This is a genomic window from Halovenus halobia (assembly GCF_051414135.1).
GTDB classification, from domain to species: Archaea; Halobacteriota; Halobacteria; order Halobacteriales; family Haloarculaceae; genus Halovenus; species Halovenus halobia.
This window is the reverse complement of sequence record NZ_JBLKOA010000006.1, coordinates 56,298-112,180: the sequence shown is the minus strand read 5'-3', so window position 1 is coordinate 112,180 and position 55,883 is coordinate 56,298. Positions and strand designations below refer to the sequence as shown.

General features: G+C 61.1%; 54 protein-coding genes and 2 pseudogenes (2 of these 56 cut by a window edge). 23 read left to right on the top strand and 33 right to left on the bottom strand.

The window, feature by feature from the left end:
• The 3 genes from ACMGFM_RS13465 to ACMGFM_RS13455 all read right to left on the bottom strand — a co-directional run.
• Positions 1 to 734 carry the 5' portion of a hypothetical protein gene (locus ACMGFM_RS13465; RefSeq protein ID WP_436903164.1) on the bottom strand. 655 nt of this gene lie to the left of the window's left edge, so only the first 734 of its 1,389 coding nucleotides appear in the window; the start codon lies at positions 732 to 734; its stop codon lies beyond the left edge, outside the window.
• Between the two features lie 219 nt (positions 735 to 953).
• On the bottom strand, positions 954 to 1,925 hold the full coding sequence (locus tag ACMGFM_RS13460) for a zinc ribbon domain-containing protein (protein WP_436903163.1): 972 nt from the start codon (positions 1,923 to 1,925) through the stop codon (positions 954 to 956).
• A 50-nt stretch (positions 1,926 to 1,975) separates the two neighbouring features.
• Positions 1,976 to 3,265 carry an O-acetylhomoserine aminocarboxypropyltransferase/cysteine synthase family protein gene (locus ACMGFM_RS13455; protein WP_436903162.1) on the bottom strand — a complete coding sequence of 430 codons (1,290 nt, stop codon included), beginning with the start codon at positions 3,263 to 3,265 and terminating at the stop codon, positions 1,976 to 1,978.
• Between the two features lie 100 nt (positions 3,266 to 3,365).
• Between ACMGFM_RS13455 and ACMGFM_RS13450 the strand changes: the two genes are divergently transcribed.
• Positions 3,366 to 5,249 (top strand): ABC transporter ATP-binding protein, encoded by a 1,884-nt coding sequence (locus ACMGFM_RS13450; RefSeq protein WP_436903161.1) that lies wholly within the window; start codon positions 3,366 to 3,368, stop codon positions 5,247 to 5,249.
• Here the strand turns inward: ACMGFM_RS13450 and ACMGFM_RS13445 are convergent.
• Positions 5,246 to 5,878, bottom strand: coding sequence for a helix-turn-helix domain-containing protein (locus ACMGFM_RS13445; RefSeq protein ID WP_436903160.1), 633 nt, complete (start codon positions 5,876 to 5,878; stop codon positions 5,246 to 5,248). The two genes, ACMGFM_RS13450 and ACMGFM_RS13445, sit on opposite strands and share 4 nt — an antisense overlap.
• Positions 5,879 to 6,030: 152 nt before the next feature.
• On the opposite strand from ACMGFM_RS13445, the gene ACMGFM_RS13440 reads away from it, so the two are divergent.
• On the top strand, positions 6,031 to 7,095 hold the full coding sequence (locus ACMGFM_RS13440) for a radical SAM protein (RefSeq protein ID WP_436903159.1): 1,065 nt from the start codon (positions 6,031 to 6,033) through the stop codon (positions 7,093 to 7,095).
• On the opposite strand, the gene ACMGFM_RS13435 is transcribed toward ACMGFM_RS13440, so the two are convergent.
• Positions 7,092 to 8,204: an AAA family ATPase gene (locus ACMGFM_RS13435; RefSeq protein WP_436903158.1), complete on the bottom strand. Its 1,113-nt coding sequence runs from the start codon at positions 8,202 to 8,204 to the stop codon at positions 7,092 to 7,094. The genes ACMGFM_RS13440 and ACMGFM_RS13435 overlap by 4 nt on opposite strands.
• 156 nt (positions 8,205 to 8,360) lie before the next feature.
• Between ACMGFM_RS13435 and ACMGFM_RS13430 the strand changes: the two genes are divergently transcribed.
• The 3 genes from ACMGFM_RS13430 to ACMGFM_RS13420 all read left to right on the top strand — a co-directional run bounded on the left by ACMGFM_RS13430 (position 8,361) and on the right by ACMGFM_RS13420 (position 10,823).
• Positions 8,361 to 9,149, top strand: a complete 789-nt coding sequence (locus ACMGFM_RS13430; RefSeq protein WP_436903157.1) for an SDR family NAD(P)-dependent oxidoreductase — start codon at positions 8,361 to 8,363, stop codon at positions 9,147 to 9,149.
• Between the two features lie 96 nt (positions 9,150 to 9,245).
• A complete protein-coding gene (locus tag ACMGFM_RS13425) occupies positions 9,246 to 10,490 on the top strand; it encodes an inorganic phosphate transporter (protein ID WP_436903156.1) in 1,245 nt (414 codons plus the stop codon).
• A 42-nt stretch (positions 10,491 to 10,532) separates the two neighbouring features.
• Positions 10,533 to 10,823 carry a transcriptional regulator gene (locus tag ACMGFM_RS13420; RefSeq protein WP_436903155.1) on the top strand — a complete coding sequence of 97 codons (291 nt, stop codon included), beginning with the start codon at positions 10,533 to 10,535 and terminating at the stop codon, positions 10,821 to 10,823.
• On the opposite strand, the gene ACMGFM_RS13415 is transcribed toward ACMGFM_RS13420, so the two are convergent.
• Entirely contained in the window at positions 10,820 to 11,236 is a 417-nt protein-coding gene (locus ACMGFM_RS13415) for a Rieske (2Fe-2S) protein (protein WP_436903154.1), read from the bottom strand. The two genes, ACMGFM_RS13420 and ACMGFM_RS13415, sit on opposite strands and share 4 nt — an antisense overlap.
• Positions 11,237 to 11,342: 106 nt before the next feature.
• Between ACMGFM_RS13415 and ACMGFM_RS13410 the strand changes: the two genes are divergently transcribed.
• Positions 11,343 to 11,861 carry an NUDIX hydrolase gene (locus ACMGFM_RS13410; RefSeq protein WP_436903153.1) on the top strand — a complete coding sequence of 173 codons (519 nt, stop codon included), beginning with the start codon at positions 11,343 to 11,345 and terminating at the stop codon, positions 11,859 to 11,861.
• Complete coding sequence (locus ACMGFM_RS13405) at positions 11,858 to 12,622, top strand: S24/S26 family peptidase (RefSeq protein WP_436903152.1); 765 nt, start codon at positions 11,858 to 11,860, stop codon at positions 12,620 to 12,622. The genes ACMGFM_RS13410 and ACMGFM_RS13405 overlap by 4 nt, the downstream gene beginning before the upstream one ends.
• On the opposite strand, the gene ACMGFM_RS13400 is transcribed toward ACMGFM_RS13405, so the two are convergent.
• Positions 12,619 to 13,377, bottom strand: coding sequence for a CPBP family intramembrane glutamic endopeptidase (locus ACMGFM_RS13400; RefSeq protein ID WP_436903151.1), 759 nt, complete (start codon positions 13,375 to 13,377; stop codon positions 12,619 to 12,621). The two genes, ACMGFM_RS13405 and ACMGFM_RS13400, sit on opposite strands and share 4 nt — an antisense overlap.
• A 100-nt stretch (positions 13,378 to 13,477) precedes the next feature.
• A complete protein-coding gene (locus tag ACMGFM_RS13395) occupies positions 13,478 to 13,708 on the bottom strand; it encodes a hypothetical protein (protein WP_299272414.1) in 231 nt (76 codons plus the stop codon).
• A gap of 265 nt (positions 13,709 to 13,973) precedes the next feature.
• Between ACMGFM_RS13395 and ACMGFM_RS13390 the strand changes: the two genes are divergently transcribed.
• Positions 13,974 to 15,176 (top strand): hypothetical protein, encoded by a 1,203-nt coding sequence (locus ACMGFM_RS13390; protein WP_436903150.1) that lies wholly within the window; start codon positions 13,974 to 13,976, stop codon positions 15,174 to 15,176.
• A 62-nt stretch (positions 15,177 to 15,238) separates the two neighbouring features.
• Positions 15,239 to 16,423, top strand: coding sequence for a hypothetical protein (locus tag ACMGFM_RS13385; protein ID WP_436903149.1), 1,185 nt, complete (start codon positions 15,239 to 15,241; stop codon positions 16,421 to 16,423).
• 12 nt (positions 16,424 to 16,435) lie between these two features.
• Here ACMGFM_RS13385 and ACMGFM_RS13380 read toward each other — a convergent pair whose 3' ends face one another.
• From ACMGFM_RS13380 to ACMGFM_RS13370, 3 genes are read right to left on the bottom strand one after another with little or no spacing between them, the layout of a single operon-like run.
• Positions 16,436 to 17,263, bottom strand: coding sequence for an OapC/ArvC family zinc-ribbon domain-containing protein (locus ACMGFM_RS13380; protein ID WP_436903148.1), 828 nt, complete (start codon positions 17,261 to 17,263; stop codon positions 16,436 to 16,438).
• A gap of 4 nt (positions 17,264 to 17,267) precedes the next feature.
• Positions 17,268 to 17,648: a DUF2073 domain-containing protein gene (locus ACMGFM_RS13375; RefSeq protein WP_299277826.1), complete on the bottom strand. Its 381-nt coding sequence runs from the start codon at positions 17,646 to 17,648 to the stop codon at positions 17,268 to 17,270.
• A 4-nt stretch (positions 17,649 to 17,652) separates the two neighbouring features.
• A complete protein-coding gene (locus ACMGFM_RS13370) occupies positions 17,653 to 18,288 on the bottom strand; it encodes an Era-like GTP-binding protein (RefSeq protein ID WP_436903147.1) in 636 nt (211 codons plus the stop codon).
• Between the two features lie 808 nt (positions 18,289 to 19,096).
• On the opposite strand from ACMGFM_RS13370, the gene ACMGFM_RS13365 reads away from it, so the two are divergent.
• A complete protein-coding gene (locus ACMGFM_RS13365; protein WP_436903146.1) occupies positions 19,097 to 20,686 on the top strand; it encodes a Cdc6/Cdc18 family protein in 1,590 nt (529 codons plus the stop codon).
• A 33-nt stretch (positions 20,687 to 20,719) separates the two neighbouring features.
• Here the strand turns inward: ACMGFM_RS13365 and ACMGFM_RS13360 are convergent, their stop codons facing one another.
• Positions 20,720 to 21,529, bottom strand: a complete 810-nt coding sequence (locus ACMGFM_RS13360) for a DUF7839 domain-containing protein (RefSeq protein ID WP_436903145.1) — start codon at positions 21,527 to 21,529, stop codon at positions 20,720 to 20,722.
• A 266-nt stretch (positions 21,530 to 21,795) separates the two neighbouring features.
• Here ACMGFM_RS13360 and serB point away from each other — a divergent pair, with 266 nt between their 5' ends.
• Both serB and ACMGFM_RS13350 read left to right on the top strand, forming a co-directional pair.
• Positions 21,796 to 22,431 (top strand): phosphoserine phosphatase SerB, encoded by a 636-nt coding sequence (gene serB, locus ACMGFM_RS13355; protein ID WP_436903144.1) that lies wholly within the window; start codon positions 21,796 to 21,798, stop codon positions 22,429 to 22,431.
• Complete coding sequence (locus ACMGFM_RS13350; protein WP_436903334.1) at positions 22,428 to 22,715, top strand: GIY-YIG nuclease family protein; 288 nt, start codon at positions 22,428 to 22,430, stop codon at positions 22,713 to 22,715. The genes serB and ACMGFM_RS13350 overlap by 4 nt, the downstream gene beginning before the upstream one ends.
• Positions 22,716 to 22,733: 18 nt before the next feature.
• Here ACMGFM_RS13350 and ACMGFM_RS13345 read toward each other — a convergent pair whose 3' ends face one another.
• From ACMGFM_RS13345 to ACMGFM_RS13335, 3 genes are read right to left on the bottom strand one after another with little or no spacing between them, the layout of a single operon-like run.
• Positions 22,734 to 23,288 carry a DedA family protein gene (locus ACMGFM_RS13345; RefSeq protein WP_436903143.1) on the bottom strand — a complete coding sequence of 185 codons (555 nt, stop codon included), beginning with the start codon at positions 23,286 to 23,288 and terminating at the stop codon, positions 22,734 to 22,736.
• A gap of 4 nt (positions 23,289 to 23,292) precedes the next feature.
• Positions 23,293 to 25,029 carry a DNA-directed DNA polymerase II small subunit gene (locus ACMGFM_RS13340; protein ID WP_436903142.1) on the bottom strand — a complete coding sequence of 579 codons (1,737 nt, stop codon included), beginning with the start codon at positions 25,027 to 25,029 and terminating at the stop codon, positions 23,293 to 23,295.
• 39 nt (positions 25,030 to 25,068) lie between these two features.
• Positions 25,069 to 26,589, bottom strand: a complete 1,521-nt coding sequence (locus ACMGFM_RS13335) for an aldehyde dehydrogenase family protein (RefSeq protein ID WP_436903141.1) — start codon at positions 26,587 to 26,589, stop codon at positions 25,069 to 25,071.
• A 240-nt stretch (positions 26,590 to 26,829) separates the two neighbouring features.
• Between ACMGFM_RS13335 and ACMGFM_RS13330 the strand changes: the two genes are divergently transcribed.
• Complete coding sequence (locus ACMGFM_RS13330; RefSeq protein ID WP_436903140.1) at positions 26,830 to 27,576, top strand: helix-turn-helix domain-containing protein; 747 nt, start codon at positions 26,830 to 26,832, stop codon at positions 27,574 to 27,576.
• On the opposite strand, the gene ACMGFM_RS13325 is transcribed toward ACMGFM_RS13330, so the two are convergent.
• A complete protein-coding gene (locus ACMGFM_RS13325) occupies positions 27,573 to 28,400 on the bottom strand; it encodes a proline dehydrogenase family protein (protein ID WP_436903139.1) in 828 nt (275 codons plus the stop codon). The two genes, ACMGFM_RS13330 and ACMGFM_RS13325, sit on opposite strands and share 4 nt — an antisense overlap.
• A gap of 286 nt (positions 28,401 to 28,686) precedes the next feature.
• Between ACMGFM_RS13325 and ACMGFM_RS13320 the strand changes: the two genes are divergently transcribed.
• Complete coding sequence (locus ACMGFM_RS13320; protein ID WP_436903138.1) at positions 28,687 to 28,836, top strand: hypothetical protein; 150 nt, start codon at positions 28,687 to 28,689, stop codon at positions 28,834 to 28,836.
• Between the two features lie 537 nt (positions 28,837 to 29,373).
• Here ACMGFM_RS13320 and carB read toward each other — a convergent pair.
• Positions 29,374 to 32,589 (bottom strand): annotated as a pseudogene (gene carB / locus ACMGFM_RS13315) (carbamoyl-phosphate synthase large subunit); the annotation flags it as partial.
• 369 nt (positions 32,590 to 32,958) lie between these two features.
• Here carB and ACMGFM_RS13310 point away from each other — a divergent pair.
• The gene (locus ACMGFM_RS13310; RefSeq protein WP_436903137.1) at positions 32,959 to 33,267 is read left to right on the top strand and encodes a hypothetical protein; all 309 of its coding nucleotides are present in this window, start codon (positions 32,959 to 32,961) and stop codon (positions 33,265 to 33,267) included.
• On the top strand, positions 33,267 to 33,515 hold the full coding sequence (locus ACMGFM_RS13305) for a DUF7861 family protein (RefSeq protein ID WP_436903136.1): 249 nt from the start codon (positions 33,267 to 33,269) through the stop codon (positions 33,513 to 33,515). Before ACMGFM_RS13310 ends, ACMGFM_RS13305 begins: the two co-directional genes overlap by 1 nt.
• A 51-nt stretch (positions 33,516 to 33,566) precedes the next feature.
• On the opposite strand, the gene ACMGFM_RS13300 is transcribed toward ACMGFM_RS13305, so the two are convergent.
• From ACMGFM_RS13300 to ACMGFM_RS13280, 5 genes are all read right to left on the bottom strand, one after another.
• Positions 33,567 to 35,792, bottom strand: coding sequence for an ATP-dependent DNA helicase (locus ACMGFM_RS13300; RefSeq protein ID WP_436903135.1), 2,226 nt, complete (start codon positions 35,790 to 35,792; stop codon positions 33,567 to 33,569).
• Positions 35,793 to 35,836: 44 nt separating this feature from the next.
• Positions 35,837 to 36,613 carry an SDR family oxidoreductase gene (locus tag ACMGFM_RS13295; protein WP_436903134.1) on the bottom strand — a complete coding sequence of 259 codons (777 nt, stop codon included), beginning with the start codon at positions 36,611 to 36,613 and terminating at the stop codon, positions 35,837 to 35,839.
• 82 nt (positions 36,614 to 36,695) lie between these two features.
• Positions 36,696 to 36,980, bottom strand: coding sequence for a type II toxin-antitoxin system RelE family toxin (locus ACMGFM_RS13290; RefSeq protein ID WP_436903133.1), 285 nt, complete (start codon positions 36,978 to 36,980; stop codon positions 36,696 to 36,698).
• On the bottom strand, positions 36,973 to 37,254 hold the full coding sequence (locus ACMGFM_RS13285) for a ribbon-helix-helix domain-containing protein (protein WP_436903132.1): 282 nt from the start codon (positions 37,252 to 37,254) through the stop codon (positions 36,973 to 36,975). Before ACMGFM_RS13285 ends, ACMGFM_RS13290 begins: the two co-directional genes overlap by 8 nt.
• Before the next feature lie 43 nt (positions 37,255 to 37,297).
• A complete protein-coding gene (locus tag ACMGFM_RS13280) occupies positions 37,298 to 37,783 on the bottom strand; it encodes a flavin reductase family protein (protein WP_436903131.1) in 486 nt (161 codons plus the stop codon).
• A gap of 107 nt (positions 37,784 to 37,890) precedes the next feature.
• Between ACMGFM_RS13280 and ACMGFM_RS13275 the strand changes: the two genes are divergently transcribed.
• From ACMGFM_RS13275 to ACMGFM_RS13265, 3 genes are read left to right on the top strand one after another with little or no spacing between them, the layout of a single operon-like run.
• Complete coding sequence (locus ACMGFM_RS13275) at positions 37,891 to 39,201, top strand: methyl-accepting chemotaxis protein (protein WP_436903130.1); 1,311 nt, start codon at positions 37,891 to 37,893, stop codon at positions 39,199 to 39,201.
• The gene (locus tag ACMGFM_RS13270; RefSeq protein WP_436903129.1) at positions 39,152 to 39,802 is read left to right on the top strand and encodes a DJ-1/PfpI family protein; all 651 of its coding nucleotides are present in this window, start codon (positions 39,152 to 39,154) and stop codon (positions 39,800 to 39,802) included. The genes ACMGFM_RS13275 and ACMGFM_RS13270 overlap by 50 nt, the downstream gene beginning before the upstream one ends.
• 40 nt (positions 39,803 to 39,842) lie before the next feature.
• A complete protein-coding gene (locus ACMGFM_RS13265) occupies positions 39,843 to 40,850 on the top strand; it encodes an AAA family ATPase (protein WP_436903128.1) in 1,008 nt (335 codons plus the stop codon).
• On the opposite strand, the gene ACMGFM_RS13260 is transcribed toward ACMGFM_RS13265, so the two are convergent.
• From ACMGFM_RS13260 to ACMGFM_RS13250, 3 genes are read right to left on the bottom strand one after another with little or no spacing between them, the layout of a single operon-like run.
• Positions 40,851 to 41,504 carry a hypothetical protein gene (locus ACMGFM_RS13260; protein WP_436903127.1) on the bottom strand — a complete coding sequence of 218 codons (654 nt, stop codon included), beginning with the start codon at positions 41,502 to 41,504 and terminating at the stop codon, positions 40,851 to 40,853. It abuts the gene before it with no gap.
• A gap of 51 nt (positions 41,505 to 41,555) precedes the next feature.
• Positions 41,556 to 42,692, bottom strand: coding sequence for a site-2 protease family protein (locus ACMGFM_RS13255; RefSeq protein ID WP_436903126.1), 1,137 nt, complete (start codon positions 42,690 to 42,692; stop codon positions 41,556 to 41,558).
• A gap of 39 nt (positions 42,693 to 42,731) precedes the next feature.
• Positions 42,732 to 43,745, bottom strand: a complete 1,014-nt coding sequence (locus ACMGFM_RS13250) for a TIGR04024 family LLM class F420-dependent oxidoreductase (protein WP_436903125.1) — start codon at positions 43,743 to 43,745, stop codon at positions 42,732 to 42,734.
• An 83-nt stretch (positions 43,746 to 43,828) separates the two neighbouring features.
• On the opposite strand from ACMGFM_RS13250, the pseudogene ACMGFM_RS13245 reads away from it, so the two are divergent.
• The 3 genes and pseudogenes from ACMGFM_RS13245 to ACMGFM_RS13235 all read left to right on the top strand — a co-directional run.
• Positions 43,829 to 44,244: pseudogene (locus ACMGFM_RS13245) on the top strand (MFS transporter); the annotation flags it as partial.
• 72 nt (positions 44,245 to 44,316) lie between these two features.
• Positions 44,317 to 45,174 (top strand): MBL fold metallo-hydrolase, encoded by an 858-nt coding sequence (locus ACMGFM_RS13240; RefSeq protein ID WP_436903124.1) that lies wholly within the window; start codon positions 44,317 to 44,319, stop codon positions 45,172 to 45,174.
• On the top strand, positions 45,171 to 45,587 hold the full coding sequence (locus tag ACMGFM_RS13235) for an SRPBCC family protein (protein ID WP_436903123.1): 417 nt from the start codon (positions 45,171 to 45,173) through the stop codon (positions 45,585 to 45,587). Before ACMGFM_RS13240 ends, ACMGFM_RS13235 begins: the two co-directional genes overlap by 4 nt.
• Here the strand turns inward: ACMGFM_RS13235 and ACMGFM_RS13230 are convergent, their stop codons facing one another.
• From ACMGFM_RS13230 to ACMGFM_RS13195, 8 genes are all read right to left on the bottom strand, one after another.
• Positions 45,588 to 45,896 carry a putative quinol monooxygenase gene (locus tag ACMGFM_RS13230; RefSeq protein ID WP_436903122.1) on the bottom strand — a complete coding sequence of 103 codons (309 nt, stop codon included), beginning with the start codon at positions 45,894 to 45,896 and terminating at the stop codon, positions 45,588 to 45,590.
• Between the two features lie 41 nt (positions 45,897 to 45,937).
• Positions 45,938 to 47,113, bottom strand: coding sequence for an MFS transporter (locus ACMGFM_RS13225; protein ID WP_436903121.1), 1,176 nt, complete (start codon positions 47,111 to 47,113; stop codon positions 45,938 to 45,940).
• Entirely contained in the window at positions 47,110 to 47,952 is an 843-nt protein-coding gene (locus ACMGFM_RS13220; RefSeq protein WP_436903120.1) for a ribose-phosphate diphosphokinase, read from the bottom strand. Before ACMGFM_RS13220 ends, ACMGFM_RS13225 begins: the two co-directional genes overlap by 4 nt.
• A 32-nt stretch (positions 47,953 to 47,984) precedes the next feature.
• Complete coding sequence (locus tag ACMGFM_RS13215) at positions 47,985 to 48,860, bottom strand: HVO_0234 family beta-propeller protein (RefSeq protein ID WP_436903119.1); 876 nt, start codon at positions 48,858 to 48,860, stop codon at positions 47,985 to 47,987.
• Positions 48,861 to 48,862: 2 nt separating this feature from the next.
• Complete coding sequence (hemL, locus tag ACMGFM_RS13210) at positions 48,863 to 50,200, bottom strand: glutamate-1-semialdehyde 2,1-aminomutase (RefSeq protein ID WP_436903117.1); 1,338 nt, start codon at positions 50,198 to 50,200, stop codon at positions 48,863 to 48,865.
• Between the two features lie 39 nt (positions 50,201 to 50,239).
• Entirely contained in the window at positions 50,240 to 51,535 is a 1,296-nt protein-coding gene (locus ACMGFM_RS13205; protein WP_436903116.1) for an ABC transporter substrate-binding protein, read from the bottom strand.
• Positions 51,536 to 51,689: 154 nt separating this feature from the next.
• Complete coding sequence (locus ACMGFM_RS13200) at positions 51,690 to 53,417, bottom strand: ammonium transporter (RefSeq protein WP_436903115.1); 1,728 nt, start codon at positions 53,415 to 53,417, stop codon at positions 51,690 to 51,692.
• Between the two features lie 435 nt (positions 53,418 to 53,852).
• A complete protein-coding gene (locus tag ACMGFM_RS13195; protein ID WP_436903114.1) occupies positions 53,853 to 54,386 on the bottom strand; it encodes a P-II family nitrogen regulator in 534 nt (177 codons plus the stop codon).
• Positions 54,387 to 54,678: 292 nt separating this feature from the next.
• On the opposite strand from ACMGFM_RS13195, the gene ACMGFM_RS13190 reads away from it, so the two are divergent.
• On the top strand, positions 54,679 to 55,883 hold the 5' portion of the coding sequence (locus ACMGFM_RS13190) for a methyl-accepting chemotaxis protein (protein ID WP_436903113.1). The gene runs 361 nt beyond the window's last position; only the first 1,205 of its 1,566 coding nucleotides appear in the window; its start codon is at positions 54,679 to 54,681; the stop codon falls past the right edge of the window.

The following is a 55,883-nucleotide window of genomic DNA, read 5'->3' as shown; positions in this document are numbered from 1 at the left end:
GCCTCGTGGGCCTGTCGAATTGGCTCGGCGGCGACAGTCTCGATTTCCCAGCCCAGACTCTCGATATCTTCGGCGAGGTCGCGCTGCGTGCCGAACTGGAAGGCGTCGGCGCGCTCGATGGCCGCGCGAAGTCCCCTCGCACGCTGGTGGTCGGCCTGGACCTGTCGGAGCACCTTCCGGCCCTGCTGGTAGTCACCGTTCTCGATCAACTGCCGGGCGAGTTCGAGTCGGTCGCGGCCACGCTCGATGAACAGTCGGGTGTGTGCAGTTTCGAGCGTGCGTTCGGTCTCGGTCAGTTCCGGGGCCAGCGCCGACTCGGGAACTGGCGTTCGAAAGACATCGTTCGCGAGGTCATCGAGTTCGTCGCGGCTCTCCCGATAGACAGCCAATCCGTCGTCCCAGTCGAGATTGTCGGCGTGTGTCCGTATCGTTCCGGCCGCGAGCTCCACATCGTTCGAGAGCGTCCGCATCCGCGCCCGAATCCCACCAATCCAGTGTAGGTGTGCGGCCAGCCCAGCGGGCAGTGGTTTCCCGTGCCACTCTAGGCCGACGCCCTCAGTCGTTGTCACCGAGAGGACTGGCTCGCCAGCACTGATCGAGGCAATGTCCTCGTACGGAAGTCGCACCGCGCCGTGCTCGTCCGTGTTCGGGGTCGTGACGAGAATCCGGCGGTCCGTGACGGCCGTCAGCACCGTCCGGTTAACGGGCTTGCGCTGACCCTCGGCGATGCGCACCAACCCGTCATCACTCTGGAACCCGCCGACGACCGACTCAGAATCAGAAATAATACTGTCGAAGTGCGAAACGACAGACGCAGAGCTGTCAGCGGATACGCCCCTCTCAGAGTTGTTTTTTTCGGGTGGTGTGCTAATTGTCGATCCCAACGTATAGTTATCACAGAAGATAATAAATCACTCGGGTCGTAACAACACCGTAAGAAACCAACAGCGGGGTTACGACGGTTCGGGTTCAGTGCCGCCGTATCTCAGGGTGAGATAGAGTCTGGCTGCCGCCACCTGGACAGCACCGACGACGACGCCCAGGGCGAGCGCCTGAGAGAGCGCCGTCGCGATGAGGAACTCTGGCTGGTCGGCGAGTTCGTCTGCAGCCTCGGGCGCTGCAGTCCCAGGGTCGACCGGGAGGTCCGCACCCCCGGCAAGCAGTAGACTCAGCGCGATGATCGAGAAGATAACCGAGAGCACGAGCGCCGAGACGAACGCAATCAGAAGCAATCCAAACGGCTTGAGGCTGATGCCGCTCGTGAGGTCCCAACTCGTCGAGAGGCTCTCAATAGGAGATTCGCCGTCGAGCACGCAGGCCGGGAACGCCAGAAAGAGCCGCCCAGCGATGTACACTCCCGGCAGTAACAGCGCTGCCAATCCCACCAGAAATGCAGGGACGAACACCACCCAGATACCAACCAGTGGGAGAAAGGAGCCGCCAACTCGGCTTATCTGGTCACCGAGCGACGAGTTGTCTCCGTCGCGGTCGGCCTCGACGGCGACGTGAATCATGCCGGCGATGAACAGCCCAACGAGTCCCGAGAGGATAATGCCGGGAAGTTGGATGACGGTTCCCGTCGTATCGAACATGAAGAAGGCAAACCACGCGACCACCAGTCCAGCGACCAGCAGCGGCAGCCCCAGAATCGTTCGGACGGATGTGCCGAACAGGTCGAGCATTCCAGGGGCACCCGACCGCTGTGTGCGCGGTGTGCCGACGCCCGGCGGGTCCTCGTAGCCCTCCGGCGGCGGGTCGCCCTCGAACCCGCCCGTGTCGGTTGCGGCCGGCTCCTGGGTCTGCTCGTGTTCCGGGTGAGCCTCCTCACGCTTGCGGCGACCACCGCCGCCAACCGGCTCGCCACAGTAGCTACAGTACCGCTGCTCGTCGGTAATCTCCTCGCCGCAGTTCGTACAGTATGGCACAGCTATCAACTGCTATCGGTGCTGGTAAAATAAGCGTCGGGGAAGCCGGCTTAGCTCGCGCTGTCGATAGCCTGGTCCAGGTCGTCGATGATGTCCTGCGTGCCTTCGAGCCCAACAGAGAGCCGAACCATATCCGGCGTCGTTCCCGACGCTTCCTGCTCTTCCTCGGTGAGTTGCTGGTGGGTCGTGCTCGCAGGGTGGATAATCAGCGTCTTCGCGTCGCCGACATTCGCCAGCAGGCTGGCAAGTTCGACCTCGTTACAGAGTGTGCGGCCGGCGTCGTAGCCACCTTCGAGGCCGAAGGTGATCATGCCGCCGTAGCCGCCATCGAGGTACTTGCTCGCGTTGCCGTGGGTTTCGTGGTCCGACAGGCCGGGGTAGTTGATCCACGAGACCTCGGAGTGGTCGTCGAGGTATTCTGCGACTGCCATCGCGTTCTCGCAGTGTCGGGGCATCCGGTGTGGGAGGCTCTCGACGCCCTGCAGCGTCTGCCAAGCGTCGAAGGGTGACTGCTGGTTCCCGAGGTCACGGAGGCCGCGAGCGATTGCGGTGTACATGAACGCCTGCTCACCCATCGCGTCGGCGAAGTTCACGCCGTGATAAGCGGGATTGTCCTGTGCGATTTCTGGGTAGTCTTCGGCGTGGGCGCTCCAGTCGAAGTTCCCCCCGTCGACGACGACGCCGCCGACGGTCGTTCCCGAGCCGTGAATCCACTTCGTCGTCGAGTTCCAAACCAGATTCGCGCCGTGGTCGATTGGGTTACAGAGCGCCGGGGTTCCGAAGGTGTTGTCGACGAACAGCGGAATGCCGTGGTCGTCGGCAATCGAGGCCAGTCGGTCGAAGTCCGGGGTGACGAGCGCGGGGTTGCCGATGGTCTCGCAGTGGATGTATTTCGTGTTCTCGTCGATAGCTTCCTCGTAGGCCTCGTAATCCAGCGTGTCGACGAAGCGGGCCTCGACACCCTGTCTCGGCAGGGTGTGCGTGTAGTAGGTGTAGGTCCCGCCGTACAGCGAGGAGGCGGTGACGATGTTGTCGCCGGCGTCGGCGAGGACGAAATCAGTGAGGTTGAGCGCGGCCATACCCGAGGAGGTGGCGACCGCGCCGACACCGCCTTCGAGGGCAGCAAGTCGCTCCTGCAGCATCTCGACTGTGGGGTTCATCAGCCGCGAGTAGATGTAGCCCGGTTTCTTCAGAGAGAACTGGTTGGCAGCGTCCTCGGCGTCGTCGAAGACGTAGGAGGTCGTCTGGTAGATTGGCGGCGCGCGTGCGCCTGTTGCTGGATCCGGTTGTTCCTGTCCGACGTGCAGTGCTTTCGTCTCGATGGAGTCGTCGTCGCTCATACATGTCACCTCCGAGCGCGAGCACGTGAATCTTCCCATTATTCGGGACCACCCGGGCTGTAAACGTCACCGTTAGGCGTGTCCGGGCGTAGACTGGGACATGGCTGACGGTGGCTTCGAGGATATCCGGACGAACGTCAACGGTCACCCGATGGTGAACCTCCTGCGGTACGCGCTGCGGTACTGGCCGCGACTGCTCGTCGGCGTGACCGCCGCAGTCCTCACCCGCTTCGCCCGACTGGTTCCCGCGCTGGTCGTTGCGGCCGCAATCGACCGCGTGGTACTCGGCTCCGCCGACCCCGGACTCCTGACTGATGCCGGCTTGCTTCCCACGGGCGAAATCACGACAGAGGCCGCCAGACTTGCCCTCCTCGAACGACTGGTCATCATCGCGATTATCGCCTACCTCCTCCGCTCGGTCGGTCGCTTTGGCTCACGCTACCTCTTGCAGTCAGCCGCACAGAAAGTCCAGCGAGACCTTCGGAACGACACATACGACCATCTCCAGCATCTCTCGATGGATTTCTTTACCGAACACCAGACCGGCGGAATGCTCTCGATTCTCAACAGCGACATCAACCGCCTGGAGTCCTTTCTCAACACGGAGTTTCGCCAGTTCATCCGCGTCATTGCGACAGTGTCGGGAATCGCAATCATCCTCTGGTCGTACTCGCCAAAGCTCGCCGCTATCGCGTTGATTCCAGTCCCGATTATCGGGCTGGCGAGCGCGAAGTTTCTCACGTGGATCGAGCCGCGGTACAAGTCAATTCGGGAGACGGTTGCTCGGCTGAACGCCCGCCTCGAAAACAACATCGGCGGCATCGACGTGATCAAATCGTTCGACCGGTACGCCTTCGAGCACGACCGCGTCGCCGGCCGCAGCGAGGAGTACCACGACGAACAGGTCGGCGCACTCCGACTCCGGCGGGCCTTCTTCGCGGGACTGCGAGCGCTGACCGGCCTTGTCTTCGTCCTGCTGCTGTACGTGGGTGGCCGGGACATCATTCTCGGCAATCCAGGCGCGCTGTCTACTGGTGCCTTCGCGTTGTTTTTCTTGTATCTTCGGCGGCTGTACTCACCGATGCGCCGGATCGGTCGCTCGGCGAACAAGTACCAGCAGGCCAAATCCAGCGCCGAGCGAGTGTTCGGGTTGCTCGGCCAGGAGCCGACGATTACAGAACCCGCTGACCCACATCACCCCGATGAGATTGTGGGCCGCGTCGAGTTCGAGGACGTGACCTTCAGTTACGGCGACCGCGAACCGGTCGTCCGTGACGTGTCGCTGTCGATTGCGGCCGGCGAGACGGTTGGCTTCGCTGGCGAAACCGGGGCCGGCAAGTCGACACTCACCAAACTCGTCCCGCGGTTCTACGACGTGAACGAGGGCGCGGTTCGAGTCGACGATGTCGATGTTCGCGAGTACGCGCTGCAAGCGTTGCGAGATGATATCGCCATTGTCGGCCAATCTCCCTATCTCTTCTCGGGGACTGTCGCCGAGAACATCGCGTACGGTGACCGCGAAACGCTCGAAACGGTCCGTGACGGCTCCGTCCCCGACGCTGTGTTCGACGCCGCGAAGGTGGCTGCCGCCGACGAGTTTATCAGCGAGTTGCCCGATGGCTACGAAACCCAGATCGGCGAGCGTGGGGTCAAGCTCTCGGGTGGCCAGCGTCAGCGGCTGGCAATCGCCCGCGCCGTGCTCAACGACCCGGCGATTATCATTCTCGACGAGGCGACCAGCGACGTCGACACCGAGACAGAGGAACTAATTCAGGAGAGTCTCTCGCGACTGATCGAGGACCGGACGGCGCTGGTCGTTGCACACCGGCTCTCGACGATCAGCGACGCAGACCGAATTGTCGTGATGGATGACGGCGAAATCGAACAGCGTGGGAGCCACGATGAACTGCTGGCGAGCGGCGGCATCTACGCGGACCTGTGGGCGGCGCAGGTCGACGAGAAACCGGCAGTGGCCGACGACTAACCCCGCGCGAGGAGTTCGTCGAGCAGTTTCGACTGGGCGGCGTTGAGGTGTTCGGTGAACGTCGAGGGTTCGATATCGAGTTGCTCGGCCACCTCGCTGGCGTTCGACTCGCGTGGATACTCGAAGTAGCCCATCTCGTGAGCAGTATCGAGTACCTCCTGCTGGCGGTCGGTCAGTCGTCGCAGGTCGACCGGGACAAGTTTGGACTCGGCGGCACTGTCTCGGCTCTGAACGAGATACTCGACACGAACAGTCCCAAACTGGTCGGTAAGGTCGCCGAGCAGGTCACGGAGTCCGTCGACATCGCTGGCGTGAAGCGTCACGTGGAGGTTGCCGTCGACGGCGTGAGCGTCGGCAACCGGTCCCAGCGCGTGTTCGATATACTCACAGATACACGGGTCGTCGTAGTCGCGCTCGAACTCGTAGACCTGCTGGGTTCCGTAATCGAAGACCGCTTCGGCGTCTGTTTCGCTCGGCTCGCTTGCAGTTCTGAACTGTTCTGTGACTGTCCCGTCGGATTCACTCGCCCAGGAGATGTCCCGCAGTGAGTCGTCGGCGCCCGCCGAACTCGTCGCGACAGGGCACTGCGCGGGTTGCTCGAAGACGAACTCCGCACGAACACCAGACATGCCAATCCATAGGTGATGACCCACAAAATAACGGGAGAAGTGTTCTCACAGGCTGGGAATAAGAATGGGACGAGCCGAACATGAACGGTGTTGTTTCCGCCCGGTTGGAATGGGGTTGAGAGTCTTTGCGGGGTAGTGCAAATGAGAGAGTAATGCGGGGAATCGACACCAGCGAACGGCCGGTCGTATTCATCTGGGAACTCACCCAGGCGTGTGAACTGTCGTGTGAACACTGTCGGGCGGACGCACAGCCACATCGCCACCCGGACGAACTGACGACGAGCGAGGGGAAACAACTGCTCGATAATCTCACAGAGTTTGGCTCCGGACAGCTCGTCGTCCTCTCGGGCGGAGACCCGTGCAAGCGTGATGACCTCGTTGAATTAATCGAGTACGGAACCGACCTCGGCCTCTCGATGACGCTGACGCCGAGCGGGACTGACGCGCTCACCCGAGAGAAAATCGAGGCGCTGTCAGCGGCGGGGCTCAAGCGCTTGGCGCTGAGTATCGACGGTCCTGACCCCGAAAGCCACGACGACTTCCGTGGCGAAGACGGAAGCTTCGAGCAGACGATGCGGGCCGCCAAGGCAGCAAATGACGCTGGACTCCCGCTGCAGATCAACACCACCGTCTGCCAGCGGACAGTCGAGGGATTGCCGGCGCTACGAGAGCTCGTCGGTGACCTCGAGGCTGTGCTCTGGAGTGTGTTCTTTCTGGTGCCGCTCGGCCGAGGGCGAGTGCTCGACCCCATCTCGCCGGAGCGGTCCGACGAGGTGATGTCCTGGCTCGGCACCGTCAGCGAGGACGAGGACTTCGCCGTGAAGACGACTGAAGCCCCACAGTACCGGCGAGTACTGGCACAGGGAGCGACCGAGAACAACCGCCGTGGTGGCGTCATTGCTGGCGATGGCTTCGCGTTCGTGAGCCATACTGGGGAGCTGTATCCGTCGGGTTTTCTGCCCGAATCTGTCGGCAACGTGACCGAACAAAACCCCGTCGAACTGTATCGGGAGTCCGAGCTATTCGAGCGACTGCGTGACCGTGACGAACTCGAAGGGAAATGTGGGGCCTGCCCGTTCCGGTCAGTCTGTGGCGGGAGTCGCTCGCGGGCGTACGCCTACACTGGAAACCCGCTGGCGAGCGACCCGTTGTGTCCGTACGTGCCACCGGAGTACGACGGCCCGCTGCCGGCACAGGAGTTCGCCGATGGTCGCTAAGAGTCGTCTGAGTGACCACCGCGTTGTGACTGGTCGGTCGCGTCAGGCTGGGAGGGTGGAGACTGTCGCTGGCCCGAGTTAGCCGGGTCGTTGGGACGGCGACCGTTCGGCTGCGGAGCACCGCCGTTGGCGGCGGCGTGTGTCGGTTCTGGCTGTCCCTCTTCAACCGCCGGGACAGCAACGTTACCCAGCGCGTCGGCGATGACATCTGCCGGCTGAATCTCGCGGACGCTCGCGTCGGCGTTCAACACGAGGCGGTGGGCAAACACTGGGTGTGCCATCTCCTTGATATCGTCCGGGACGACGTAGTCTCTGCCGGCGACGGCGGCACGGGCGCGGGCGGCCTCGAACAATCGCTGGACGCCACGGGGAGAGATACCGACCTCGACGCGGTCGTCGAAGCGCGTCCACCGGCCCAGTTCGATAATGTAGTCCCGGAGGCGGGGGTCGACATCGACGTGTTCGGGCACCTGCTGGAGTTGTCGAACCTGTTCGGCGTCGAGCACCGCCTCGATGGAGGGCGTCCGTTCGCTCCGGTCCGCGCGGCGGTCGAGCAGCAGGCGTTCGCCGTCGGCCTCTGGATAGCCCAGTGAGCTCTTGATCATGAAGCGGTCACGCTGTGCCTCGGGCAAGCCGAAAGTCCCCTCCTGTTCGACCGGGTTCTGTGTGGCGATGACGAAGAAGGGGTCGGGCAGCGGGTACGTCTCGCCGTCGACGGTGACCTGCTTTTCGCCCATCGCTTCCAGCAGCGCAGCCTGTGTCTTCGGTGGAGCGCGGTTGATTTCGTCTGCAAGGACGACGTTTGCGAAGATTGGGCCCCGCGAGAACTCGAACTCGCCGCTGGCGTCGTTGTAGATATTCGAGCCAGTGATGTCAGCCGGAAGCAGGTCCGGCGTGAACTGGATGCGCTGAAATGAAAGTCCGAGTGCGGTGGCGAAACTCCGTGCTGTGAGTGTCTTTCCGGTCCCGGGAACGTCTTCGAGGAGGACGTGACCGCGGGCGAGGATTCCAGTCAGGGTGGTGCGGAGAAACTGCCGGTCGGCGATAACCGCCTCGCTGATTGCGCCGATAAGCTGCTCGGAGCGCTGGCCGGCCGTCTCGTGGTCCATACACACACGTCAACGGCACGCGAGCAAAAAGTCTCCTGCTTCGGGGAGAGTGGTGACCCGAATCGCAGCGTCGTTAAACAATGTAACTTCGAGTGCGAGTCCATCAAAACATTGTACGATGTTTTATTAGCACTGGCCTGCAAGCGCGGAGTAGCTATGACAGCACCAAACACAGAGCGGTTCAGTGTCGACGGAAAGACTGCACTAATCACCGGCGCGTCGAGCGGTATCGGCCGCTCGATTGCCGAGGAGTTCGCCGCTGGCGGCGCAGACGTTGTCATCTGTTCGCGCGAACAGGACAACGTCGACCCAGTCGCCGAAGAAATCAACGAGAGCGAGCGCCCGGGCGAGGCGCTGGCAGTCGAGTGTGACGTGACCGACCGCGAGGCCGTGGAAGCGCTTGTCGAGGCTACCGTCGAGGAGTTCGGCGGCGTCGACACGCTCGTCAACAACGCCGGCGCGAGTTTCATGGCTGGCTTCGACGACATCAGCGAGAACGGCTGGAAGACTATCGTCGATATCAACCTCCACGGGACGTATCACTGCACGCAGGCTGCCGCAGAGCACCTCGAAGAGAGCAACGGGACGGTCATCAACTTCGCAAGCGTTGCGGGCCAGAAGGGCGCGCCCTACATGAGCCACTACGCCGCTGCCAAGGCTGGCGTCATCAACTTCACCTCGACAGTTGCTCACGAGTACGCGAGCCGAGGTATTCGTGTCAACTGTATCGCCCCTGGCTTCGTCGCAACGCCCGGCGTCGAATCGCAGATGGGTGTCAGCGCCGACAACATCGACCGCTCCGAAGTGGACCGGCGAATCGGACTGAGCGAAGAGATTGCCGACATCACGCAGTTCCTCGCCAGCGAGGCCTCCTCGTACATCATCGGCGAGACGATTACCGCGAAAGGCGTGCCGGATATCATGGAAGAGACGCCCGAGGCCTGAGAAGGGCGGCGTCTCTGGCTCGGTGGTCCAGTGCCGAGCCCACAGTTCAAAACATATATTCAACCAGATGTGTGACAGTTGCGTGGGAAAGAACTGATGGTTGCTCTGCTGACTATCGTCGGCATTCTGGTCGCCGTGTTCGTCGGGTTCAACATCGGTGGGTCCTCGACAGGCGTGGCGTTCGGGCCGGCGGTCGGCTCGCGTCTCGTCCGGAAGACGACTGCCGGCGCACTGTTCGTCGGCTTTGGCTTTCTCGGTGCGTGGACCGTCGGTCGAAACGTGATCGCGACGATGAGTAGTGACATCGTCCCGGCGATACAGTTCACACCCGTCGCGAGTGTCGTCGTGCTGTTTTTTACGGGGGCCTCACTGCTCATCTCGAACCTTTACGGCGTGCCGGCCTCCACCTCGATGACTGCCGTCGGTGCGATTGTCGGGCTCGGGTTGGCCTCGGGGACGCTGAACCAGGCGCTAATGTTCGTCATCCTCTCGGCGTGGCTCGTCGCCCCGCTGACGTGTTTTCTCATCGGGGTCGTCGTCGGCCGCTACATCTACCCCTATCTCGACCGCTACGTCGCGTTCACCACCTTCAGCCTGCATCTCGTGCAACTCGACCGCTCCGGGACGGTTCCCCGCCCCTACCTGAACTCCAACGCTTCGCCGAAAGATGTCGTCGGCTCGCTCTCGGTGGTCGTCATCGGCTGTTACATGGCCTTCTCGGCGGGCGCGTCGAATGCCGCCAACGCCGTTGCCCCGCTCGTCGGAGCAGGTGGCTCGCTGACCGTCGACCAGGGCGTCCTGCTGGCGGTGTTTGCCTTCGGTCTGGGGAGTTTCACGATTGCCCGGCGCACATTGGAGACGGTCGGTGACGATATCACCAAACTCCCGATTCTTGCCTCGCTCATCGTCTCTATCGTCGGCGGAACGGTCATCACCATATTGTCGGTATTCGGGATTCCCGCGAGTCTCGCCGTCAGCACAACGTCGACGATTATCGGCCTCGGCTGGGGGCGAGCGAGCCGGGCCACCGCACTCGCAGAGCTGGCGACCCCGACGCCCGAACGACCGGAGTTCGAGATGGCAACAGGAGCGCTCGTGACTTCACGAGCAGAGGACGCCCCGACCGGGCCGACTATCGGCGATATCGCCAGAGAGGAGGAGGTTCCGGAGGTGCCCGACGAGGTACCGGAGGTGCCCGACGTGGGCGCAGAGGGACCTGCTGACCTCGACGAACGGAGTCTGTTCAACCCAGCGGCGGCGAAACGAATCGTCGCGATGTGGGTGTTGACGCCGACACTCGCCGTCGCTGCCTCGTATCCAGCGTTCGTCCTCATCCTGTGACAGCCCCGAAACCCCGATTAGGCAGGGCGTCCTACCCCTGGTATGCGCGAGGCCGAGCGAACGACTCGACAGCGGATTGCCGACCAACTGCGTGAGCAGCCCATGCAGGCCGGGACCATCGCCAACGAGTTCGATATTACGACGAAGGAAGCGCTCAGCCACGTCGAACACATCTCGAAGTCTCTCGCCGAGCGGTCCGAACAACTGCTCGTTGCACCGCCGGAGTGTCGCGAGTGCGGGTTCGATGAGTTTGACGACCTGATCAACCGCCCGAGTCGCTGTCCCGACTGTAAGAGCGAAAACGTCGAGGAGCCAATGTTTCGGGTCGGTTAGTTCCCAGAGAAGCCAATCCGACCGCGTGAGGAGAGATTGTGTTCGCCCGAGGGGCCGAGATTCTCGAACTCGTAGCGCTCGTCGGTGAGGTAGACGACACCATCCTCGACTGTAATATCGACTTCGTCGATTGTCGCTCCCTCACAGGGACCGTGGGTACAGTCGCCAGTTGTCGTCTCGAAGGTTGCGCCGTGTTTCGTACAGACGAGTTCCTCATCTCGGACTGTCGCCCCGCTGCCCGAATCGAGGCGGACATCCGTCCAGTGTGGACAGTAATTCTGCAGTGCAATCACGCCGTCAGCGAGTCGCAGGAGAATCGCTTCTTCCTTGTCGAAGCCATCGCGGACGGTAAAGAGCAGACTGCTATCGGCCGGCACATCCTCGACAGGGGCGATTCGGCTGTCCTCGTCCATCGTCGTGTTGTCGGGGAGCCGGACAAATGAACATACCGGTAGCAGGTGTGGGCAGTGGGCCACCCGAGGACACAACGCATTAGCGGATGCTCGCCGTGGAATGAGTATGGAGACGACACGGCATTTTGTCGCAACGGTCTACGTCGTCAACGACGGCGCGGTTGCCCTTCACGAACACGACAAACTCGAGATGTGGCTCCCCGCCGGCGGCCATCTCGACCGCGACGAACTCCCACACGAGGCCGCAAAACGGGAGACTCGAGAGGAGCTTGGCCTCGACGTCGAGTTACTTACGCCCGAGTCTGCGGAACTGTCCTCGGAAACGGCCAAATCGATTCCCAAGCCACAGCATTTCCTGCTGGAAGATATCAACGTCAGCAACGGCGAGGTCGGCCACCAGCACATCGATTTCATCTACTATGGTCGCGCCGAGAGCAAAGCAATCGAGCCAGGACCGGACGAAGCCCCCGCGGACGCGTGGGTGTGGTACACGCCCGAAGACCTCGCTGGAAACGAAACCCTCCCCGCAGACGTTCGCGAGGCTGGCCAGCGCGCCATCGCGGCCGTCGAAAAGTTGGGAGAAGCAGAAGATTCAAGCGACAGAGCGCGGAAAGAGAGACGATGAGCGACCCCGAGGACGACAGCACAGCCACACCCGACCAGGGTGAGCGTTCGACGGGTGCGGACCAGCCGGGCGGACGGCGTTCCGACAGTCAGACCGGAGCGAGGAGGGAGACGACAGAGACAGCGCGGTCACGACCGACGGCTGGCGGGAGCCGTGACCCGCCGCCGACACGGACCACCGGGCCACGGACTGAGCGGCCAAGCGACACGGTACTATTCATCCGAGATGTGGTGACGAGCGTCGGGGCTGTGGTGTTGATCGGGCTGTACATCTTCACGATCAGTGGCGTCTGGCCGCCAATGGTCGCTATCGAGAGCGGGAGTATGGAGCCCAATATGTCGAAAAACGACCTGATTTTCGTCATGGAGACTGACCGATTCCACCCCGACGCGGCCCACGACGACACTGGTGTCGTGACCGCGCAAGCCGGCGAAGCGGTCGACTACGAGCAATTCGGCGGGCCGGGAGATGTGATAATTTATAACCCACGAGGGAACACCCAGGTTACGCCCATCATCCACCGGGCAATGTTCTGGGTGGAGGAGGGCGAAAACTGGTGTGACAGGGCAAACGACGAGTACATCAGCGGGACCGAACAGTGCAGCGAGGCCCCACACGCCGGATTCATTACGAAAGGGGACAACAACCCGACCTACGACCAATCCGGCAGCGGTAACCTCACCCCGGTCAAGCCGGAGTGGGTCGTCGGAACGTCAGAGGTCCAGATTCCGGGGCTGGGCTGGCTTCGACTGCAGTTCTAGACCGCGACTTCGAGTCCCCGAACGAGAATCTGTACCCCGTTGAAGACGACATGGCCGGTAATCGGAACGAAGAGATTTTTGCTGCGGTGATAGGCAACGCCGAGGACAACTCCAAACGAAACGAACAGCCCGAAGGCGAGGACTGCGCCGCCGGAGCCCACGGAGATATTCGAGTGAATGGTGGCGAACAACAGGCTCGTCAGGAGGATTGCAGGAATCGGGTGAGTTCCGTCAGTGAGACGGTGCTGGATAAGCCCCCGGAAGAACAGTTCCTCCATCGGGACAGCAACGGCCGAAGAGACGACAAACAGGACAGCGTAGTAGGCCGGGTTGGTCGCCTGCCCGGCCGTCGATTCGGCTGGACTGATTCCGAGGAGTGTGAACAGTATCGTCGCCGTGACTGTGAGAATCATGAGCGAAAGCCCAACCGCAGCCCCGTAGAACGCTGTCCACGCGTCGTAGCTGGTCAGTCTGAAGTAGGCCCGGGGCTGCTCGCCGCGCGCGAGGACGAACAACACGGCCGGAAGACCGAAGCCGAGCAACTGGAGGGCGAATGTGTTCGCGAGAAGACGGGTAACTGTTGCGGGACCACCGAGCACACCGATAATAGCGAGTGCTTCGGCGACAGCGCGAGACAGGACCATCGCCAGCGCGAACAGGCCAAGCGCCACCGCGATGGCAACTGCTGCGTGGGCGAGTGGATGTGCAGGGAGACTCGAGCTGCTGGAAGTGCGGGGAGACTCGCCGTCGGACATCGTCGGAGATGGACAGGCGACTGCAAAAAAGCCTATCGACGTCCCGGACCGAACCGGGGGTGACAGTCGCCGTCAGCCACGGCGTCGAGCGTCACGCTGGTCAGGTCCCCTGCGTGTCGAACTGGTAGCGGTATGGTTGGCCCTGAATGACCTCGACCTCGCCAGTCTGGGCACGACGGCCCAGCACCGTTGCGACGCGGTGTGCGCTCTCGAACTCCTCGTCGTGGGCGTCGAGCAACTGCAGAATCTCTCTGGCCGTCAGCGGTTCGTCCGCGTCGGCCTCTTCGAGGACCGAGCGGATTCGCTCGAACTCGCTGCGGTGTATGCTCATACGTATGTCATAGTCATCCATACACATTAAACGGCGTCAGACACATGTTCAGATTCTAATAACTGAGAATCGCCGGACGCCAGCAGAGATTGCGTGTCAGTCGGTGTCAGACGACTGTCTGTCAGCGGCTGGAAATCTGTGATAAGACTTAACAATATCAACGGCGACCATCTAGTAGTGAGTATGATCGGCTGGGAACTATCGGCTGGGGACCGTGAGAGGACTGTTGCGTGAGTGCACTCCCTCTCGAGGCGGGTGAGCGGGCGTGAGTCGTGGCCGAACGCTGGCGGTCGTGGTGCTGAGTATTCTGCTGACAGTCACACTGTTCGGCGCAAGTCTGAGCGTCGGCGCCGAGCGGACGGCCCTGGACCAACAGTACGTCGTCACCCAGTTCGAGCAAGAGGGAGTGAGCGAGCAAATTGGGGCGCAGATTCGGGGTGACATCACAACCCAGATTGACCAGGCTGGCGAACAACGGCCCGTCCCAACCGGAATTACGGTGAATCTCGACGGCGGTCAGGTCGCGAATCAGTCAGTAACTGACGAGTACCTTGCCGACGAATTATCGCGTAACGTCGGTGCCATCATCGAATACCTTCGTGGGAATCGGGCTGACCTCGCGCTGACGACCAACCTCACGCCAGTCAAAGCAGAGGTTCGAGTCGCCCTAATCGACGGGATAGCGGTAGACACGCCACAGTTGGTCGGGTCGAACACCGACCGGGTGAACGCCGAGCGTGTCGCTGCGCTGGACGAGAGCGAGCAATCGTATCAGGACGCACAGATTGAACTCAGCGACCAAGAACGAGCCGAGATTGAAAAGGAAATCAATCAGAGCATCGGCCAACAACTCTCGAACGACTCCGAGGAGTTGGCCGCGGCGCTGCTGGATCATCAGCGGACGGTGCTCGATGGGTTGACCGGGGAACTGAGTTACGAGGAGTACGTCGACCAACTCGCGGCCGACGAGCGCGCGCTCAAAGTCGCTATCGCTGACGCTGCGCTCGCGGAAATTCCTGACGAGGAGTCGTTGGTTGACGGGACTGAGTCTGCAGAATCGAACATCGAACCGATTCGGTCGGGAGCCGAACGTATCGTTCTGTTCTCGTGGTTCCTGCCCCTCCTCGCAGTTGTCCTCGTCGCCGGACTGTATCTCGTAACCCGCTCACCCGAGAGGACGGCAACGGCAACGAGTATTGCACTCGCTATTGCTGGGCTGCTTGGCGCTGTCGGCGGGTACATTGTCGGCCCCACGGTGACGGCAGCTACAGAACCGAGCGGCGGCCAAGCAGACCCAATCGTTGCCGGATTGACCGCCGTCGTTGATGGATCGCTCGCCACAATTGGACGGCAGTCGGTGCTGCTCCTCGTCGCTGGCGTTGTGGTGTTCGTTGTGGTCGTCGCAGACAGACGTGGAGTCTTCGACGGACTGCGTACCCGACTAGGCCAAGAGACGAGAGGTCGCTGAAAGAACTCCAGTTGAAACGAGGGGGCTTTATTGTTCCGGGAAGCCCTACGACAGATAACACGATGGCTGGTGATACCCCCAGAGAGTCGGCCGGGCAGGCGGGAGGACAATCGCCCAAAAGTAGCGCTTCGGAGGGGCAGCCACCCAGCTCTGGGGCGCCGAGACAGTCATTCTCAAACGGCGCTCCGGGAGGTCAGCCGCCCACAACTGGCACGTCGGGACAGCAGGCCGGGGGTGGCGGCGAGTCCGCGACGCGACGCCAGCTCCTGAAAGCAGGTGTCGGCTTCACCGCGGTCGGAGCAGTCGGCTACGGCTATCTCAGGACTCGCAGCGACATCGTCGCGGCAACAGACGGGTCGCCCCTCGACGACGTTCCGGGCCGGTCAGAGTTTGTATTTCGCTGGACTGGCAGTGAACTGTTCACTGCCGAGGGGTTCCGAGCGGCCCTCGACGACGAACTGGCAGCACTGGCTATCTCCGACGCCACCAGCACAACGGAGTTACTGGACACTGTCGAGGCTGGAACCGGAATCGACCCACGAGCGTCGGGCGCGGTGGTGGCCTTCGGTCGACTGCCAAGAGCGAGCAGAAACTACGCCGGCCTGCTCTTCGAGTCCAGCGCTACCCCAGAAAACGTTCGGGCGGAGATTCAGCAACGAGGGGCACTCACCACAACCAGTACGTATCGAGAGCAGACGCTGTGGGGTCTCGGAAGCAGTCGTCTGGAGTGGTCGCTGCTGCTCGCTCACCTGAGTGGTGACCGGTACGGACTGGCCACCACGTCTGAACTCGAGGACGTGGTCGATGTTCGTAATGGAGAGCGGGCACGGCTTGGCGGCAGCGTCCGGACGGGACTCAACGAGGCTGGCGAAGGGATGATCCGCGGTGGGTTTGTCGTCCCGTCAGCCGCCTTCGAGGGTCTCGACCTTCCGGTCGTCGGACTCGCGGAAAACATCGAGTACGGGTCCGTGTCGCTCGGTGACGGAGTGCTGACGGTCAGGCTGGTCGCCCCGAGCGGCTCTGTCGCGACCGACCTCGAACAGACGCTCACTGCGCTGAGTGGACTCGACCGGCAGACGATTATCGACCAGATTGGCGAGCCGTCACCGCTGGTTGAGGTGATTCTCGCCGTTCTCGACGACCTCGAGACTGAGGTGGAAGGCTCGGTGGTTCGGGTCACTGTCGCCGACGGGTTCCGGGTCCCTGCGGTGCTGATTGGGTTTTTGCTCGACAGCGCCGTGAATTGATGAGAAGTGGCGTTAATCCTGCCAGTGCTCGGGCACCTGGACAGTGTACTTGCCGTCTTCCTGCAGTGCGATGATATACTCCTCGCGGTCGAACAACTCCATCAGATTGAGTTCGTACTGGCCGGGTTCGAGCACCTTGATCGACTCGAACTGTTGGTTGAGTTCGGCCCGCAGTTCCGACAGGTCCGGTCGGTCGGTGTGCTCGGGTTCTGGCTCTTCGGGCTCCTCGGTCTGTGGAGCAGGGGTGGTGCTGTCCCAGCCGGACTGTTCGGGTGCAGGTGGGAGTTCGTCCGGCGAGATGACCTCGCTCCGGGCGCTTGCTTGTGCGTCGTTTTCCGAGTCAGCCGTCTTCATCGCCGCTGCCTCGGGTTCAGCGAGGGTGTCGCGGCTCGGGCTCGCCGTTTCTGTTGTGGACGCAGGGCTCCCGGTTCCCCGGTCGTTCGGTTCGGGAGTTGACCTCGAAGCAGGGTGACTCTCGGGAGTCGACGTCGAGGGAGGTTGGCTGGCCGGCGTCTCGTCTGTCGGTGATGGCTCGGCTGGCGTCGGTGTCGACTCGGTTCCCGGTGTCTGTGGTTTCTCTGTCGAGCCACGAGTCGGCGGCTCGTCGTGGCTGGAGCCGCCAACGAAATCCCGGACCGCCGTGGCAGCGCTGCCGACTGTTCGGGCGACTGAGGATGTCGAGTCCTCGACCGTCGCCGGTTCCTCCGGCGAGGGGTCGCCGCTGGTCTGTCCATCCGGGAGAAACTGGAATTTCGTCCCGCCGCAGTTTGGACAGCCCGAGAGCATCTCCTTGGAGCCGTCGTCGAACTGCCGGGCGCAGTCTGTACACTGGTGTGGCATTGGCCTATTTCCGTGAAACGAGTGTCTGGATGATCGTTTCGTCCTTGTGGAGTGTCTCGATCTGGTTCGCCGGTCCGATGACAGTGAGCTTGTTCGTCGATTCCCGACCCATCAGGCGGTCGAGGAAACTCGCGTCAGCCGTCTCCGAACGCGGGTATGTCTCAATTTCAATGCCGTTGAACTCGTCCGGGCTGATTTCGGTCATCGTCACCTCGATGAGTTTGGACTCCTCCTCGGGGGAGAGCCCCTCTTCGAGGATGACGATGTTTCCATCACGGACGCCATCGAGGATCAGCCGAATCTTCTCCATACTGGCGAGTCCGGCCATCCGGGTGGCACTGATAAGGTCTATCTGAACGCCGTCGGGTTGTGGTGTCGTCGACATGGTATCACCCAAAGTACTCTGCAATCTTGTCGTACACTTCGTCCATGTTGTCACCCTCAAGTGCCGACAGCGGAATTGTTTCGTGCTGTGGGAAGGCGTTGCGGATCCGCTGGACGCTCGAATCTTCCAGGTCGATTTTGTTTGCGAGAATCAACACCGGAAGGTCCTGACTCTCGATGATGCCGATAAGCATCGTGTTGACCTGTGTGAACGGGTCAGTCGACGAGTCCAGCACGTAGATGACACCGTCGACGTCTTCGCGAAGCCAGTGCATGGCTTCGGCGACCCCTTCGGTTGCTTCTCGGGAGCGCCGAACGGCGTCGTCTTTCTCCATGTCGTGTTCGAGGAACTCGGTGTAATCGACCTTCGTCGCGACACCTGGTGTGTCAACCACGTCGATATTGACGGTCTTGCCGTCACGCTCGATCTCGACATTTTCTTTTCGTCGCGCCCGACGGGTCTCGTGGGGCACGTGGCTTTCCGGACCGACAGCGTCGCCGTGTTCGGTCCAGTCGCGTGCGATACGGTTAGCAAGCGTTGTTTTCCCAGCGTTCGGCGGGCCGTAGATGCCAATTCGCTTGGGCTCCTCGTCGGAGAACAACGTTGTGATACTTGATCTGAGGCTTTGTAGCAGTCCCATCCTTTCCTCCAGACCCCACGGCGGGGCTTGCCTGAATAAGTCCACGCAACTTACTTAAGAGTATGTCAGACATACATCAAACTGGCATCACGAATATGTGGAAACCGAGGGATAGCGGTCAGGTGGGCTGAGCGTGTGAATCACTACCGAGAGAGCAGCAAACGTGACTCCCAGAGAGAAGTCTGGAGATGAGTGCTATCGCAACAGAGCAATAAGAGAGGTCCCAAGGCCCCAAGCCCCCCACCCCTTCGTTTCAGGTGGAACGGCCCGTGAACCCGTCCCCAGACAACGAGTGATGGGAGAAAAGTGACGAGAAAAAACGGAAGAATCGACAGACAACGCTAGTTTCTCGCTCTAGTCTAGCTGTGTCTTCTAGTTTTACTAGAATAATAAGAGGTCTAGACTACTGCCTGTTATTTTTCCCCACTACGGGTCTGGTTCATGTGTATAGTATATAAAACTTTCCTAGCCTAGTCTGTTCGGTGTCTCGACCCCCCACCCCCTCTTTACGTCGTTCCACTCGAAACGAAGGGGTGGGGGGGTTCCACGGGTGCCGCCACTTCTTTCCACAGTCTCGGCGCAGTCGACAATATCTCACTCAAACTGAACGAACCCCAGGGTCAACTCCACGAGAAATACGAACGATCGAAATCTTTAATATAGTCTCAACCGGGGTTTCTTGTGGTTCATCTGGACGCGGCGGAACCTCCGAGACTGCCTATTTCGCCCGATACCGGGAGTGGGAGTCTTGTTCTCCGTTTGCGTCCCGGGGTTTCCACCCGAAACGAAGGGGTGCGCTGGACAAGATATGACAGACACGAACGACAGTTCGCAGGATGCGGACCAAGTTGACTCTGAAGACGCTCAGGACCTCGAAAACGACACCGAGGACACTCCTCACTCGACAGTGGGTGAGCTCTCTTCGGATGCTGACTCCGAGGACCCAGAGTCACCGGACCCGGAAACGCGGATCGACGAGATGCTTCGCGAGGAACCCGACGACGAGGAGGGCCCGTCCCGGGGACTGTTCGACGACCTGCTCTCCGGCGAACCGATTTTCGAGAAGAAAGAAGTCCTTCGACCGTCCTACACACCTCGTAAGCTCCCTCACCGCGAGGACCAGATCAACAACATGGCGACGATTCTGGTCTCCGCACTCCGTGGGGACACCCCGTCGAATATTCTCATCTACGGAAAGACTGGCACAGGCAAGACTGCGAGTGCGAAGTTCGTCAGCGAGGAACTCGAATCCACCTCGAAAAAGTACGAAGTGCCCTGTGAGGTCGAGTACATCAACTGCGAAGTCACCGACACACAGTATCGTGTCCTCGCGCAGTTGGCAAACAAGTTCATCGACAAGAATCGCGACCGGATTGACGCGACTATCGAAGACCACGAATCACTCCTCGAGCGTGCGCGCGAGGAGTCGACTGACCTGGCGGACACCGACTTCGAGTCAGTCGAGGCCATCGAAGCAGAAATCGAGGACCTCGAGGAAGAACGCGATTCGTTCAGTGAAGTCCCGATGACTGGCTGGCCGACCGACCGCGTCTACAACTCGTTTTTCGACGCAGTGGATTACCGCGAGCGCGTCGTGGTCATCATGCTCGACGAGATCGACAAACTCGTCGAGAAATCTGGCGACGACACGCTGTACAATCTCTCGCGAATGAACTCCGAGCTCGAACGCTCCCGAGTCTCGATTATGGGGATCTCGAACGACCTGAAGTTCACCGACTTCCTCGACCCGCGGGTCAACTCCTCGCTGGGCGAGGAAGAAATCGTCTTCCCGCCGTACGACGCCAACCAGCTCCGGGATATCCTCGAGGCCCGGGCAGAAATCGCGTTCAAAGACGGAGCGCTAACTGACGAAGTAATTCCGCTGTGTGCTGCCTTCGCCGCTCAGGAACACGGCGACGCTCGCCGGGCGCTGGACTTGCTCCGGACGGCGGGTGAACTCGCCGAACGTGACGACACCAACGACGTCGAGGAAGACCACGTCCGAGAGGCACAGGAGAAAATCGAAATCGACCGCGTTGTCGAGGTTGTCCGGACCCTCCCACAGCAGTCGAAACTCGTCCTGTTCGCGATTATTCTCCTCGAAAAACAGGGTGTTCACAACATCAACACCGGCGAAGTGTACAACATCTACAAACGGCTCTGTGAGGAACTGGACGCTGACGTGTTGACACAGCGGCGAGTCACCGACCTCATCAGCGAACTCGATATGCTCGGTATCGTCAACGCTGTCGTCGTCTCGAAGGGCCGCTACGGTCGGACGAAAGAAATCAGCCTTTCGGTTCCACTCGAAGAGACGGAAGCAGTGTTACTCTCAGACTCTCGACTCGGTGACATCGAGGACGTGCAGCCGTTTGTTCAGGCTCGGTTCGACAACTGACTCACTCTGTTGACCCCTCTGTTTCCCCTGGAACTACGCTCTGGCGTCGACAACTTCGTAACTAAGATTCTGCTCCCGAAGACTGTCGGTGTGTTTCGATAGCGTGTCCGCCGCGGCGAGCAATAGCACGTCGAGTCCTTTCGCTGCCGCCTCCTGGACAGCACCCGGACTCCCGAAACGAACGTCTGGCTCTAGCCCCGTTCGCTCGGTGAGTGCGACTGCCTCGGCACCAGCGACAGCGACCAGGTCGTGGTCGTCGGCCAACGCTGTCACGCGCTCGCCGTCGACGGCACCGCTCCCGCCGTTCTGGACCTGCGGAATCGAGACAATCGCGACTGTTCCGAGTTCGTAATCGACGACGCCTTGCACGTTGGTGATCCCGACATCCTCGCCGGCGTCGCCGTCAGTCACAGCGACTGCGGTTGCTCCCCCAGTATCCCCGGCCATCGCTCGAAGCACCCCATCTTGCATCGTCAGCGAGACAGTCTCGCCTTCAGTAACTTCAGTCGACGCGATTGCTGTCTCGGTTTCGACTTGCCCGATAACGTCCTCGGAGACGTGGTCGACAAAGTTTCGGAGGCCGTCAGTCTGGGAGATGAGCCAGTCGACACCCTCCTTGGTCACTTCGTAGCGTCCGCGCCCGTGTTTGTTGACGTACTTCTGTTCGACGAGGTCCTGCAGGTAATCGCTGACCGCCTGTGCGGTGAGACCGATAGCGTCGGCAATCTCCTGTTGATTGACCGCTGGCTGTCGCTCCGCAATCTCGACGAGAATCTGATATTTCGTCGCGTTTCGTTTGCTCCGGAGCACCCCAAACTTCTCCGGGTCCGTCTGTTTCGCCATTGTGGTCTTTCGGGCCTGCGAACACAAGTAAGTTTTTACTATTTTTCCTGAAATGCCCAATACGACTGTCTCTGTTGACGAACTTCAATTGTGTTTACTCTAAGAAAAACTTAGTTGTCTTGGGTTCCATACGAATTGTTCGCGTTATCACACAGCCCAACTCTCACACGACGGGCTGGCTGAGCGACATCTCGGATCTGCTCTATAACACCCCCCTCCAAGCGAAAACCGCGACTTTTGAATCCCCCCGCGTCGAAGGGGTGGCAATGACACTCGTAGCGTTCGATTTCGACGGGACTCTCTCGAACTCGGAGATGACGGTCTTGCTCGGTGACCAGTGCGGAGTGGCCGACCAGATGGACGAGATCACTGAGCAGGCGATGAACAACGAGATCGAGTACGCCGAGAGCCTCCGCCAGCGCTGTGCGTTGCTCGAGGGACTTCCCGAAGTCGACGCACAGGCGGCCTTCGACCAAGTTGTGCTCCGGCCCGAGACAGAGGAAGTTGTTGAGGCCCTCGATTCGGCGGGCGTCTACACGGCCATTCTGACGGGTGGTTTCGAGCGCGGTGTCGAATCTGCACTCGAAACAGCGGGGGTCGACGTCGAGACACTAATCGCAAACCGGCTCCCGATAGAAGACGGGACACTCACGGGCGAAGTCGAAGGACCACTCATCGAGGGGACGAAAGACGACGCGCTGGATATCCTGACGACTGTCGTCGACGAACCGATGGACGAGACGATTGCTGTCGGCGACGGTGCAAACGACCTCCCGATGCTCGAAGCTGCGGGCTTCGCTGTCGGCTTCTCGCCGAAACCGGCGGTCGAACCTGCTTGTGACGTGGTTGTCGAGTCGATGCCCGAACTCCTCGATGTGCTCGAAGAGCGCGGCGTCTGCTGAGCGTGGACTACGTTTACGTCCTCGAATGTGCCGACGGCTCGCTGTACACTGGGTACACGACCGATGTCGGTCGCCGCGTCGATGAGCACAATGCTGGTGACGGCGCAAAGTACACTGCCGGTCGCCGCCCGGTAACGCTGCGGTACGTGGAGTATCACCCCTCACGGAGTGCAGCCCAGAGCCGCGAACACGAGATTAAATCGCTCTCGCGGACCGAGAAAGAACAGTTACTTCCAGCGGACGTGGACCGGGTCGGTGTTGCAGTGAGTCCCGTTGTGGGGTAACTCCTGACCCGAGTGGTCTCACCAGATGAACCCAACGACGTCGAGCAGTCCGTACGCGATTCCGACCAGTAACCCGACAAAAACCGTGTTACCCACGAGGGTTGCAGCGAGAAATTTCTCCCGCGGGTACGTACTCAGTCCGGCCGGAACGGCAGTCACGCCCCGAACCCCCGGCACCATGGTCAGGAAACAGATTGCGGGTGCGCCGTAGTGAGCGAACAGGTCTTCCACGAAGGTGAGTCGTTGCTGTCCGATCTGCCGTTCCGCTCGCTCGGGCAACTCCCGTAGAATTGGGAACCGCTCGCGCAGCCCGAAGTAATCCGGCGACTGGTCGTTAAAACTCCAGTAGAGTGTCCACTGACCGAGTGTCCAGGCAACGACGCAGGCGAGACTCACCCCGACCAGGAGCACTCGACTTGGGAGTGCAATGGCGACGTATGCGACAAAGATTGCTGGTGGCTGAACCAGCTTTCCGACGAGCAATCCTTCAAGATAAAACAGGATGACAAGCAGCGGTCCACCGACAGTGAGCACGGTCTCGAGTACCGGACCTGCGAGCACTGTCGAAATCATCAGTCTACACGAACTGTCGAATCGTCAAATCCAGTGTCTGCAGGTCGATAATCGGCGCGTACCCGACGTCGGGCTGGAGGTTCACCTTCTTCTGGAAGTCGGTCTGTGACTGCCAGCAACTCGAATTGACCATCAGGACGTTGTGATACTTGCCGTAGCCGAGTTTGTGGACGTGGCCAGTGTGGAAGATATCGGGCACTTCTTCCATTACAAGGTGGTCCTCCGGTTCGGGTGCAACACGGGTCTGGCCGCCGTACTGTGGGGCAACGTGGCGTTTCTTTAGTAGCTGTGCCATCGCGTCGTGTGGCCGGTCGTAGGTGGCGGATTCGTCGGGGAGTTCGGCAATCACTTCGTCCAGCGAGACGCCGTGATACATCAGCACTGAGACGCCCTCGATGGTCACCGTGGATGGATTGGCCGAGATCTGTGCGTCGTGGGCAGACATGATTCCCCGCAGTTCCTCGTCGAAGGCTGGCTGTGGCTCTGCCAGTCGAACGGCGTCGTGGTTGCCGGGAATCATCACGATCTCGATATCCCCGGGCACATCTTTCAGGTGTTCGCTGAACGCTTCGTACTGGTCGTAAATATCGACGATATCCAGTTCCTCGTCCTGTCCCGGATACACGCCGATTCCTTCGACCATATCGCCGGCAATCAGCAGGTACTCCACCTCGGCAGCCTCGGGCGTGTGCAGCCAGTCCGCGAACCGCTGCCAGGCGTCGCCGAGAAACTCCTCGCTTCCGCAGTGAACGTCGGAGATGAGCGCTGCCTTCACCGGTCGGTCTGCCGTCGACGGCGAGTGCGTGCGCGGAATGTCCGGGAAGTGCAGCGAGTCGACGAAGAGGATGCCGCCGTCGTCGGCAAGCGTCCCCTCGACAGCAACACACTCGTCGTGGAGCATATTCCGCACGTCATCGGCGAACTCCCGGTCTTTCATGATCAGACAGGGAAACGTTCCGGTCGTATCTTCGAGTTCGACCAGCCAGTGACCGCTGGCCGTCGAGCGGATGTCCGAGACGAGTCCAATGAGTGCAGCGTCACTGCCCGGCGACATCTGCTCGATGGTGTCGGCCGGCCGGTGGTTCACTCGCCCGCGCAGTTGTCGGGAGAGTTTCTCGTAGCGGTCCTGGAACACAGAGACGAAATCGCTGTATTTCCCGGTCCCGATACTCGCAATATCTCCACTCACAGTGATCTCCCGGTCCTCGACTGACCGCTCGCTTGCTGGGCTGTCCGTCTTGCCCTGATTCGACTCAGGCCGGGCCGCTGCTGACTGCTGGCCCATCTCTGGGGCCCCCTCCTCTGTCAGTCCAGTCGTGGCCGTACTCTGTGACCCAGTCGTTCCATCTGGGGGTGACGCTGCCAGCCCGGACTCTCTCGACGCGCCGCCTGCTGACCCCCCTGTTTCGTCTCCAGTTTCCCCACCGTTCTGTGGTGATTGCTCAGCCGGAGTTCCACTCGAAACGTGGGGGTCAGAATCGCCCGTAGAATCGGCTGTCGAATTCTCAGCTGGTGGCTCCTGTGGCGTCGTGTATCCCGCTCCACTCGAGTCGTTTTCGATGCTCTCTCGGACCTGTCCGGCCGAGAGCACGAGCGTCTCATCGGGGGCCTTTTCGACTGCGCGCTCGAGCGCTCGCGTGGGGTCAGGCTGGTTCGCAATCAGCGTCACCGCTTCTCGCTCGGCGTTGTAACCCCGGTCTGCGAGTGCGCGCACGATGCGAGCGGGCGTCTCCAGTGGCACACTCCTAGGTATACGGGGGTCAGCAAAAGCGTAGCGGAGTCAGTCCTCTTTGGTCGTGATGTCTGCGGACAGTCCCTGTGCCATCTCGATGTCTCGGGAGTTGTTCAGCGTCCACGCCGTCCGGTCGGTGACAGCCTCGATAATCTCACGGGCCGAGGGGAAGCCGTTGCCGGACTTTTTGACGCCGCCGAAGGGCAACTGGACCTCTGCACCGATGCAGGGGAGGTTCCCGTACGCGAGGCCAACCTCAGCGTGGTCTCGGTAGTAGTTGATCTGGCGGTAGTCCTCGGAGATGACTGCGCCGGCCAGTCCATACTCCGTATCGTTCTGGAGTTCGACGCCGCGCTCGATGTCGCCGTCGTACTTGAGCAAGGCGACGTGGGGGCCGAATACCTCCTCTGACGTGCAGCGCAGGTCTGCGTCCGGGTCGGCTTCGTAGACGAACGGACCAACCCAGTGGCCCTCCTCGTGGCCGTCTGGAATCTCTCCGTCGTCGAGGTCGGTCCGGTCGACGAGCACGGTAGTGTCCTCTGAGTGAGCCAGTTCGTTGTACTCCCGGACTTTCTCGTGGTGTTCGGCCTCGATGAGCGGCCCCATGAAGGTGTCTTCGTCGAGTGGGTCACCGACCGCGACATCCTCGGCTAACGAGACGAATCGCTCCTTGAATTCGTCGTAGATGTCCGCGTGAACGATCAGTCGTTCACTGGACACACAGCGCTGGCCGGTGGTCTTGAACGAACTCATCACTGCCGAGTGAACGGCGGTATCGAGGTCTGCTTTCTCCGTGATGACGATGGCGTTTTTCCCGCCCATCTCACAGGCAGCGCGCTTGCCGGGGTACTGTGCCACTTCGCTGGCGATTCCCTGCCCAACCTCGGCAGAGCCGGTGAACAACACCGTGTTGACGTCGTCGTGGTCGACGATTGCTGCACCCGTGTCGCCGTACCCCTGAATGAGGTTGAACACGCCATCAGGAATGCCGGCGTCGACCATCATCTCGGCGACAATCTGGGCGCACCACGGCGTCTGCTCGGCCGGTTTCCACACGACAGTGTTGCCCTCGACGAGTGTGACGGCCATGTGCCAGAACGGAATTGCGACCGGGAAGTTCCACGGCGTGATACAGCCAACGACACCCCGTGGCTTCCGGCGCATGTAGGCGTCCTTGCTCGCGACTTCACTCGGGACAACGTCGCCCTGTGGGTGTCGCGCGTCCCCTGCTGCCCACTCGACCATGTGCCAGGCCTCGGTGACATCTGCTTTCCCCTCGGAAATTTCCTTGCCACACTCCATGCTGACGATTTCACCGAGTTCCTCGTGGCGGTCCCGGAGTTCGTGATAGACGTCCCAGAGGTACTCGGCGCGGTCGATTCGCGAGAGGGCGCGCCAGTCCTCGTAGGCCTCCGCTGCCGCGTCTACCGCTCGCTCGACGTCTGCCTCTGTTCCGTGGTAAAATGTCCCGAGGTCCTCACCTGTCGCGGGGTTTTCGCTCGTGAACGTCTCCGTACTCTCACCAGCCGTCCATTGGCCGTCGATATACTGCTCGTACTCGTTTCCCATACTATATACTCCGTGGGCCGGTGTGAATACAGCCACCCGACCATGGTAGGCTCCCTGATATCGTGTTTTGTAGTATCTAGCCGACATAACTCACCGATTCCCAGCCTGACTGCCTTGCAGTCACGCGATTACTGGGAAATTTTATAGTCTCTGTATCCAGGTAATAGGGATCTGAGCCCCCGATATATACAAATATCTCCGTCTCATTAGGGGGTATATGACTGACTGGGGGGAGTGGGGATGAGCAAGGTACAAAATACGACTAGCACGCGGCTAACGCTTGACCTCTGGCATCCGGGCTGTTGGGCAATCGAAGCGACAGAGGAAGTTGGCGGCGGTGTGTTAGCACACGCAATCTATCGCTCGCCGAAAAGCGACGGCCCATCGCCAGTCTCGGTCAACGGACTGTTCACCGCCTACGGGGACGATGACGAGGAAGTGGACAGACTGCTCGAGGAAATCGGGAACTCGGAGAACGCCGGCGATGTGCTCGACCTCCAGCAGCGATTCGGTCGAGAGCGCGACGCGCCGGGCAACGTTGTTCGGGAGTTCTTCCTGGAGTACAACCCCGACGATATGGTCTGTCCGACGCTGCTGGAACACGGTCTCGTTCACAGCGCGCCGGTCCGGATCGAGGGGGGCAGAGAAACGTGGCAGGTTTGTTTCACCGGCGAACGGTCGAATCTCGAAGACGCACTCGATGGGGTTCGCCAAGACGCCAACGCGGAGGTCACTGTCGAGTCGATACACACGGCGGAGTGGAATGGTGATTCCGAGCGTCACCACCGGCTGGATACGCTGACGGAGTCACAGCGTGAAGCGTTCGAGCACGCCCGCACGTCTGGCTACTACGAGTGGCCGCGCGAGGTTTCGACACGGGACCTGGCCGATGGACTGGATGTCTCGAAGACGACATTCCTCGAACACCTCCGCAAAGCAGAAGCGAAACTACTCGACCCCGAGGAAGAGACGACGTATCAGCGCTAGTTTCCGACGATAGCGCGAGCCGCAAACAGAATATTCGATTTTCGCTCACGGATGCGCCGATAGAAGTAAGAGAACCACTTCGTCCCGTAGGGCACGTACTGGTAGACGGGAACATCCTTGGCGAGTTCGAACTGTGCGGACTCACGAACACCAGTCAGCATCTGTACCTCGTACGGTGTGCCGTACTCTTCGTGGAGTTCCTTCGCATACTCGATCATCGCCGGGTCGTGGCTTCCGACTCCGATTCCGTCGTCGAACTCTTTGAACATAAATTCGAGATTATCTCGGTAGACTGCGTCGACAGTGTCTTTGCCTTTGTGTGCAATGGACGGGGATTCGTCGTAAGCGCCCTTGACCAGTCGGACTTTTCCCGGGAGGTCCGCAAGTCGGGCGAGGTCGTCTCCGGTCCGAACAAGATTTGCCTGCACACACACGCCGACGTTGCCGTCGGTCGCCCGGGCGTGTTTCTCGAAAGCGTCCAGTGTTACGTCGGTCGTTTCGTGGTCCTCCATGTCGATCCAGACGAAACAGTCCGCGGCGTCGACGATTCTATCGAGGTTCTTCTGGAACACCTCGTCACCAATTTCCAGGCCCAACTGACTCGGCTTGACGGAGATGCACGCGTCAACCTCTCGGTCAGCGATCGCGTTGACGAGTGCAATATACTCTTCAGTGTCGCTGTTGGCCGCCTCGCGGTCCTCGTAATGCTCTCCGAGGAGATTCAAAATCCCCGCAACGTCACGCTCGTTGAGCTCCGAGACGTGGTCCAACGCTTCGCCGTAGGTCTCCCCGGCGACGAAGTTATTCGCGATTGGTGGGATCATACGTCTTCTAGGCCGTCGCTCTACGTATATACTATCCCGACCATACATCTCAGAATAATATCTATGAAATTAAATCCGAAGTCGTGGTCTGCGAACAGTTGTGCGACTGCACAGGCCGAGGTTTCCGGCGTCACTGTCCGGACTGTCGGTGTCATCACTTGAGCAACTGACTGATTACTCATACTAGCTATTCTCCGCGAACAGAAACAACGCTACCCCGAATTTGGACCGTTACAGGCTCGGTAAACAGCGTATAACAATAGTGGTCTCGTCTCACTTTTCGGGTATGACACCCGAACAGACCGACCTCCGGACCCACCTCGAACAGGCACTCGAAACGGCCGAAAACAGCGAAACGAGATACGAACTCCGGGAAGCGTTACAGAAGTACTGCGTCTCCTCAGAGCTCGGTTCCACTGCGGCGCTCGACGACTGATTCTGCCCAGCTAATCGCCTCGTCCAGCACTTCGGTCGGGTCGCCGTCGTACTCGAAGTCCCGGATGTGGTCGACATCGTCGTCTTCGTGGCCGCCAATCAAGTGTGTCTGCTCGCCCTGTCGGTCGGCCGGGACCAGTCTGGCGAGGATGTTGTTGTGTGCCTTCGCGGTCTCGTATTCGGAGAGCCGACGGGTCGGTTCCTCGTCGACGAGCACCGAGAACTTCGAGAGCATCATGTACGTCGCGATGTCCTCCTCCTCGGTGTGGCCCTCGACGCTCGGGAGTGCGCTGGCCCGGCGAGCGTCGTAGCCGTGAATCTCCAGTTGCTCACGAATCGTCTCCGAGGCGTCACCCGCGCCGACACTCGATTCGAGGACGAGCACCGAGTTGTCGATGGTCTGCAGCACCGTCTCCAGCGCTGTCGCGAACTCAGCGAGTTCCTCGCCCTCGCCGCCGAGCGCTTCGAGGTAGCCGGCGTCGGCAATCGAGCGCAGGGTCTCGATCTGTGAGCGCAGGTCTTCCTGATTTTTCGGCTGGCCCCAGTACTCCTGCATCTTCGGTCGCTTGTCGACCGACTGCACGTCGAGCGGCTCGTCGCTGTGTCGGATTGCCTCTAGTGCTGCCTGTGCACTTTCGATTGTCGAGAAGTAGGTAATCGTTTCCTCGACACAGACCTCCAGAATCTCCCGCTCACGGGAGAGTACCATATCAATCTCACCAGCGTGCAGTGCCTCCTTGATTGCGTCGGTGTCCTCGAAGTCATCCAGCGTCTTCACGTCGAAGAAGTCCTCGAAGCCAGCGACAGGCATGTCGACGATTGCGGTTCCTTCGAGGGGAATTGGCTTGCCGACACACATCTGGGCCTTCTGGTAGGCCTTGCCGAAGGTGTCAGCGGTGCCCATTACCTCACCTGTGGATTTCATCTCCGGGCCGAGGCGTGGGTCGCTGCCCGGCAGGCGGTCGAACGGCAGGACAACTTCCTTGACGCTGACCTGCTCGGGAATCTGCTCCTCGTAATCGAGTTCCTCCAGCGTCGCCCCAGCCATCACTTTTGCCGCAATCTTTGCAATCGGGACGCCCGTTGCCTTCGAGACGAAGGGCACCGTTCGCGAGGAGCGTGGGTTCGCCTCCAGCACGTACACCTCGCCGTCACGAACAGCCAGCTGGACGTTGAGCAGCCCAACAGTGTCGAGTTCGCGGGCGATATCCTCGACGACTTCGCGCACCCGGCGGTTCACATCCCGGCCGAGTGAGCGCGGTGGAATCATACAAGAGGAGTCACCGGAGTGGACACCGGCCGTTTCGACGTGTTCCATCACACCGCCGATGAGGACGTTCTCGCCGTCCGAGACGGCGTCGACATCCAGTTCGACAGCGTCTGCGAGGAAGTCGTCGATGAGGATTGGCTTCTCGGGGGAGACGCGAACCGCCTCTTCGATGTAGGTTTCCAGGTCCTCGTCGTTGTAGACGACATCCATCGCGCGGCCACCGAGCACGTAGGACGGGCGCACGAGCACCGGGTAGCCGATATCGTGGGCGAGGTCCAGCGCCTCTTCCTTGCTGGTCGCGGTTGCGCCCTCGGCCTGTGCGATGCCGAGTTCGTCCATCAGTCTGTTGAACCGGTCGCGGTCCTCGGCCAGGTCCATCGCTTCGACGGAGGTGCCGAGCACCTCGCAGTCGAGGTCGCGGCGCTGGAGTTCCTTCTCCAGCGGTTCACCGATGTCGACGGAGGTCTGGCCGCCGAACTGGACCATCACGCCGTCGGCGTTGGTCGCTTCGATTACGTCTGCAACCTCTTCGGCGGTAATTGGCTCGAAGAACAGCCCGTCGGAGGTATCGTAGTCTGTGGAGACAGTTTCAGGATTGTTGTTGACGACGTGGGCGTCGATGCCCATCTCACGCAGTGCGCGCACGGCGTGGACCGAACAGTAGTCGAACTCGACACCCTGCCCGATTCGAATCGGGCCACCGCCGACGACCACAACGCTCTCGACATCGCGGTCGATCTGGAGTTCGTCGCGGTTCAGTCCCGAAATCGGGTCTCGCGCCGAGTAGTAGTACGGCGTCGTTGCGACGAACTCGCCAGCGCAGGTGTCGACGAGTTTGAAGTCACGTTCTGAGGTTTCGGCGTCGACGGTGTCAATTGTCACGGCCCCGCCGTCAGAGCGAGGCTTTGACGAGTCTCGCAGGTCATCGACCTGCTCACCCTCCTCGACTTCTTCGCCGTCACCTGCGGGCAACCACGATGCGTGGGTATCAGCAAACTCTCCGCCCGCGAGTGCCGTGATCTCTTGGTCAGTAAATCCGGCGCTGGCTGCGGACTGGAACTCGCCCGCGGCGGCGTCGTCTGCGGCGTCGGCAATCCGCTTGAACCGTTCGAGATACCACTCGCGAATCTCGGTCAGTTCACGGACCTCCTCGACGCTGGTTCCGCGGCGGAAGGCCTCGAAGATGGCGTACGGACGGTCCGGTGTTGGCTTTTCCAGGTATTCGGTTTTGAGGTCGTCGTCGCTGACGAGGCTCAGGTCGTCGGCAGGGTCGTACTCCGAACTGCGTAACGCTTTCAGCAGCGATTCCTCGAAGGTTCGCCCAATCGACATCGCCTCTCCCGTCGATTTCATCGCCGGCCCGAGCTCGAACTCCACGTCACGGAACTTGTCTTTGGGCCATCTCGGGACTTTGGTGACGATGTAGTCGATGGCTGGCTCGAATGCTGCGGTCGTTTCGCCGGTAATCTCGTTCTCGATTTCGTGCAGGCGTTTGCCGAGTGCAACCTTCGCGGTGACGCGAGCAATCGGGTAGCCGGTCGCTTTCGAGGCCAGCGCAGAGGAGCGAGAGACGCGGGGGTTGACCTCGACGACGCGATACTCGCCTTCTGGGGTGCCGTCGTCGTGCCACGCGAACTGGATGTTACAGCCGCCCTGAATACCGAGCTCTCGAATCACCTTGAGCGCGGTGTCGCGCATATCCTGGTGGCCCTCGTCTGGGATGACCTGACTCGGCGTGACGACCATCGACTCGCCGGTGTGGATCCCCATCGGGTCCAGATTCTCCATATTGCAGATAATAATACAGGAGTCGTCGGCGTCACGCATCACTTCGTATTCGAGTTCGATCCAGCCGTCGATGGACTCGGTGATCATCACGCGGTTGTCTCGGGAGAGATTCAGTCCCTTGCGGGTCGCCTCCTTCAGTTCCTGCATATCGCCGATGACGCCCGACCCTGCGCCGCCGAGTGTGTACGTCGTTCGCATGATGACCGGCAGACCGCCGACCTGTTCGACTGCGTCCTCGACTTCATCGATGGCTTCGATGGTCACCGACTCGGGAACTGGCTCGCCGATTGACTCCATGCGCTGGCGGAACTCGTCGCGGTCCTCGGTCGCGTAAATCGTGTCCAGCGGCGTCCCCATCACTTCGACATCGTGTTCTTCCAGGACTCCCTCCTCGGCGAGTTCCGCGGTGACGTTCAGCCCAGTCTGGCCGCCCAGTCCCGCGATCACGCCGTCGGGGTTTTCTTTCCGGATAATCTCGGCGATGGCTTCGGTGTTGATCGGTTCGATGTACACCTCGTCGGCCATATCCGGATCGGTCATAATCGTCGCCGGGTTCGAGTTGACCAGGACGACGCGAGCGCCCTCCTCCTGCAGGGCACGACAGGCCTGTGCGCCCGAGTAGTCGAACTCGGCTGCCTGTCCGATCTGGATCGGCCCACTGCCGATAAGCAAAATAGTGCGATCTTCGGCTGTCATTACCTGCACGCAGTTCGCACATCGTAATAAGCCCGACGATGCGGTACGAATGTCGCAGCCCAATTTCGAATATCGTATTGCTACCCCCTCACACGCCAGCTATTCTCAGGCTCGTCGTTCCCACCACGACTTCGATGAGCAAAACACTGCTCTATGACTGTGACGACACCGTCTAGCTACTTTTTTTGCTCGCTATCTGGCAAATCGCTCGAAAACAGTATACAGTATGTTCTGTTGTATACATACTTTGGATAGAGACGACGGCCCAGGTCAAGATGGACTTCGCTCGACTGTTAGCACTGCCTCTCTGCAGACCTTCTCTACTCGCTTCAGCACAACCGCTAAACTGCTGTCGCCCGTACTGGCTGTATGGCGAACGTCACACCCGAGACTGCGGCCGAACCCGACCGACTCAGCGCCGCGCTCCCCACCGCGCCGGGCGTCTGGGAGCGCACCGACCACGAGGGTGGCATCGTGGAGTACGTCATCGCTGGCGACGAGGGCGTCTGTACCGCCGCCAAACTCGTTGTTCGGCCAGAGGTCATCCAAGAGGCCGCAGTCCGTCTCGACCGCAAGCGCGACTGCGCACACGCTGGCACCGACCGCTTCTCGACCGTCGAGGCAGCCGCCGAAACGGTTGAGAACGAACTCACCACAGTTATGGACTCGCTCACCTAATGGACCACGACCGTATCCACGCCGTCCAGCCACAGAAAGACCCCGAACGATGGACAAGCGGCGTCGTCGACAGCGTCCGAGAAGCAGACGGCCACTGTGTCGTCACTGTCGAACCCGACGAGGGCGGCGAGACTGTCGACCTCACTGTCACCTTCGCTGTCCGGGACCTGTTCGTGAGTCGCCTCCCTATCGAGGAGGGCGCGAGTCCAGTCGGAGAGCGAATCTGGTACCGCCAGCGCGGCGGCTAATCATCTCAGACCGTTCGACGGCTCTCAATCTCCTCCTCGGAGTGCCATCTCTTATCCGGTGGGCGACGGCGGAGTGCCCTCGTAGGCATCGCGGTCTCCGTAGAAGTTCAGCAGTCCAAATTTCAGTTTTTCAGGGGTCATATCGATCATCTCACTGCGCTCCTCGGCAGGGAAACTCCCGCGGACAGCGTAACTCGGCATCTCCATCTCGGCCCGTTCAGTGTACCGGGCGTCCAGTAGAATCCGCGCCCCGAAATCCTCCGGTGAACGAACCACTCGCCCGAGCGCCTGTCGCGTCTTTCGCACCGTCGGAATCTCGACGGCGTAGCGCCAGCCAGCGCCCTCCTCGCCGCGACCAGTTCCACTGTCTTCGTCGCCGAAAGTCTCTTCGTAGGCGTCCTGCACCGCTTGCATTCGCTCGTCGAGGTGTGGGTACGGAACACCGACGACAACCACGCTCCGTGCGTCGTCGCCGTCGTAGCTCACGCCCTCGCCGAGAGTGCCCCACATCGAGGTGTAGAGGACGCCGTTGTCGTCGTCGGTGAACCGCTCGCGCAACTCGTCGGCTGCTGTCCCCGGTTCGTCGAGGTAGGTTGTCCCCATGTCCACACGCTCGCTGTAGCGTTCGGCTTCGCCGTAACTCGGGAAGAACACGAGCGTGTTGCCGGGCGTCATCCGGACGGTGTCCTCGATACACTCGGTAATTGTCTCCTGGACGGCGGGTTCGTCGCGTTTGCTCGCAAACAGCGCCGGCGTGTCGACGGTGTAGGTCCGGCGGCGCTCCTCGGGAAACTGCGCGCCGTAGGCCATCGTCTCGACTTCCTCCAGGCCGAGCACGTCCTCGGTTACGTCGAACGGCCGCAGTGTTGCGCTCATCAGCACGCTCGCGTGCAGGTCCTCGAACAGCGCTCGCGTCACCTGATTCGGAATACAGGTGTACAGCTCTGCGCGGCCGTAAATCTCGTCGTCAGTCTGGCCGGTGTCGACCGATTGGTTCGCGTTTTCGTCAGCCCGGCGAACACTCACGACAGGATACGTTCCCATCGCCGCGCTCTCTTCGAGCCACTGGGAGACGAATTCGGCGGCCTGCAGGGTTTGACACTCCTTGCGAACACTGCGCTCGCCGTTTTTGTACTCGCGCTCGTAGCGCTTGTCGAGTTCCGCCCCCAGTTCCAGCGCGGCGTCGATTTCCCCCTCGTAGCCAGGACCGACGTAGGTCTGGAGAAAGGAGAGTGTCAGGTCATCCCGGCGGTTTTCGTTGTCGATCGCAAGGTCGTACCAGTTCTCTCCGACGCTGCCGCGCTCGCCAAAGTCGAATGCCTCGTCGTAGGCCTCTCTGAGCGCTCCGAGGAACGTCTCGAGCACGTTCTCGGCGTTCTCTACACGGGCGTCCTCCACGCCAGACAACTCGTCCAGCGCGCTTTCGATGGTGTTCTCGGTCAGGGTGCGACGAGCGTGGTCTCGGGCGGCAGATTCGACGTTGTGTGCCTCGTCGAAGATGGCAATCACGTCTTCCGGGTCGCGGCCGAGCCAGCGGAAAAACTGTTCGCGAATCATCGGGCTCAGCAGGTGGTGGTAGTTACAGACAACGAGGTCGACACCCTCGACGCCCTCTTTCAGCAGTTCGTAGCCACACTGCCCGCGTTCGTGGGCGTACTCGTAGATCTCGTCAGGGGTGCGCACGTCGTCGTACAGCCACGCGAAGAAATCGGTGTTGTCGGTGGTGAGGTTCCGGTAGTAGTGGTCGCAGGTCGCTCGGTCCGCGAACTCCTCCAGCTCTTCCTCGACGGACTGGAGTTCGTCCATCACCGAACTCCGGGCGGCCGCGGCGTCGCTGTTGCCGGCCTGACTCTGGTCGAGGAGTTCGCCCTGCTTTCGTTCGAGTTCGGCCTGCTCCTCCTCGACCTCCACGAGGTCCCGGGTCGTATCCCGCAGCGCCTGACACTCCTGGTAGTCGACGTCGATGTGGCACATCGACCCCTTCCCACGGAAAACGACCGCTCGCAGGTCTTCAGTCTCGGCGATGGCGCTTGCGTCGCGGCGGAACTGTCGCATCTGCTGGTGAACATTGGTCGTGATGACGACCGTCTTGTCGTGTTCGCGGGCGTATTCTAACGCAGGAACGAGCGAGGCGAGCGTCTTGCCCGTCCCCGTTGCGCCCTCGAACAGAATATCTGATTTGTCCTCAAGTGCGTCGTAAATCTGGCCCATCGCCTCCTGCTGGTGGTCGTAGGGCTGCTCGAAGGGGAAATACCGGAGATACGACGCCTGTGACACAACCGGGGGTATGCCCCTCTCGAATAAAAGTACTGAGTTCGCGCTCAGAGATTCTGGCCGGTCGGTCTGATGAGAATCTCGTTGACGTCGACACGCTGGGGTTGACTCGTCGCGTAGACGATGCTGCGCGCGATGTCGCCAGCGTTGAGCGTTGGGAGGTCCATCTCGGCAAACTGCTCGATGACCTGCTCGTCGGGGATATGTGTTGCAAGCTCTGTCTCGACGGCACCGGGCTCGATAACCGTCGACCGGATACCGTCTCCCGATACCTCCTGTCGAACGGCGTCAGTAAAGGCGTTGACGCCGAATTTCGTCGCATTGTAGCCGCTGGAGTTCGCTGAGGCCTCCCGGCCGGCCACCGAGGAGACGTTGACGATGTGACCTGCGTCCTGTTCTTGCATCACCGGCAGAACCGCGTGGGTGAGATTCATCAGCCCGAGCAGATTCACTTCGACCATCTGGCGGAGATTCGACCGGTCTGCTCGTTCGAGTGGTTCGAGCAGCATGACGCCGGCGTTGTTGACCAGAATATCGATCTGTCCGTACTCGTCGGTGGTCTCCTCGACCAGCGCGTCGATATCCTCCTCCTCGGTTACGTCCGTCGGGACGACCAGTGCCTCGCCGCCGTCTGATTCGATCCGGTCGGCGAGCGCTTCCAGTTCCTCGACGCGGCGAGCAGCGAGGACGACGCGAGCGCCGTCGGCTGCCAGTGCTTCTGCCGTTGCCTCACCGATGCCCGAAGATGCGCCGGTTACGATTGCGACCTTGTTGGCGAGCTGTTGTCCGTGCTGGGTCGTCTCTGTTGCAGAATTATCTGACATCGACCCAGTGTATGTACGACGTGACTGAACCACCTTCGTTTCTTGGCCGCGTCGGAGATTGTTCGACGGGTCTGGCCGGTATTCAGTCGTCGTCAGCAGTATACGCACCGCCTCGACGCTTGATTCTGGCCACGACCAACTGCTCCGTTTCTTCATGGAATACCACGGAGAGACGAAACTCGCCGATACGGATCTTTCTGTACGGGCTGTTCTGGAGTGGTTCGCCGTACTCTGGCGGGTCTCGCCACGGAGAGTTGACAATCTCGTCCAGTTTCTCGATAATGCGGTCCTGCTCTTCGGGCGAGAGTGCTCCAAGATCCGACTGTCCGCCTTCGGAAAGTTCCCAGTTCCACTCGCTGTTACTCATCGTCCGTTCCGAACCGTTCGCGTGCCTCCTCGGCAGTCATCGTCTCCTCCTCACGGCTGCTTTCTTCCGCTGTGAGCAACGCGATGAGTTCGTCACGGTCGAACGTTGGGAACTCGACAGCGTCTCGGAGCGTGTACCGGATAAATTCACTCCGGCTGTTGAATCCACGACCCTGCCACGTCTCGTCAATCTCTTCTAGGAACGACTCGGTGGTCTTGAAATTCACCGTGACGATATCGTCTTCGCTATCACCATCGGTAGTTGCTCCAGACATACAGACGTATTACGCTGGTGTTACCAATAACCGTTTCGCAGAGTCACTCGGTGCCGAGTGTGCCCCACTCGCCCTCGAAGAAGGTTAGCGCGTCCTTGTCCTCGAGTTGTTCGGCGGCCTCGACGCTGCCGATGTATATCGTGTGGTCGCCCGCCTCGACAGCCTCGTGAATCGAACAGTCCACATAGCCAAGCGATTCGGTGAACACCGGCGCGCCGGTTTCGGCCGTCATCGTCGGGAACTCCTCGAAGGGGTCGATATCTTCTTCGGCCATATCTGCGAAGTACTCGCCGAGAATCTGCTGGTCGGCCGCGAGAATGTTGACACAGTAGCCGTCTGCGTCGCCGCTCTGGAGTTGCTCGTGGGCCTCAGTGTCGTGGTCGAGGCAGACGAGCACAAGCGGCGGGTCCAGCGAGACAGAGCTGAAGGCATTGACCGTAATTCCGTGTGCTTCGGGACCGTTCAGTGTGACTGCCGTGACGCCGGTTGCAAACTCGCCCATCACGCTCCGCAGGTCGATCTCTGGCATTACACTGGATTGGGGATTCTGACAAATGAAGATTCGTCTTTGACTCTGCTATCAGTGCTGATAAACTCGGGACAACAACTTTCACCGTCCGCTCTGACTAAAACTGTATGTCAGAGGGCGTCCTTACAATCGACGAGCCGGGAATCTACGGTGATTTTGACCCCGCCGAGCGCCAGTGGATTCAGGCGCTGTACGAACTGCCGGTGCCAGTTGTTGTCGCCGACGAATCGAGCCAAATTACGCTGTTCAATCCCGCGATACAGGACCTGTTATCGCTCGCCCCGGCCCGCGTTCCCGAACTCGAACCGTGGGAAATCTTCCGGACCTACGAGACCCACGGCACCAAGACGACGATGGCCGAACGAACCAGAGAGGCTGGCGAACCGATGCGGGGTATCGAGACGGAACTGCTCGACCACGACGATTTCGAACACGAAGTCGTCATTTCGAGCACACCGATGTACGACGCTGCTGGTGAGATTACTGGCACGGTCACGGCGATTCGTGACGTGACCGAACTCCGTGCCAAAGAGCAGGAACTGACCGAAACCCACGAGCAGGTTGCCCAGCAACTCGCCGATGTCGTCGAACGTCTCGATTCTATCTCACAGCGAGTCGCCACCAACGCAGAACAGATCGAGAGCGACGCTGTCGAACAGGACGACAAACTCCAGGAAGCACTCTCAGAGGTCGAATCCGTCAGCGCAAGCATGGAGGAAATCGCCGCGACGACGGACGAAATCAACGAGACCGTCAGCCAAGCCCGCGAACGAGCCACGGAGGGCCAGCAAGCGGGCGAGCAAGCCGGCGAGGCCGCCGACGGGATGCTTGACGCCAGCGAGCAACTCACCGAGACGATTACTGACCTCGCAAACCGGATGGACGACATCGACGAAATCACGGAAGTCATCGCCGAGATTGCCGACCAGACGAATATGCTCGCGCTGAACGCGAACATCGAGGCGGCCCGGGCCGACCAGGGCGGGGAAGGGTTTGCCGTCGTCGCCGACGAGGTGAAAGCACTCGCAAACGAGACCCAGGAGTACACCGACGAGATTAGCTCGGAAGTCGAGGAAATTCAGGACCGAAGCCGGACGGCTGTCTCCGAGGTTGAACAGGCCTACGACCAAGCCGCGACCGCAACCGACGAGGTCGAATCAGCGCTGGACTCGCTGGCCGAGATTGTCGAGGCAATCGAAGACGCTGCGGCCAGCACCGACGAAATTGCTGCTGCGAACGACGAGCAAGCCACTCGGGTCGAGTCCGTCACTGCGACCATCGACGACGCGGCCGACCAGGCCGAGACCGTCCGCGAGGGCGCACAGGACACGGCTGAGTTGGCCGAGACCCAGACCGAGGTTGTCGAGGATGTCCGCCAGACGGTCGATGACCTCGCTGATGACCTCGAAGAAACCTGAGATGGAGATTGCGATCCTCGTCTACGAGGGGTTCGACGAACTCGACGCAATCGGTCCCTACGAGGTGTTTGCCAACGCCGCCGACGCCGGGGCCGACTGTACCGTCTCGCTGCGGACGGTCGATTCCGCGCAGACGGTTACGGCTAGCCACGCCCTCACCATCGAGACTGATGGCACCCTCGACGCGGTCGACCCTGACCTCCTTCTCGTTCCCGGCGGCGGCTGGAACGACCGCTCGGCGGCGGGTGCGTGGTCGGTCGCCGAGGGCGGAACCGTTCCCGACGTACTCGCCGAGTACTACGACGCGGGCGTCTCGCTGGCTGGGGTCTGTACCGGCGGGATGATTCTCGCCCGTGCGGGCGTGCTGGACGGACGGCCCGCAGTCACCCACCGTGGTGCGCTTGCTGACCTGCGCGAAACTGACGCCACCGTCGTCGATGCACGTGTTGTCGACGACGGCGATATTCTGACTGCTGGTGGCGTCACGTCCGGGTTGGACCTGGCTGTCCACCTCGTCGAGCGTGAATTTGGCGAGGACGTGGCCGCGCAGGTGACCGCCGAGATGGAGTACGAGCCACGCGGGACGGTCCACCGCGCGTAAAGCGAACGATTTGTACCGACGGGGACCGAACTGCCAGCCAATGGAGGGGCCACTCTGGACCGAGCGACACGCGCCCGACATCGCGGACCTGCCACAGGCTGATGTCCGTGACCATTTCGAGCGTGCGCTCGAAGAGCCGATGAATCTCGTCGTTCACGGCCCGGCCGGCAGCGGCAAGACAGCGGCGGTCCGGGCGCTGACCCGGGCAGCCCACGAGAATCCCGGTGCCGACCGGATCGAAATCAACGTCGCCGACTTCTTCGACTCGACGAAAAAAGAGATTGCCAATGACCCGCGGTTCAGCCGGTTTATCGACTCGAAACGACGCCGTAACTCCTCGAAGGCCGACCTGATCAACCACGTTCTCAAGGAATCTGCGAGTTACTCTCCGGCAACTGGCGAGTACAAGACCGTCGTGCTGGACAACGCCGAAGGAATCCGCGAGGACTTCCAGCAAGCGCTGCGCCGGGTGATGGAGCAGTATTACGAGGCCAGCCAGTTCGTCATCACGACCCGCCAGCCCTCGGCGCTCATCCCGCCAATCCGCTCGCGGTGTTTCCCGATTCCCGTCCGTGCTCCGACGCAGGACGAGATAATTTCTGTCCTCGAAGGCATCGCCGACGATGAGGGCGCTGAATACGACGACGAAGGACTCGAGTATATTGCAGGTGCGGCTGGCGGTGACCTCCGCCAGGCCATCCTGAACGCCCAGACAACCCACGAACAGGAAGGTAAAATCACGATGCAGGCCGCCTACGAGACGCTGTCGGCGGTCGGCATCGACGAACGCGTTCAGGAGATGATTGCCGACGCCGAGGCCGGTGAGTTCACCGACGCGCGTTCGACACTTGACGAGTTACTGGTTGACGAAGGATACAGCGGCGACGAAGTACTCGCTGACGTGCTCGAAGTGGCACGCTCGCGGTACTCCGGCGACGAACTCGCCGCACTCCACCGCCGTGCTGGCGAGATTGATATGGACTTGCACGAAGGAACGAACGACCGCCTGCACGTCTCGCATCTGCTCGCCACGCTCGGAGAGCGGTAATTACAGGGGCACGTCGTCGCCGAACTCGTCTCGATACTCCTCGACAGTCAGCCCGTGGCTCTTGAGGTGAGCGTAGGTGAGTCCCTCGAACTCCTCGTCACAGACCTGACAGCGAACGTGGGGTGTCTCCTCAGCGGTGGCGTATCGCTCAGTTTCAGCGTCGAGTCGCGCCGAGAACCGGTCGAGTTGGTCGAGAAATTCTGCAACGGCGTCGTCGCTCCGCGCTGGCCCTGCTTCGAGTTCGGCGACTGCCTCGGCGAACTGTGCCTCGGCACGCTCGCTCAGCTCGAGTAGGTTGCTGAGTTGCTCGGCCTCGCGAAGGGCTATCGCAGTATCCGCCTCTTCGTAGGTTTCCGCGGCAGTCTCGTAGACTGCGTCGTGCTGTGTTCGGAGGGTATCGAACGTCTCGTCGATGGCGTCCTGGAGGCTGTCGAGAGTCTTATCGTCGCCAGCCCCGGCGACCGCAAGCGGGGCCGTGAGCGAGCGCCGGCCCAGCTCGAGGACCTGCGTCCCCAGCGTCTCGGTGGCGTCGAGTCCCGCTGTCGACGCTTCCTCACGGGCTGACCGCCCGGTGTTCAGTATATCTGCGCCGCGTTTGAGCGTCTCTCGCTGGAGTTCGAACAGGGGGCCAACTGGTGTCTCGTGCTCACTCATTCGTCGTTGTGGGATATAGGCGTGAGCAGACGGGAAATACTGTCGACTCGCTCAGAAGGGTTCGGCGTCTCGTCGCATCCGTAGTGCACTCGCGAAATCCTCTCGCGAAACGACTCCGACCGGTTCGCCATCCCACTCGACGAGCGCGACGGGCGTCTCACGTCCAGAGAGTACGGTCAGTCCGTCGATGGCGTCAGACCGGCCGTCGAGCCGTGGGAGGTCACGCGTCGCTACCTCGCCAACAGCGGTGCTCGCGTAGGACTCTGTCGGCACCGAGCGCAGGTCACCCGTGGTGACGACCCCGATAATTTCGCCATAGTCGTCAACGACGGCCAGTTCACTCCGCCGACTCACGAACAGCCTGTCGAGCGCCGCCTCGACGGTGCTGTCAGCAGGAAGTGGCTCCTCGTCACCGACCAGGTCTGCGATGGTCAGCCCCGAGAGCAACCCGGCGACAACGACCGACCGAGATTCGCTGCTCGCCGAGACGTGGATGAACAGCGCAAGGATGAGCAACAGCGGGCTAAACGTATAGATCCCGATACCCACAAAGAGCAGCGCAAAGAGTGAGCCAACACTCGCAGCCGTCCGGGTCGCGCTAACGTACGAGCGGTTACGTGCGAGCAGTGCTCGCAGCACGCGGCCGCCGTCCATCGGGAACGCTGGCAACATGTTGAACACGGCAAGCAGGATGTTCATCACGCAGAGAAACCCCAGACAGTAGACGGCCAGTGTTGCGGAGGCGGGGACGACAACCACTGCTGCGAACGCGCCTGCCGCAAGCAGGATACTCGCTGCCGGGCCGGCAATTGCAATCACGAGTTCACGGTTCCACTCGTCGGGCATGCTGGAGAGACTTGCGAGTCCGCCGAGTAGCCACAGCGTAATCGATTCAACTTCGATATCGTAGCGCATCGCGGCCCACGCGTGGCCGAGTTCGTGGAAGGTGACGCTGCCGAACAGCGCGAGTGCCGAGACTGTCCCGATTATCCACCGGTCGTTCGGCCCCGACAGCGCTGCCGGGTCGACTGTTGCAGAGGTCAGGCTCGTAATTAGCGACGAGTACGCACCGATTTGCTCGCCGCTGCCGATGAGAAAGGCCAGTATGGGGAGAAAGACCAACAGCGAAATATTGACCCTGATAGGGATCCCCCAGATGTGGAGGATCGTATAATTGTACGATGACATACACACTGGAGGTCTGGCCCGCAAGTATGTCTTTGGGACTTACTCAACCAACGGCTCGACTGCTTCCATCGTGGCAACCTTGTCTTCCTGGCTCATCCCGGCAACGAAGCCCATGCGAATCGCGTCGACGCCGTCAATCTCGGCGAAGGCTTCCAGCTTTGAGCGCACCTGTTCAGGGGTGCCGACGGCAGCGACCGAGTCGAGCAACTCGTCGGGCAACGCCTCGGCCATCGCTGCCGTGTCTCGCTGCTCCCACAGCTCACGGATTTCTGCCACCTCGTCCTCGTAGCCCTGCTCGGCGACGGAGTTGCCGTAGAAGGGGCCGTACGCGCCGATGAGAAAGGAAAGCATCTGGCTGGCAATCGACCGGGCACGGTCTGGGTCTTCGCTGGCGAAGGTCCGAATTATTGGGCTTACGCGTATTTCCTCGGCTGAGCGCTCGCCGAGTTCTGCGCCCCGGCGGAGGTCTCCGAGCCGGTCGCGGAGTCCATCGTTGGTGAACAGTTGGGGCACCCAGCCATCGGCGAACCGGCCGGCCAGTTCCGTTCCTTTCGGCCCGAGCGCCGCGACATCGATGGCTGGCGGCTCGTCGGGAACTGACTGCTCGTAACTCAACCCATCAATCTCGTAGATGTCGCCGTCGTAGACGACTGACTCTCCCTCGGAGACCTGTCGAATGATGTCGATAGTTTCGCGCAGTCGGCGGAGTGGCCGGTCGAACTCACCGCAGTGCCAGCGCTCGGCCAGCGCGGGCGAACTCGTTCCCAACCCCAGCCGAAACCGGCCGTCAGTGATTTCGTCCATCGTCAGCGCCGTCTGGCCGTAGACGGTTGGTGCCCGGGCGTACGGCGAGAGCACGTCGTCAGTGATACCAATGTCGTCGGTTCGCTCGGCGATTACTGTCAGCACCGGGATGATATTCCAGCCAGTCGTCTCGCCCATCGTCACGTTCGCAAATCCATGCGCTTCGGCGCGCTGGGCCTGTTCGGCAATCGAGTCGATGCCAGCGTGGTCGTCGGTCATCAACACCAGGTCGAACGGAACTGTTGTCATTACTGGCGCTGACACAGCCACCAACCAAAAGCGTGGGTGGCCAGTCGACAGGAAAAATACTCCTCGGGTCCGAAGCGAGGCCTGTGAGTTCACGGCAGGCGAGGACTGGTGTCGAGACTGAACTGTCTCTCTCCACGAGCGCTCGCCGTCCCGTTGCTGTCGTCGTCGCAATCGTTTTCATCGACTTGCTTGGGTTTGGATCATCATCCCAATTCTCCCCTTCTACGTGCGTTCCTTCGGCGTGAGCGACGTGTTTATCGGACTGCTTGCGGCGTCGAACTCGCTCGCGCAGTTCGTTGCCGCGCCGATGCTCGGCCCCATCTCAGACGAGCGTGGCCGCCGGCCGATACTGATGCTCTCGGTGGGCGTGGCTGGCATCGCGTGGTTGGTCTTTGGCGTCGCCGTGGAGGTCGGTGCCACCTTCGGCACAGGTTTCGGCCTCGTCGGTGCGGCCTTCGGCCTCGGCTTCGTCTTCGGGCCGGCAATCGGCGGCGCGCTCTTGCTCGTTCCCGTTGGGCTGTTGCTCCGTGTTGCCCCGAAAGTCTAACTCGCGACCGGTCCAAGCACGGGTATGCGTCTGCTCGTCCTCGGGTCGGGCGGGAACACGCCCATTCCGACGCCGACGTGCTCCTGTACTGTCTGCGAACAGGCCCGCGAATCTGGCCCGCCGTATAGCCGTGGCGGCAATTCGCTGTATCTCCCTGATATCTCGGCGATGGTCGACGCCCCAGAGTTCGCCTTCAGGGCGCTCAACCGCGAACGAATCACGGACCTCGACTACATCTTTCTCACCCACTGGCACCCTGACCACATCAACGGACTCCGTCTGGTCCAGTCTCGCGACCTGAGCGCCCACGACGGCCTGCTCGAGGCCATCGCGGCCGGCGGCCCGACACTCGTGACGACTGAGACTGTCTACGAGCGAACGCTCGACTCCTTTGGGCAACTCTCCCATTTCAGACAGCAGGACTTTCTCGACGTGGAATTTCTCGATGACGGGCCGTTCACCGTCGGCGATACTACCGTTCGTTCGATTCCGTATGCACTCGAAGACGAGGAACTCGACGCGACAGCCTTCGAGATTACTCGCGGCGACGAGACGCTGCTGATTGCCTCCGACGACGCCCGATATCTCGACGAGTCAGCCCTGCCTGCGGCAATCGACCTCGCAGTCTTCGAGTGTGGCTACTTCGAGCGCGACCCCGACGGCGAGCCCATCTTGACCGACGCCGACCTGGCCTTTCTCGACGACGAACTCACTCACGAGGAAGTGCTAGACCGCATCGACCGCGTCGACCCCGACCGAACGCTGCTTACGGAAATCGAGCACTTCACCGCCCGGAGCCACGACGACTTCGCGGCGCTCGCAGAGCGCGATGCCTACGACGGTATCGAGTTTGCACACGATGGACTCGAAATCGAGTTATGAATCTCGCCAACACGCCGGATGGCCGACGACTGGAAGTCGACCGGACGATTCCGGTTGCCCCCGAGCGGGCGTGGGAGTTGCTCGTCACGCCAGAGTGGTGGCCGGAGTGGGGACCGAGCGTGCGGGCCGTCGACTGCGATGCCGAGCGAATCGAGGCGGGAACGACCGGGAGAGTTCGCATTCCTGGTGGGCTGTGGATTCCGTTCGAGATTACGGATTGCCGAGCACCGACCGACCAGCGGGCAGGCCGGTGGACCTGGCGCGTCGCGAAGATTCCAGCGACGGGCCACCGAGTCGAACCCGAACCCGAGGGCTGTCGCGTTGTCTTCGAGATTCCGCTCGCGGCGGCGGGCTATGCCGTCGTCTGCTCGCGGGCGTTGGCTCGGATCGAAAAGCGCCTCGTTGACCGCTGATTATTCCGAATGTTTCGCCGCCAGTACGTCGACCTCTTCGATCTGTGGCTCCTCGGCGAGCAGTTCGTCGGCGTTGGCCATCAGTTGGTCGGCAATCTCGCCGTCAAGATGGGCCTGTCGTCCCTCCTCGTTCGGGAAGGTGTCGAAGATGCCGAACGTTGTGTCGTCGAATTGGAGCGCGAACCACGTTGTCGTCTGTTCTTCGTCCTCGGCCATCGGAAGCGCGGATTCGAGGAACTCCTTGACTTCGTCGGCCTTCTCTGGTTTCGCTTCGAGTGTCGCCTGGAGCGCGTATTCGGACTCTGACATTCCGTTCGTTGCTACGCCCGGTTTCCGAATAAAGCAGGTCCCTAACGAGGTTGGCCGCGGTGGCGACGGTACTGCCGGGCGAGCAGTCCGATACTCACCAGCAGCGTCGCGCCGAGTAGCCAGAACGCCACTGTGTAGCTTGTCACATCTGCGACGACGCCGACAAATCCCGGCCCGAGCGCGTTCGCCGTCAGAAAGACTGCTCGTGACAAGCCGAGGTCACTGCCCATGTTCCCGTCAGGTGCGGCCTCCATCACCACCGTGTCCGCGATTGGGAACTGCGTCTTGTAGCCCAGCGCGGTCAGCGTCGTCCCGACGAGAACGAGAGGCAACGAGGGCGCAAGGAGCACGAGTGCGGTACCGGCCAGCGCAACGAGCAGGCCACAGATACCAACTAACAGTCGTGGGAACCGGTCTGAGAGGTCACCGGCGATGGGCTTGGCGAGAATACCGGCCGCAAACAGCAGCGCGAAACTCCCGCCGGCAATTGTCTCGGAGAATCCGCCTGCGACGAGCAGGGTCGGGAAAAAGTTTGTCAGGCCGCCAACGAAGAAGTAAAACACCGAGAAGGCGACGAGCGTTTCGCGCTGGTCCTGCGTTGCGAGCAGTCGACCGGCCGTCTCGCCCGGCGCAAGGTCGACCGCCGAGAACTCGTAGCGTTCGCGGTTCCAGGCCACGTACAGCACCCCGACGAGCGCGAGGACGACAATCACCGGCAGGAAGGCAAATTGCCAGACACCAATCGTGAGCACGACAACAGCGAGTCCCGAGGCGAGCACCCCGCCGATATCGGTGCCGGCGGAGTAGATACCCAGCGCCCGGCCCCGGCGTGCAGTGAACAGGTCACCCAAAAGCGCCCGTGACGGGCTGGCGAACAGTCCTTTTCCGACACCGAGGACCACGACAGCCCCGACGAACAGGCCGGCGGTGACCGACAGCGCGATGGCGCTGAACCCAATCACGAGCACGACAAAGCCGGGGACAATCAGCGTGGCTCGAGAGAGTTCGTCGGAGTAGGTGCCACTGGGATACTGGACGGCGGCGTACACCAGTCCGAAGGCAGTCAGTGCCGCGCCGATACCGGCCGGCGAAAAGGAGAGCGTCTCCGTGATTCGCGGGAGCAGGGGCGGCAACAGAAACCGGCCACACTGCAGTGCTGACCAGCCGAGCACGAGCACCAGCAGCATCCGGTTCTTGTAGGCGAGTCGGGCCGTCACAGCACGTCAGCGACTGCCGGCGCGACGCTCACTTCGCTGACGCCACGCTCGATTGTATCGGTTCCATAAACCGTCTCGACACCGGCCCGGGCCAGTTTCAGCCGGGCGTTGCTGACCAACAGCGGATGGACGCAGGTGACGATGACATTGTTCGCCTCACGCGCGTTCAAGACGGCGACGGACTCGCTCATTGTCGACCCAGTGGCGACGATGTCGTCGACCAGTACGACATCTCGGCCGTCGACCGCGGCCTCGCTGGGTTCGATTTCGACGTCGGTGCCGGAGTGGCGCGTCTTCTCGAAGTGGTCGACCGCTCCGCGGCCGTAGGCGTCTCGAACCGTCTCTGCCAGTTCGATTGCGCCAGCGTCCGGCGAGAGAAAGAGCGGGTCGGTCAGTTCGTCAAGCGGTGTGGCGAGTCGCCCGGCGGCGTCGAGGGTCGTCGTCGGGACGTCGAAAAACTCCGTGACGGCCTCCTCGTGGGGATTCACCGTGATAACCCTATCAGTTCCCGTGGAGATAGCTCGTGCCATCGCGCGTGCTGAGACGGGGTCGCCGTCCTCGAAGGCCTGGTCCTGGCGGGCATATCCCATATACGGCAAGACTGTGGTCACGTGTTCGACGCCGGCCTCGGCCAGTGCGTCCTGCAACTGGAGGAGTTCGACCCAATCTCCATCGGAAATAGTCGAGGCGACGACCACGGCTCGGTCGCCCGTGGCGGTAACCTGCACTTTCCGCTCGCCATCCGGGAACTGTTCGTAGGAGACGGGCGTGAGCGCCCGACCTGTTTCGGCGGCGAGTTCGGCCGCGAGCCCCTGTGTGGCCGACCCTGCAACGATCATGTTGGGGGAGTCGCCGCCCGCGCTAAACCAGTTTACGATTTTCCTCGCCCGAGCGCGACCAGTGTGCTCACGCCGCGCAGTCCAATGGGCTGGGACCGCCAGCCGCCGTGACCGTCGTGGGTCACCTCGGGGTCGGCGGCAACGTGGATGGTTCCGGCCGTGTCGAGGACCACCAGCGTCTCTCCGTACGCGAGACGGGCTGGCTCTGGGCCGCCGGGTAACTCCTGTTCGACCCAGCCGTTGCCCTCGCGCTCGTAGAGGTGGCCATCCACAACCGCGTGTGCTCGCTCGCCCTCGGCGACAACTGCGGTTGCCGCTCCGTCGAGCAGTTGGTGATACTCGCCGTCGCGGCGCTCGTACAACCCAGTTTCTGTCGCGGCGAGTGTGCCATCTTGCGAGAGGTCGTGTACGCCTCCGAGCCCGAGCGATTCGAGTTCGTCATCAACCCGAACGAGAGTTTCGGCCGCGAGCAGATTCCCAACGAACCGTCTCGGCTCATCGACAGCCCCGACTGTCTCCCAGTCGTCGTCGGTCGCTGTCTCTACGTCTGTCCGCGCTCGTCTGGCAACGCGGTCGGCGTCCGCCGCGTAGACCCAGTCGGCGTCGATGCCGACGGCCTCGGCGGGACCGAACCCGAGTGACTGCAGTCCGTCGCTCGTCTGGTGAAACACGTCCTCGTCAGTCGCAACGATAACTGTCGAGTCGTCGGCTGCGATGTCCCGTACTGCACAGCGTTCGAGCAGCGAGAACTGCCCGACCTGTGCGGCGGCCACAGCAATCTGTGTCACGCCGAGGTCACTGCCGGCAAGGAGTGTCGTCTCCTCGCGGCGCTCGCCGAACAGCAGTCGTTCGTCATCTGCGCTGTCTCCATCCTCTGCGTCGTCGTCGTCAGTTTCGGGTGGTGTCATAGCTACAGGACGGCCTTGTACGCTTCCAGTGCCGTCTCGATATCTGACTCTGTATGCGCGTTACAGATAAACTGTGACTCGAATTGGTTCGCAGTGAGAAAGACCCCCTCCTCTTTCATACCTTGCCAGAAGAGTCGTTCCCAGCGGTCGGTCTCGGTCTGTTTCACGTCCATCCCGTTTTTCGGGCAGTAGTCGTACCGCGAGCAGGATTCCTGCTGTGTACAGCCTGCCTCGCAGTGCCCATCGCGGTTGCTCGGCCCCTCACGAGTGAAGACCGTCTTGAACATACTGTCGGTCCCGACGACGGTGTACTCTGGGGCTTGGTCGGCCAGAATGTCGGTCAGCCCCGAGCGGAGCTTTTCGCCGAGTTCGTTGACGTGTTCGTGGACATCGTTCTCGGCGGCGTATCGCAGCGTTTCGAGTCCAGCGGCCATCGTCACGGGATGACCCGAGAAGGTGCCGGACTGGAACACATCACCGGCAGGCGTGAAGTTCTCGATAATCTCCGAGCGACCGCCGATTGCGCCAACCGGGAAGCCGCCGCCGACGATTTTGCCAAAGGTCGTGATGTCGGGTGTAACGCCCAATTTCCCTTGTGCGCACTGCAGTCCGCCGACACGGAAGCCGGTGATCACTTCGTCGAAAATCAGCAGTGAGTCGTGCTCGTCGGTCAGGTCTCGCAGCGTCTCGTGATAGCCGTCGATTGGGTGGACGATGCCGTAGTTGCCGAGAATCGGCTCGGTCATCACCGCCGCAATCTCGTCGCCGTGGTGCTCGAATACCTCGTGGATTGCCTCCTCGTCGTTGAACGGCACTGTCAGGGTATGTTCGGCGAAAGAGTCCGGAATCCCCGGGCTGGACGGGTGTGTGTCCGTGCCCGAGCCCTCGACCAGCGTCGATTCCTGTGCGCCGTGGTAACCGCCCTGCATGACGACAATCTTGTCACGGCCGGTGTAAGCGCGGGCGAGTCGCACCGCAGACACAGTTGCTTCGGTGCCGCTGTTGACGAAGCGCGTCATTTCGACGCTCGGGACGTGTCGGGCGACGAACTCTGCGAGTTCGACCTCAACTTCGGTCGGTGCGCCGTACATCGGTCCCTGACTGGCGTGCTGTTGGACCGACGACTGGACCGGTTCGGGCAGGCTGTGGCCCAGCAAAAGCGGCCCGTAGCCCATCACGAAGTCGATGTACTTGTTGCCGTCAGCGTCGATGATCTCTCCGCCGTCACCTCGCTCGATGAAGAAGGGGTACGGCTGTGTCGCGCGAACAGACGAGTTGACACCGCCGGGCAGGACCGAAAGCGCGCGGTCGTACAGCGACCGAGACTGCTCGTGGTTCATACGCGGTCGTTTGGCCGCGGCGCGAAAGAATCTACCGTCCTACAGCTCGCAGTTGCTCGCCGGCCCGCTGTCACAGTCGTAGGCCACGCTGGCGGTTTCCACGAGTGAGGTGTACTCGCCAGGACTCTGGCGGATATCTGGTAGCCCCTCTACGACAGGAACGGGCTGGATTGCCTGATGGTCGCAGGCTCGCATCGTCGTCGTCCCGGGACTGATGCTGAACTCCTGGCCTTCCAGCTCCGCAATTACGTCGTCGGGGTTGGTGCTGCCAGCACGTTCGACCGCACCAGCGTACTGGTACAGCTGGACGTACGCGAGATAGCTCAGTGCCGACGGCACCTCCGGCGCGTCGAGTTCGCTGGCGACGTCCGCGTCCGCCCAACTGTCGATGAACCGGCTGCTGAACGGGTCCTCGAACTCCGGTGTCCACGGCACTGTCCCGAGCACACGGTTGCCGTTGATGCTCAGCGCATCGCCAGCGTTGCGCAGCAGTTCCCGGGACATGACGGGCACGATGGCGTAGATATCCTCCCGGCCGCGCTCTTCGGCGAGTTCGGCGAGGTCCCGCAACGCGATTGCGCCGTTCAGGCCCGTGAAATTCAACACGATGAGGGACACCTGCGTCGAGAGTACGTCCTCCAGGGTGTCGGTGTAGCCGCCAGCGCCGACCTGCGTCGCAAAGTCTCTGTTTTCCCTGAACCGCGTCGTTTCGCTGAGACGATTCTGTACGGTGCTGAGCAACTCTTCGCCGAAGTTACTCTCTGGATACACCTGTGCGAACGTGCGCTCCGTCTCGGGGAGAAACTCCGGCATAACCGTCCCGAGCGCGTCGACGGCCAGCCGCGAGTTGTATACTCCGTTGAAGCCAAAGCGAGAACACTCGCTACCGCCCAACTGATTTGTCGGCGTGAACCCGCTCATGTAGACGAGTTCTTCCTCGGCCGCGGCCGTCTGTAGTCCCACTCCCTCGGCCGGAGAGCCGCCGCCAATGATGGCTGTCGCGTCCTTTTCGGCGAGCTCTCCGACTGCCTGCTGCGCTCCTTCGGCGGTCGAAGTCGTGTTAGCAACCGCTAACTCGACCGTCTCACCGAGCAGTCCACCGCCGAGTTCGCCGAAGGGTGGTTCGTACTCTCCGTCGGCGACCATCGGCCCTACTCCCGAGTTGAGATGCTGTGTCGCCAGCAGATACCCCGCCTGGAGCAGTTGGCCTTCGTTGGCCCACCGGCCATCTTCCGGAATCGCTACCCCGAGCGTAATTCCGCTGTCGTCGCTTTCTGTCTGGTCACTCGACAGCACTCCACACCCTGCGAGCGTTACGGCCCCTGCAGTCCCCACTGAACCGAGCACCGCGCGTCGCGATACTCCTGTACTCTGGTCACTCATTCCTAACTACTACAAGAGTATTTCGCCTGTAATAATACATTTTCCGTAGCTGACGCTGACTGTCTTCTTGGGCGAAAAATAAAAGACGTGGCTCAGCGAGGCTGCGTTATACTGCTTCGGTGCCGCGCTTGCCGGTTCGGATCTGGAGTGCGTCCTCGACGGGCATCACGAAGACCTTGCCGTCACCGGGTTCGCCGGTGCTTGCGGCCTCTGCGATGGCCTCGACCACGTCGTCGGTCGGGACATCGGCGACGACACACTCGATTTTGACCTTCTGGTGGAGGTCGACGCTGTACTCCTCACCGCGCCACTGGCCTTTCTTCGCTGGCTGTGAGCCGCGGCCGGAGACGTTCGTGACCGTCAGCGATGGGGCCTCAGCTTCCGAGAGTCCTTTCTTGACATCGCCGAGTTTGTCTGGTCGGATGTAGCCGACGACCATCTCGATGCCGCTGCCGGTGCCGCCGTCAGGTCGCAGGTCGTGGGTGTCGAGTCCGCCGTCCGTTGCGACACTTGGGTCACCGAACTCGGGGTACGTCTCGACGCCGTGTTCGGAGATGTCGAGGCCTTCCTGCTCGTGTTCTTTGGTGACGCGTGCCTGGCCGGCCATTTTGAGTCCGCCCCAGATGAGCGCCGTTGCGGTAACCGTCCACAGCGTGATGATGAAGACACCGAAGAGCTGTGCAATGAAGGCGTCAATCATTGAGGTGCTGCCGAGTGCACTGCTGGTTGCGACGAACGGGAACAGCAGCGTGCCGAGCACCCCTGCGCTTCCGTGAACTGGGAAGACTGCGCAGACGTCGTCGATTTTGAGTCGATGCTGGACGAAATCGAAGACAATCGGGAGCTGAATGCCGGCGAGTGCGCCGACGAGCAGTGCGCCCCACCAGACCGTGGTGTTTGGAATTGCCGTGATGCCGACCAGGCCGGCGAGCAGACCGTTTGCGACGTACAGCGAGTCGACTTTGCCGTTTTTGAGTACCGAGACGGTTCCGGCACCGACTGCACCCATCGCCATTGCGAGCGTCGTCGTCATGGCGACACGACCGAGTACTTCACCGTTGTTCGCGATTGCTGCGACGGTCTCTCCTTCTCCTGGGAGACCGATTCCTGCGGCGGTCCCGACATTGAAGCCGAACCAGCCGAAGGCCAGAATCAGCGTTCCGAGCACGGCGAACGTCAGTGAGTGGCCCGGAATGATGTTTGCGCTGCCGTCACTATCGTATTTGTCCATCCGTGGGCCAAGGATTGCGGCCGCAGTCAGGCCGGCGATACCGCCCATACCGTGGACAATCATCCCGCCTGCGAAGTCAGCGAAGCCGACGCCGGTGACCTCTTCGATGAGGCTCGTTGCCGGCGTCCACGTCATCGCAATGACCATCGGGTAGATGACTGCGGAGAGCAGGATGGTGTAGAGGACGTACGCACGCAGTCGAGCACGCCCCGCGACTGCTCCGGAGACAATCGTCGCAGCCGTCATCGCGAAGACTGCGCCGTAGAGCCAGCCGATGTACTGCGATGCTGCGCCGCCGTTATCCATGAACGGGGCGCCGGCTGCGAAGCCGTTACCGGCCATCACGTTCGCGAATCCGATACCTATCAGGAAGAACGCCGTCACACCAATTGCCCACGTCAGCAGGTTCTTGGTGAGCTGGTTCGCGACGTTTTTCGAGCGGACCTGCCCGGATTCGAGCATTGCGAAGCCCGCGTGCATGAAGAAAATGAGGAACGTTACTGTCAGAACCCAGGTCTGGTTGACCGCCGTAGCCACTTCTCCAACCGCAGTTTGGGTTTCGCTGAGCGATACACCAGTTTCGAGCAGCAGTGAGTCTATCATTGTTTGTTTACCTCCGTGTTGGCTCCGAAGCTGTCCAACAAATTCCGCGATTGCTGCGCGTCTGTAATTCGTATCACGCCAGAGTGTGCGTAATCTCTACATATAAGAGTTGGCTTGAAGGTGGGTATAATTTCGCCGAATATCTGGATGAATGACCAATGTATGCCACGATACAATGAATATAAGGTTATATACCGTTCAAAAATATGGCCGTTTGTCCGTTCATTTCGGACAAATGTCTGGTCAGATTCCGCCCCAACCACCCGGAGAGTCTTGCTCGCGGTGGTGTGGGCGGCAGTGGGGTCGCAGAGATCATCGTGTTCCGGTGCTATCTCGGCAGATATTGTACGTAACGCTCTTCAGACGACAGAATTCGGATTCCTTGGACACTAATCGACGTTTGTCTACCTCGGTCGAGAAAAAGTGGGTGTGCAGTCAGACTGCCTCGGGGCCACGGTCACCAGTGCGAATCTGCCGCGCGTCCTGAACCGGGAGGACGAAAATCTTCCCGTCGCCGGGCTCACCCGTGTATGCTGTGTCTGCAATCGCGTCGACCACCCGTTTCGTTGGGACATCGGCGACGACACACTCGACTTTGACTCGTCTGTGGAGGTCGACACTGTACTCCTCACCGCGCCACTGGCTCTTTTTCGGTGGCTGTGAGCCACGTCCAGAGACACTCGAGACTGTTATCGACGGCGTGCTCGCTTCTGCGAGACCCCGCTTGACGTCCCCGAGTTTGTCGGGTCGAATGTAGGCGACAACCATCTCGATACCGCTGTCGACGTCACCCCTGCCGTCCACCCCGCCGTCTGTTGCTGGCTGCCGCGGCTGGTCGACAGCATTGTGAGTAACTCTCGCGAGTGTCCACAGGCCGACGAGCCCAAGCACTGCCCAGAGTCCAGCAGCCACGACGACAACCGCTTCCGGCACCGACGCCCCGAGACTGGCGCTGAGTGTCTGTCTCATCTCTTCACTTCCTCACGTTGTCCATGTTTGACCAATATGTCTCCAAATAACCGTGGATTCGGTTGCATCCTTGTCTGTTCGTGTACACATGTGTCAATAAACATTGGCTCGATGACCACTGCGCCGCTATCGTGTCGCTGAAACCACAATGTACGATATAAGGTGCCTGAATCAAAATTTGAGGAAGTGTTAAATATGGCAGTAATATAATAACGTGCACGAACTATATTGTCACAGAATTAAATTTTCAGGAACTTGTTGGGTACTGTAAATAAATTAACTCAAATACACTATGGACGACGAAACCTCATCGCACATCGACGACACGGACCGGCGGACGCTAGTCAACGCACAGGGCGCAGTACAGGTCGTTCGGACGACCTCAGAATCGGTCGATACCCGACTGCAGCAACTACTCGACCGGGCGAACCAGCAAGAAACAGAGATGACCGATGTTGCTGACGCAGTCTCTGAGCTTAGTGCCACTATCGAGGAGATTGCAGCCAGCGCGGAACAGGTCGAGAATCGCTCACAGACGGCAGCAGCCCGCGCTGAAGAGGGCGACGAAGCAGCCCGTCAGGCAACTGAGCGAATGGACAACATCCACGGACAGATGTCCGATGTGCGGACGGAGCTACAATCCCTGCTCGACCGTATCGACGAAATCGAATCGGCGCTGTCAGGGATTACTCGAATCGCTGAGCAGACGAACATGCTCGCGTTGAACGCTTCCATCGAAGCCGCGCGTGCGGACAACAGTGACGGATTCGCAGTCGTTGCAGACGAAATCGAGGCACTGGCAGCCGAGTCCCAAGAATACGCCGACGAGATTGATGCCGTCCTGTCCGACCTGCGCTCGGCGGCGGATTCGACCGACAGTGAACTCGACGCCGCCCTGGTCGAGGTTGAACAGAGCTCCGACGAGGTAGAACGCGCCCTCGACAAACTCGGCGCTGTCGCGGACGCTATCGAGGAGACCGCCACTGACGTCACTGCCGTCTCCGAGGCAACCGACGAACAGGCCAGAGTGAGCCAGTCAGTGATGGACCGCTGCACGACGGCCGCCGAGCGAGCGACCGAGATGACGACGACGGTCGATGCTATTGACCAGTTCCGCGCCGAGCAGACCGCGATGCTCGAAGAAATCGACGACGCGCTGACCGAGGCGACGCCTGCGCTGTCGGTCACCGATATCGACCGTATCCCGACCGGACTCGACCCGCTCGACGAGGCGACTGACGGGGGACTCCTGCTGGGCGGCCAGAGTGTCATCCAGCACGATTCACCCGTCGTCGACGTTGTCGCGACACTGTGTGCGTCGGCGCTGTCGGCTGGCTACGCAGTTTCTGTGACGCCGCCCGAGGCCATGTCCCGTCAGGACCTGTCTGAGGGCCTGGCCAGTCACGGCTCCAGCCTCTCCGACGCGCTGGCTACGGACCGACTGTTCGTGCTGGATATGTTCGACGAGTGGACGAGCGAGCGCAATATCTTCGACAT

Coding starts and splice junctions, on each gene's coding strand:
- ACMGFM_RS13455 (WP_436903162.1), bottom strand. CDS start 3,265: ATGAGCGACGACGACTCCATCGAGACGAAAGCACTGCACGTCGGACAG.
- ACMGFM_RS13450 (WP_436903161.1), top strand. CDS start 3,366: ATGGCTGACGGTGGCTTCGAGGATATCCGGACGAACGTCAACGGTCAC.
- ACMGFM_RS13445 (WP_436903160.1), bottom strand. CDS start 5,878: ATGTCTGGTGTTCGTGCGGAGTTCGTCTTCGAGCAACCCGCGCAGTGC.
- ACMGFM_RS13440 (WP_436903159.1), top strand. CDS start 6,031: ATGCGGGGAATCGACACCAGCGAACGGCCGGTCGTATTCATCTGGGAA.
- ACMGFM_RS13435 (WP_436903158.1), bottom strand. CDS start 8,204: ATGGACCACGAGACGGCCGGCCAGCGCTCCGAGCAGCTTATCGGCGCA.
- ACMGFM_RS13430 (WP_436903157.1), top strand. CDS start 8,361: ATGACAGCACCAAACACAGAGCGGTTCAGTGTCGACGGAAAGACTGCA.
- ACMGFM_RS13425 (WP_436903156.1), top strand. CDS start 9,246: ATGGTTGCTCTGCTGACTATCGTCGGCATTCTGGTCGCCGTGTTCGTC.
- ACMGFM_RS13420 (WP_436903155.1), top strand. CDS start 10,533: ATGCGCGAGGCCGAGCGAACGACTCGACAGCGGATTGCCGACCAACTG.
- ACMGFM_RS13415 (WP_436903154.1), bottom strand. CDS start 11,236: ATGGACGAGGACAGCCGAATCGCCCCTGTCGAGGATGTGCCGGCCGAT.
- ACMGFM_RS13410 (WP_436903153.1), top strand. CDS start 11,343: ATGGAGACGACACGGCATTTTGTCGCAACGGTCTACGTCGTCAACGAC.
- ACMGFM_RS13405 (WP_436903152.1), top strand. CDS start 11,858: ATGAGCGACCCCGAGGACGACAGCACAGCCACACCCGACCAGGGTGAG.
- ACMGFM_RS13400 (WP_436903151.1), bottom strand. CDS start 13,377: ATGTCCGACGGCGAGTCTCCCCGCACTTCCAGCAGCTCGAGTCTCCCT.
- ACMGFM_RS13395 (WP_299272414.1), bottom strand. CDS start 13,708: ATGAGCATACACCGCAGCGAGTTCGAGCGAATCCGCTCGGTCCTCGAA.
- ACMGFM_RS13385 (WP_436903149.1), top strand. CDS start 15,239: ATGGCTGGTGATACCCCCAGAGAGTCGGCCGGGCAGGCGGGAGGACAA.
- ACMGFM_RS13380 (WP_436903148.1), bottom strand. CDS start 17,263: ATGCCACACCAGTGTACAGACTGCGCCCGGCAGTTCGACGACGGCTCC.
- ACMGFM_RS13375 (WP_299277826.1), bottom strand. CDS start 17,648: ATGTCGACGACACCACAACCCGACGGCGTTCAGATAGACCTTATCAGT.
- ACMGFM_RS13370 (WP_436903147.1), bottom strand. CDS start 18,288: ATGGGACTGCTACAAAGCCTCAGATCAAGTATCACAACGTTGTTCTCC.
- ACMGFM_RS13365 (WP_436903146.1), top strand. CDS start 19,097: ATGACAGACACGAACGACAGTTCGCAGGATGCGGACCAAGTTGACTCT.
- ACMGFM_RS13360 (WP_436903145.1), bottom strand. CDS start 21,529: ATGGCGAAACAGACGGACCCGGAGAAGTTTGGGGTGCTCCGGAGCAAA.
- serB (WP_436903144.1), top strand. CDS start 21,796: ATGACACTCGTAGCGTTCGATTTCGACGGGACTCTCTCGAACTCGGAG.
- ACMGFM_RS13345 (WP_436903143.1), bottom strand. CDS start 23,288: ATGATTTCGACAGTGCTCGCAGGTCCGGTACTCGAGACCGTGCTCACT.
- ACMGFM_RS13335 (WP_436903141.1), bottom strand. CDS start 26,589: ATGGGAAACGAGTACGAGCAGTATATCGACGGCCAATGGACGGCTGGT.
- ACMGFM_RS13330 (WP_436903140.1), top strand. CDS start 26,830: ATGAGCAAGGTACAAAATACGACTAGCACGCGGCTAACGCTTGACCTC.
- ACMGFM_RS13325 (WP_436903139.1), bottom strand. CDS start 28,400: ATGATCCCACCAATCGCGAATAACTTCGTCGCCGGGGAGACCTACGGC.
- ACMGFM_RS13320 (WP_436903138.1), top strand. CDS start 28,687: ATGACACCCGAACAGACCGACCTCCGGACCCACCTCGAACAGGCACTC.
- ACMGFM_RS13310 (WP_436903137.1), top strand. CDS start 32,959: ATGGCGAACGTCACACCCGAGACTGCGGCCGAACCCGACCGACTCAGC.
- ACMGFM_RS13305 (WP_436903136.1), top strand. CDS start 33,267: ATGGACCACGACCGTATCCACGCCGTCCAGCCACAGAAAGACCCCGAA.
- ACMGFM_RS13295 (WP_436903134.1), bottom strand. CDS start 36,613: ATGTCAGATAATTCTGCAACAGAGACGACCCAGCACGGACAACAGCTC.
- ACMGFM_RS13290 (WP_436903133.1), bottom strand. CDS start 36,980: ATGAGTAACAGCGAGTGGAACTGGGAACTTTCCGAAGGCGGACAGTCG.
- ACMGFM_RS13285 (WP_436903132.1), bottom strand. CDS start 37,254: ATGTCTGGAGCAACTACCGATGGTGATAGCGAAGACGATATCGTCACG.
- ACMGFM_RS13280 (WP_436903131.1), bottom strand. CDS start 37,783: ATGCCAGAGATCGACCTGCGGAGCGTGATGGGCGAGTTTGCAACCGGC.
- ACMGFM_RS13275 (WP_436903130.1), top strand. CDS start 37,891: ATGTCAGAGGGCGTCCTTACAATCGACGAGCCGGGAATCTACGGTGAT.
- ACMGFM_RS13270 (WP_436903129.1), top strand. CDS start 39,152: ATGTCCGCCAGACGGTCGATGACCTCGCTGATGACCTCGAAGAAACCT.
- ACMGFM_RS13265 (WP_436903128.1), top strand. CDS start 39,843: ATGGAGGGGCCACTCTGGACCGAGCGACACGCGCCCGACATCGCGGAC.
- ACMGFM_RS13260 (WP_436903127.1), bottom strand. CDS start 41,504: ATGAGTGAGCACGAGACACCAGTTGGCCCCCTGTTCGAACTCCAGCGA.
- ACMGFM_RS13255 (WP_436903126.1), bottom strand. CDS start 42,692: ATGTCATCGTACAATTATACGATCCTCCACATCTGGGGGATCCCTATC.
- ACMGFM_RS13250 (WP_436903125.1), bottom strand. CDS start 43,745: ATGACAACAGTTCCGTTCGACCTGGTGTTGATGACCGACGACCACGCT.
- ACMGFM_RS13240 (WP_436903124.1), top strand. CDS start 44,317: ATGCGTCTGCTCGTCCTCGGGTCGGGCGGGAACACGCCCATTCCGACG.
- ACMGFM_RS13235 (WP_436903123.1), top strand. CDS start 45,171: ATGAATCTCGCCAACACGCCGGATGGCCGACGACTGGAAGTCGACCGG.
- ACMGFM_RS13230 (WP_436903122.1), bottom strand. CDS start 45,896: ATGTCAGAGTCCGAATACGCGCTCCAGGCGACACTCGAAGCGAAACCA.
- ACMGFM_RS13220 (WP_436903120.1), bottom strand. CDS start 47,952: ATGATCGTTGCAGGGTCGGCCACACAGGGGCTCGCGGCCGAACTCGCC.
- ACMGFM_RS13215 (WP_436903119.1), bottom strand. CDS start 48,860: ATGACACCACCCGAAACTGACGACGACGACGCAGAGGATGGAGACAGC.
- hemL (WP_436903117.1), bottom strand. CDS start 50,200: ATGAACCACGAGCAGTCTCGGTCGCTGTACGACCGCGCGCTTTCGGTC.
- ACMGFM_RS13200 (WP_436903115.1), bottom strand. CDS start 53,417: ATGATAGACTCACTGCTGCTCGAAACTGGTGTATCGCTCAGCGAAACC.
- ACMGFM_RS13195 (WP_436903114.1), bottom strand. CDS start 54,386: ATGAGACAGACACTCAGCGCCAGTCTCGGGGCGTCGGTGCCGGAAGCG.